This is a genomic window from Methanobrevibacter sp. (assembly GCF_030539875.1).
Taxonomy (GTDB): Archaea; Methanobacteriota; Methanobacteria; order Methanobacteriales; family Methanobacteriaceae; genus Methanocatella.
Map to the genome: position 1 here is coordinate 1 of NZ_JAUNXI010000012.1, position 57,671 is coordinate 57,671.

Sequence of the window (57,671 nt, forward strand, 5' to 3'; positions counted from 1 at the left end):
TCATCAAATCCACTAAATCGTAGTTTAGGTACTAACTTTTCTTCACTCATAAAACCAACTCACTCGAATATTGGTGCTTGAATACCTAACTCATCACAGTACTTTTTAATTTCAGCATCAACTTCTTTCATTTCTTCATTTATCTTTTTAAGTTCAGATACAACTTTATCCAAGTCTATAGGTTCTTCTTCTTCGAAAGTGTCAACATAACGTGGAATGTTTAAATTGAAATCATTTTCACGAATTTCATCAAGACTTGCTTTATGTGAATATTTATCAATCTCTTCACGATTTGCATAAGTATTTATGATTTTTTCAATGTCTTCATGTCTTAATTTATTCTGATTTTTAACTTTTTCAAAGTCTTTACTTGCATCAATGAATAATACATCATAATCATCTTCACGGCACTTTTTGAATACTAAAATGACAGTGGGTATGCTTGTTCCATAAAATACATTAGCTGGAATGCCTATTACTGCATCTAAGTAGTTTTTCTCATCAATGAGATATTTACGTATTACACTTTCTGCAGCACCTCTAAACAAAACTCCGTGAGGTAAAACAATTGCCATTGTTCCATTTTCTTCCAGGTGATAAATCATGTGTTGTACAAATGCATAATCCGCTTTTGATTTTGGTGCAAGTTTACCATATGCTGCAAATCTTTCATCATCTAAAAATGATTTATCACTGGACCATTTTGCAGAAAATGGAGGATTAGCCACTATTGCTTCGAATTTAGTGTTGATGTGCTGAGGATATTTTAGTGAATCTCCTTGTTTAATATCAAAATCACCATATTTAACACCGTGAAGTATCATATTCATTCTTGCCAGGTTATATGTTGTTTGATTTAATTCCTGACCACAAAAATCACCTACTTGAGCTTCTTTAGAAACCCTTAGGAGCAATGAACCTGATCCGCATGTCGGGTCATAAACATTTCTAATTTTATTCTTTCCAAAAGTGACAATTTTTGCAAGTATTTTTGATACTTCTTGAGGAGTATAAAATTCCCCTGCTTTTTTACCGGCACTTGATGCAAATTGACTTATTAAATATTCATATGCATCCCCTAAAATGTCTGATTCATCATCATCTAATTTAAAATCAATATCATTAAGATTTAATAAAATTCTTGAGATTAATTTATTTTTATCATCATCTGATTTTCCAAGTTTTGATGAGTTTAAGTCCACATCTTCAAAAAGATTACTAAAGTCTTCCTGGCTTTTTGCACCCATTGAAGAATTACTGATGTAATTTAAAGATTTAATCAAATCTCCTAAAATAAATTCATTAACCTTTGCTTTTTCAATGACGCTACTAAATAAATATTGGGGCTCTAAAAAATAACCTAAAGATGAAATACCCTCATCCATTAAATCATCTTTGTAGTCCTCATCAACCCATGCCTGTTCAAAAGTTAAATCATCTTCTTTTAACTCTTCATTCATGTGTAATTCTAATTTTTCAGACAGGTATCTGTAAAAAATAAATCCAAGAATATAATTCTTGAATTCGTTTGCATCCATATTACCTCTTAATTCGTCTGCTATTGCCCAAAGTTTACTTTCCAAGCTATTTTGATAATTTGACATTTATTCACCTTTTATTTGAGTTTGAACTAAATACTCTTTAATCTTTTTATTATATTCTTTTTTATTTTCCAATAACCTATTTTTTTCATCGATTAAATCAAAAAATTTGCCATATCCCTTCTGTTTTTCGAGATTTGGAATATTGATTTTCATTTTTTTTAAATCTGCAACTTTAATAACTTTTAAAGCACCGCCTTCAAGAAAAATGTGTAATTTTTTGTGAAAAGATTCGCTACTGATTAAATGATAAATAAAAGAATGATCATATCCTTCATTTAATCGGATAACCGCAAAATACATTGGAATGAGAAATCCCTCTTCTTTTAATATGCTAACCGTATTTGGTTGTGAGAGGGAAATTAAAATATCTCCCTTTTTTGAAAAATATTTTTTATTAATGCTTTTAGAAATATTTTCATTGTAATAATCTAAAATGTTTTCATTGATAAACTTATTTTTAATAATCGGAATCTTATTTCCATTTAAATCAATGAATCTAGATATTTGCACTCCTGAAAATACATCAGCTATATCTTCTAGTTTTTTTACAATCATTATACAAAACCTTCATCTATAAGTTCACAGTCAAAAGCAGTGATTCTGTGAGTTTGTCCAGAACCTCCGGCTATGCGAGACCAACTATCTGAATACAATACATAATCACCATTTTCTATTGTTAAGAAATAATAAAATCCACCATACATACCTGGAACTGGAAAACTTTCTTGTGAAAAGAAATCAGTCTTCACAGATAATTCCTGATTGATATGAGGTAACTCTATTTTAAATTTTTCAATCAAATATCCTACTCTATGCATTATTACCTTGTGAAATCTCTTTTCTATCTCATTTAATTCATCAGATTGGTCTAAAACACCATCATTTTCAATGAATTCATCAAAGTATTCCCTGTTTAATACTTTTTCAAATTGAGGATAACAATCAACCCAATCTACCAATAAGTTTATAATATCTTCGGGAAAATCCTCATCCAATACAGTTTCTTCAGAAGTTACCCATTCCTCTACGCTCTTAAATTCCTTTGCAAAAAATTCACTATTTTGTTTATTGTATTCAAAATATTCTTTAATTTTTTCATCAGATATGCATTCGAATATGCGGGAGGGAATAATATCTTCTATTTTAAGAATTTCTTCTTGATGATCCTGAACATATTTTATATTAATAACATCCTTCATTTTAAATCATTTCACAATATTTATTCATAAGCAACAAATTAATTGTAATTAATTACTAATGACAAATAATTATTTATGGAACAACAATATATAAACTTTTTGATTTTTTTAGTAATTAATTATTAATGACAAATAAAATTAATAATTAAATCTTTCAAATAAGTCCATAATTTTAAATTTGATTGTGTTGACCTTATTTTTACGTTCTTTAAACTTCAATTTATCAATGAATGATTGTTTAATTAAATCATCATCAAGTTTACCGGAAAATTCAAAAAGTTCAAAGACCTCACGAGCAACACCCTCATTTAAATGTTCTTCATCAACAATTTCGCACATAGCTTGTTTTTTTTCATATCTCATAAAGTTATCAAATTCCTCACCAACATTTGTAACTTTACTATCAATGTTGCCTAATCTTTCATTAATGAATTTTTCGATTAGATCAATCTTACTGCGCAAATTCTCATGTTCTTTCATAATACTGATAATGCGATGTTTATCATGCTCAAAACTAGGACTATTCATATCCAAATCAGCTAATAAATTCAATATATAATCTACATTAATTTGATCAGTTCTAAGAAGTTCCAATTCAAAATCAATATCATCTAAAACAGATTCGCCGTCATTATCATGAGGTTTAAACTCATCATAAATATCTAAATAAGCACTTTTGAAATCATTGAATTCCTGTTCGTTAATTTTAACATCATCCCAAGTAAATTCCGTGAAGATATCTAATTTGTTTTTATTCCTAATTAAATCCCTAAATATTAATACAAAATTTTTCTTATCATTTTCACTTTGAAGATTCAATGATTCAGCAGCAGTTTCGACAAGTTTAAATAATCTTTCAAGGCCTTCATTAAACCATTTAACAAATGTTTCATATGGAGGTAAAATAATATGGTCCAGTGCATCAGGATTAGAGAATAATGTAATGGATTTATCAACATTATCCTTTAAATTGGTAAAGCAAACAATATTGCCCTGGGATTTACGTTTGTTAAAGATACGATTTGTTCGGGAAAATGCTTGAAGTAATCCATGATACTGTAAATTCTTATCCACATAAAGCGTATTTAAAAATTTACTATCGAATCCTGTTAAAAACATATCAACAACTAATAATAAATCAATTTCTCTGTTTTTCATTCTTTTAGAAACATCGGCATGATACTGTTTAAAATCATCACTGGTGAAATTTGTTTCAAACATATTATTGTAATCTTGAATATATTTATCCAATAAATCCTGAGAGTGTTCACTTTCGCTTAAATCTTCATTAGCTTTAAAAGTAAATATAGTGGCGATTTTTAAATCATGATCCTTCTTTTTAAACAAATCATAATATTTATGTATCACTCCGCCTCTAGAAACAGTAAACATTGCATTAAATTCCCTATTTCTAGTTTTACGGTCATAACTTTTAATAATATAATCCACAATTTGATTTAAACGATTATCCGATTCTAAGAATTCCTTAGTGTTGATCTTATTAACTTCTTTATCCGTTTGTGTACTTAATTTAGCGCCACCAAAGTAATCAACAGAAAAACCTAAAACATTATTATCAGCAATTGCATCTTTAATAACATATTCATGGAGTTTTTTACCAAAAATATCGCTTGTAGTTCTTGTTCCATCAGAATTATCGGCAAAAATAGGAGTACCTGTAAAACCAAATGACAGGGAATTTGTGAAAAAATCTGTAATTGTCCTATGCATTTCACCAAACTGACTTCTATGACACTCATCAAAAATTAAAATAATATTTTTATCTTTAATTTTTTGAAGTTTGGCTTTATCTCCTGCAGTTTTAACCGCTTTTGATAATTTTTGGATAGTTGTAGTTACTAATTTTCCCTTACCCTCAGTTGTTAAATTTTTAATTAGTGCACCAGTATGTTTTGTTGTATTAACACATCCATCACAGAAACTGTTAAATTCCTTATTTGTCTGTAAATCCAAATCACGCCTATCCACAACAAATATCACTTTATAGATGGATTTATTTTCTGCAAGCAATTGGCTTACCTTATATGAGGTAATTGTTTTTCCACTGCCTGTCGTGTGCCAGACATAACCGTTCTGTTTAATTTCCAGTGCTTGATGTATTACCTCTTCAACAGCATACATCTGATAAGCTCTTAAAACCATTAGTCTTTTTGTAGACTCATTTAAAACCACATATTTAGAAATCATCTTTGCAAGATTGCACTTCTCTAAAAATGTATCTGCAAAATCATCTAACGAACGGATATTATTATTCTTTTTGTCTTTCCAGAAAAAAGTAAACTCAAATTGAAGGTCTTTTTTTAATCCGTTAGCAAAATATTTTGTATTGATTCCATTACTTACAACAAATATCTGAATATAATTAAAAAGCCCTTTATATGAATGTAACTTATATCTCGTAATTTGATCAAATGCTTCTTTTAAAGGCATACCTCTTCTTTTAAGTTCAATTTGAACTAATGGCAACCCATTAATCAATACAGTTACATCATATCTATTTTTATGTTTGCATTCCATTGTAATTTGATTAGAAACCTGAAAAATATTTTTACACCAATCCTTCTGGTTTAAAAATTTAATATAAAAAGGATCGTCTTTTCTGTCAATAAAATAATAGTCCCTTAGTTTTTTTGCTTTATCAAAAATCGAACCTTGATCCAAATATATTAAGATCTTGTCAAATTCCTCATCAGTCAATTTGCAATCATTTAACTTATTTAATTGAATTCTGAAATTTTCCAATAATTCATCTTCATTTTTAATTTTAACAAATTCATATCCGTTTTCAGATAATCGCTTAATCAGATTATTCTCCAATACTGCTTCACTTTGAGTTGACATACAAAATACCTTTAAAACAAATCACTAATCAAAAATTACAACATTAAATCAATATTGCATTAGTAATAATTTTATAACAAGTAATATATTAAGTTAAAGGAAAAAAGAATAAATGACATTGAGTTTTTAAAAAATATTCGAAATAAACAATAAGAGAAAAATACACTACCTGCTAATAAATCAAATATTAAAGTAAAAAAAAAAAGAAAAGAAACAAGTCTTTTCTTATGGTCTTAAACCGGATCCGCCTTGAAGGGTGATTGTCTCACCGGAAATATAGCTTGCAGCATCAGAAGCAAGGAATAGACAGGTTCCACCAATATCCCCTTCAGCATCACCGAATCTTTGTAGCGGAATGCCCTGAATGGTTTTTTCATAAATTTCAGGATATTCTTCTCTCCACTGTTCTAGCTGTGCAGTCATTACAAGAGGACATACAACATTGATATTGATGCCGTCCTGACCCCATTCTGTTGCTGCTACTCTGGACAATCCTCTGATTCCTTCTTTTGCAGCTGCATATGATGATTGTCCGTCTCTTCCGAACAATCCTGCACCGGATGCGAAGTTGATTACAGAACCTTTTGATTCTTTAAGATACGGATGGGCGTATTTCATGAAATTGAATACTGCATATAATCCGGAGTTGATGGCCAAATCGAAATCTTCTTTGGAATGCTCCACAAGTTTTAATCCTGACTTGGAAGCCTGTGCATTGTTAATCAGTACATCGATTCTTCCGAATTCATCAGCGATTTTCTCGATTGCATCTTTTACTTGGTCTTCATATCCTCCATCAGCAACAATCGCAAGAACTTTTATGCCATATTCATTTTCAAGTTCTTCCTTCGCTTTTTGGAGTGTTGATTCTGTTCTGCCGGTGATTACCAGATTTGATCCTGCTTTTGCAAATGCGCTAGCTATTCCGAATCCTATTCCTTTTCCACCGCCAGTTACTATTGTTACTTTTCCGCTCATATCAAAACTCACGATTTCACCTTCATATATTTATAATGATTTATAATATACTGATTCTTTTATATATAATTTTCTTATTTAATTCCCCCATAATCTGATTAGACAAGCTATTTTCATAAATAACTAATGTTATAATTTTTTTAAGGTCAATAACAAATTTTAATCCAATGGTTTAAAATTTAAAACACAAAAAATCTAAATGAATTTCAGCAATTTTCACTAAAAACTGTCCAGTAATGGAAAAAGTGAAATTATTTTTGTGGCGATAGAATAATTTATTTTAAAAACCATGCATGTTTAATTAAAATTATAAATGGTAAAAATAATTTACACGAATCTGGTGAACTTATTTACCAGCATGCCAGCCAGCAGTGATTTATTTAAGACACGGCGTTTAAAGAAATCCTCCCGGCAGTTCAACTAAAACCGGATTAAAATAAAGAAAATCTTAAAAGCGCAACAGAAAAGCAGTCCAAAAACAGCAGTTATGAATCTGAATGCGTTTAAGACACTAAAAAAATTAAATATTTTGTTTTAAAATGTATCCCAGATATACTCCAAGGTAGGATGAAACCGGAATCAGCAAAACAAATAATACCAACTTAAAAACAAAGCTCAAGTCAACTGAGGGAGAAAATCCCGGAGATGCAGGCTGATATGCCGGAGAATAGGAATTGCCTGACATGCCTGATGAGAAAATTGAACTTAAAGCTGAGAGTATTCCCATCAGGAATGTGAATATCAATCCAATTCCACATAAAACAACTGCAAACATGCTTCCAAGATACATTGAAATGTTTGGAACAATATATGTCTCATCCCTACATCCGAAGTATCCGACAAAAACTCCTCCGAAGAATACTGAAAATACAACAGTCAGTAAAAGATATGTCATAAGGTCGATTGAACCGTTAGCCATAAATGATGACCAAAGTATTGCGCCGATAAATAAAAAGATCCCGAATATTATAAATGAAAATACGATAACAGGAAAGCTTGTTTTTTCACAGATATTATCGAAAAATCCTTTTGAGCTGTTTTTCATAGGAATAAATTTATCAGATAGTTTGTGTCCGCATTCAGTACAGAATTCAATATCCTCATCACCAATCTCATTTCCGCATTTTGGACAGTTTTTAATAGTCATTAATAACACCTTGTTATTAATTTAGTGTAAAAGGAATAAATAAATTTCGTAAAAAAAAAGTTGGGAATTAAATCCCGTTTATAAAGGATTTAATCCAGTCGAAAAGTCCGTCAAGTGAAAATCCGCCGGTTGAGTTATCGCCTAAAATCTCATTCAGCTGATTTTTATATTGGTTTACATCACCTTGGACGTTTTGTACCTGTTCTATTGAATCGGCCAGGTTTTCTATATCATTATTTGTTATGTTAATGTTGTTGTTTTCAACATAATTGTTGATTATATTTACAATTGTGTTGTGGTCTGTAATATTGCCTTTGGATACTTCGTCCTTTACCTGGCTTACCAGACTGGCCAATTCGTCTCCACTTACACCGGAATTATTAATAATTTCAGCTTGTGTGTAAATTTCGTCGTTTGCTGCCTCTTTTACATTATATGGAATTACAACATCAGTTACATCTTCATATGAATTCATAATTCCTGCAAGAGCAGATTCTCCGGTTGACTGAACCGGACTGGTTACGTATACATGTCCGTTTGTTATTCCAGCTGATTTTAAAGCTGAAAGGTACATTTCACCAGTTATTGTGGTGATTTTTGATTTGTCAACACTTACCGCCAAATCACTGTTGACGCTTAAGTCCACAAGTGCCGAGGACAATATCTGGTTTGAGTTGTAATATTTGCCTGTTATGCCGCTTGACACCTGATTTACCTGATCAGCAGTGATTGTTTTTATACCAACATCATTATCAATATCAACGTTTGCTTGTTTTACAAAGAAGTTATCAACAAATGCCTTATAATTCGAATTTGAATAAGTTGTCTCACCATAAGTTATTACTATATTGGGCTCTGTTGCAAATCCGGTTGGAATTAGCATTCCGATGAGAACCAGGCCCAATAACAGCACAGTAATCTTACGCATAATTTATCACCTCTTATAAATTCTTATTAAAGATTATCATAAGTAGTATTTAAATGTTATAGTTTTTTTTTAAAAATCAATATTTAATATAAAAATCAAACATTAATAGCAAGGAGTTGTTATTATGAAGAGCAGCATATCTGAAGAACTAGAAATGAAATTTCCGCCAATCGTTCTGATTAAAAGTGACGCCAAACCGGAAGATGCAGTATCTCCAAAATCCGGTAAAGGAGGTTGTGCAATGAGTTTTATTGCTCAGACAATTGCCAAACGTAAAACAACTTGTTTCGGCCGTGAAAATGTTACTTGCGGAGGAGTATCAGCAGGTTTTGGTTGGGGAGACGGATTTATAGATGAAGATGCAATTGATTTTCAGGCATCATTCTTATCCTGCGGAGCTGAATCCGCACCTGACAGAGAGGAATATATTGAAAAGATAAGCGGCATGGCAAAACCGACACGTGAAATGTTTGAGCATGGAGAGCGGATATATACTGATTTTGAAACTGCAAAGAAAGGCATAAAAGCAAGGCCTGTTTATGACAGCGAAGATTATGTGATTTTTAAAGGACTGGAAAATCTAAAAGAGGGAGAAATACCTGATTCAGTTATATTTACAGCAAATCCTATTGAACTAACTGCATTAGTTCAAATAAACACTTCATTTAGACTCAAGGACACATATCTTTTGACTCCACAGGCATCAGGATGTCAGGCTATCGGATGCTTTACCTTTAGAGAAAATGAAAGCGACAATCCGAAACCTGTTTTAAGTCCGATTGACTTTGCAGGAAGAAGCAAGATGAAACACTTCATTCCAAATGATTATTTGATGCTTTCCATGCCCTGGAAACTATTCCTAAAGTTAGAAGAGGCAAGTGAGAAAAGTGTTCTTCAAACTGGAATGTGGAAAAGGTTTACACAGCAAGATTGAAATTTCAGGATTTTTTAAAACCGGATGATGTTTATATGTTCACCCCATCAGGACAGGCTTATTAATCCATACACTGCATATAACATTATCCTCCTGTTTTTCATGAGAAATGCATGATTGCATCATGAAGTGAGAGAATGTCAACAATAATCAGTTATGTGACCTATCGGCAGATAATCCTGCAGCCATTCCGCTATTCCCATATGAAATATCCTCACAGATTTTAAAAAATAAACTCCCAATTATAGCGCCTATGGATTTAAAAATGAAAACATCTCCTATTTTAAATTTTTCAAAAGCAGTTTATCCATAGCCATTCACTTTTAAACAAAAATCAGCACACCTCTAAAACGTTTATAAACATTGAAACTCTTAATATTATACGATGAAAAAACTAATAGCTCCAATAAAAAATAGAATCGGACAGGTCTTTGCGATATTTTTATTTTTGCTTGTTCAGGTGTACTGTGACTTGACATTGCCCCAATATACTGCAGATATTGTGGATATAGGTATTCAAAACGCTGATTTGCAGTTTATTGTAAATATCGGAGCAATCATGCTTTTGATGGTTGCGGCATCTGCTCTTGCAACAGTTGGAGTGTCTTATTTTTCAAGCAGGGTATCATCCGGCTATGCCAAGGATTTAAGAAAAACTGTTTACGGGAAAGTTTTAAAATTCTCAAATCATGAGCTTAATGAAATTTCAAGGTCTTCTTTAATTACCAGGTCAACAAACGACATAAACCAGCTCCAGAGCGTCCTTGGAATGATTTTTACAACAATATTGTTCGCACCTCTTCTGGGAATTGGAAGTATAATAAAAGCCTTTGAACTTAAAACAAACCTTTCATGGATTATTTTTGTCACATTTATTGCAGTCGTGCTTCTTTTAATTATTGTTATTGTAAGGGTGCTTCCTTACTTTAAAGTAATTCAGGAAATTATTGATAGAATCAATAAAACATCAAGAGAAATTTTAATTGGAATTCCTGTAATTAAGGCATTTGTAAGACAGGATTTTGAAGAAGAAAAATTCAGGAAAATAAATAAAGAGTTTTACGACGTCAATATCTACGTTTTCAGAAATATGCTTATCATGCTTCCATTGATGACGCTGATTATGAATTTGATGATTGTCCTAATCCTATATTTCGGAGCCTATGATGCATTAAAGGGATCTGTTCTGACAGGAGACATTATTGCGTTTATCCAATATTCAACCCAGGTTGTAACTTCATTTTTAATGATCGGCGCATTTTTCATTATCCTTCCAAGAATACTTGTTTCCGGAAGACGTGTAAATGAAGTGTTAAACACCGAATTAACAATAACAGACGGCGAACTTGCAGACATTTCAAACAATGCAACAATCGAGTTTAAAAATGTTTCATACAGCTATCCAAACAGTGAAAAAGAAACCCTTAAAGACATTAATTTTTCACTGAAACCCGGAAAAACCACTGCAATCATTGGTGGAACCGGAAGCGGAAAATCAACAATCCTCAATTTGATTCCCCGCCTTCAGGACCCGAGCTCCGGCGAAATCTTAATCGATGGTGAAAATATTAAAAACTTGAAATTAAAAAGTTTAAGGGATAAAATCAGTTTTACACCTCAAAAAGCATTGCTGTTCCAGGGAGACATTAAATCAAACATGCTGATTGGAAAAAGCGATGCTACAGATGAAGAAATCGAAAATGCTCTCAGCCAGGCCCAGGTCGATTTTGTATCTGACCTTAAAGATGAGGTGGCTCAAGGAGGATCCAACTTTTCAGGGGGTCAAAAGCAACGCCTATCAATCGCAAGAGCTCTTATTGACAAACATGATTTTTACATTTTTGACGATTGTTTCTCAGCGCTTGACATGAATACAGAACGGAAAATAAAGAATAATCTGAAAAATTTAAAGGAATCCGCTATTCTGATTGTATCCCAGAGGATTTCAACCATTATGGATGCTGATGAGATACTTGTAATTGATAATGGAGAGATTGTTGAGAGAGGAACACATCAAACCTTGGCTGAAAGCTGTGAAATCTATAAAGAAATCGTCAATACTCAAATCGACAGCATGGAGGGGATTTTATGAGTCCAAGACCAATCAGAAGAAGACCTCCCGAAAAAGCCGCCGATAATAAAAAAGCCATTGAAAATATACTCACTATCTTAAAAGACCATAAATTTAAATTGTCCCTAACAGTTATCTGCGCGGTAATTTCAACATTATTTACAATTGTAGCCCCTCTGCTTATAGGCAGAGCCACAACAACAATTTTTGATGGAATAAACAGTATCGCCCAGCACACAGGAACAATTGACTTCGCCGTCTTGTTTAATCTTTTAACAATGGTTGTCATACTATATGTCATCAGTTCCATATTTTCATACCTTCAAAGCTTCTTTTTAATTAAAGTCTCTACAAAAATAAGTTATGACTTAAGGGAAAGGATGGTTGACAAGATTCTGCACCTGCCGATGGAAAGTGTTGATGAAAATAAAAGAGGAGACATATTATCAAGAATTACAAATGATGTTGACTCGCTCCAGCACGGAATCACACAGTCATTTATACAGCTAACTACTGCTGTGATTACCCTTATCGGAGTGTTTGTCATGATGCTGAGCATAAACATCTGGATGACACTAACAACAGTCATTCTTATTCCAATTGCGTTTTTAATAATCAGATTTATTACAAAATATTCTCAAGGTTACTTCCTAAAGCAATTAGTCTTTAAAGGATCTCTAAATGCTCAAATTGAAGAAAGCTTTACAGGCCATGACATTATCCGTGCGTTCAACCAGGAGGACATGTCCATGGAGAAATTTGAAAGGGATAATGAAAACTGGTATGAACAGGAATGGAAATCACAGTTTTACTCAAGCCTGAACGGACCTTTAATGAACTTCATTTCAAACTTCACCTATGTCATAGTCGCGGTTTTAGGTGCCGTATTTGTTCTTCAAAAAGCAATAGCAGTGGGAGACATACTTGCATTTTTCCAGTACACACAAAGCTTTACAAGACCTATACAGCAGATTACAAAAGTCATGAACCAGATACAAACCGCAATGGCTGCAAGCGAACGTATTTTTGAGTTTTTAGATTATGACGATGAGGAAAACACATCAGATAAAAAGCTGGGAGAAATAAAAGAGGGAATTGCCTTTGAAAATGTGAGTTTCAGCTACAGTCCTGATGAAAAGATAATCAAGGACCTGTCCTTTGATGTTAAAAAGGGTCAGAAAATAGCTATTGTTGGCGAAACAGGAGCGGGAAAAACAACAATTGTCAAACTGCTTATGAGATTTTATGAAATCGATTCGGGAAAAATAAAAATCGACGGCGTTGATATTGAAGAATACGACAAGAATTCCCTCAGGTCCCACATAGGAATGGTCCTGCAGGATTCATGGCTATTTTCAGCCAGCATCAAAAGCAACATACGTTATGGAAACTTAGATGTTAGTGATGAAGATTTAATTGATGCTTCAAAACAGGTCTATGTGGACAATTTTGTAAAACAGCTGCCGAATGGTTATAAAACCGTTTTAAATGAAGATTCAGACAATATTTCACATGGGCAAAAACAGTTATTAACAATAGCCAGAACAATCCTTTCATCTAAAGAGGTTTTAATTCTGGATGAAGCAACCTCAAGTGTCGATACAAGAACCGAAAAGCTAATTCAGAAAGCCATGGATAAGCTGATGGAAAACAAAACCAGTTTAATCATAGCCCACAGATTATCAACAATTAGAAATGCAGATAAAATCATTGTAATCGAAGACGGTGAAATAATTGAGGAGGGAACACATGAAGAACTTCTTGAGCTAAAAGGATATTACTACAATACCTTAAACACACAAGCAAAAGAAAATATTCATTAAAAAAATGGATTTGCAGGAATCTTGTTTGACTTTTGAAAATAAAATTTCAAAAATCCCATTTCATCATGTGCGCAGATATATCATCAGTTCCAAATTTTAATATTGTTCCGGAACAGTCCATTAAATCAATATAATGTGCAATAAAAAAACAACAAAACAAAACAAACAGGAGAATAATTCAAGATATATTCAACAAAATGAAAGTGCGAAAATGGTCGCCGCATCTGGCAGGTTATGGGAAAAGTGATGAAAAAAAGAAGAGAATAGGGTTGAAAATTAAACCCTATCTTTTAACTTTAATTAAACTTTTTGAACTGATAGTGTATTTGGAGTTGCCTGAGTATAAAACAACTTTATGACTACCTACTTTCAAGTTCTTGGTTTTCAAACTGGCAGTACCGTGTTTGTTGGTTTTAATTTTGTAGACTTTGTATTTTTTACCTGTGAAAACCTTTACTTTAACTACAATATTTTTAACAACTTTTTTAGTTGCTTTGTTTTTGACAGTTACCTTGAAGTATTTGGATTTTTTATATTTAACAGTTACTTTAGGCGCTTTGACAATTGTTTTAGCTTTAGCTACTTTAATAGATGATGTGGTCTTTTTAACAACATAATTTTTATTATTAGCAGTAATTTCCACTTTATGATTTCCGATTGATAAGAGGGAAGCTTTTTTAAAGCTGGCAATGCCTTTTGAATCAGTAGTCACATAATAAGTAGCGTATTTTTTACCTGTGAAAACCTTTAATGTGAGTTTTAAGCCTTTAACCGGTTTTTTGTCATTATCTAAAACTTTAATATTGAAGTATTTGCCTGAATCGTAAGTAGTAGACAACATTGTCGGAGTCACAACGGTTTTTATTGGAGCTTTCTGAGTAGTTACAATAAATTGCTGTAAAGCCAAGATTGTAGACCCTGTGGCAACAAAACTAATATCATTTGAACTTTTTACAATATCTGTTATATCAGCAGCAAACATGTCTGTAGTTTTACTAGTTCCATTCCAAACATTTTCAAATAATTTATTATTCACAATGAGATTTCCTTCACCGGTCTGAGCACCGGAAGCAAATACATATAATTTTGCATTAACAATATCTTTAGAATTAATCATAATATTTGAATTTGCTTGAACAACTCTTCCAGCATTATTATTTGCATTTGTAAGCAAATCTGCATCATTCATAATGTAAATCTTTTTAATTACATCACTATTAGTTGTGTTGTACATATAAATTAAAGTGCTTGGATAAATAGCTGGTGTAGGGTTGATTTTATTTAAAACAAATGTATTATTACCCTTTTTAAGCAATTTTGTTACATCATAAACTACAACTCCATAACCGTATTTGCCGTAAGATCCCAAGTTGCTTTGGTCTCTGTAAAATCCAACAGGATAAACTGTTTGGTTATTGAATGTTACATTAAACATTGATTCATTTTCAATGTATGTTTTTCCATTAAACCAGTTGTATGGAACATAAATAAATCCTTTTACAATAGTAGAACCGCTGCTTAAGTCAACATTCCAGATTTCAGTTGTACCTGCAGCACCGGATTTATATGAACTTTCGTTTTTAGTATCAATTACAATGTCTCCTGTAAATGAAATATTTGCAAATGATTCAAATCCTCCGGATGGATAAGCAAAGTCCTTTCCAAGGTTACCATTGTATAAAACAGGTACAGTTTTATTTGAACTGGTAACAGCAACATCATTATATTTAACATTCACAACATAGATTACCTGAGGATTATCTGCCCCATTAACAGTTGATGCATCAACTGAACGAATAGTAGGGTCAGTTAATAATAAGGTTGTTTGATTTTCACCATCCAAATCCATTTCAGTACTATTTACAACAATTCCATCAGCAACTAACTCAATTAAATATTTTCCTTTTTTATCGGAGTTAACGTTAATTGTAATTGTATTGTTAGTACCAGCATAACAAGTATTGGAATATTCGGTTGTTAGTGAAACCGCTGCATTAATGTGATTAACCTTCAGGACAGTTAAAACATTTTTAAGGGATGAATAGGTACCTGACCCAACATTCATAGACAGCAGCTCTGTATTTTGACCATTTTTCATATTACCGGATATATCCCATGAATTATATTGGTAGTAATTACCGGATTCATGCACAGTAGGGTCTCCGATCAGTTCACCATTAACTCTAAAACTTCCATCAGCACTTGAAAGAGCAACATTAATTAAATTAGCACCATTGATGTTTGATATGTTTTCTGTATTGAATACAGTTGTAACATTGGTTTTTGTCCACTTTTGAGTAGAATCCACCCAATAATTAATTACATCACTGTCACCGTCATCATATGCTAAAATTAAAGCAATTAACTTAATTCTACCATCAAATGTTTTATTAGGCATCATGAAAGTATTTACATTAATTGTAATTGAGGAACCATTCAATCCCTTTACAGAATCAGTAATATCATAATGCATTTGATAATCTGAATAACATTTATTGACATGGTCATTTACAATATAAATAGTTCCATCAGTACTTCCTTCTTCAGTCCATAACGATTCGCTAGCTATTTGATTTTCACCGTCTTTAGTTTTTAAACTCACATTGGCATTTGCCCCATGAGTATTTTTAGCACTGCCTCCATAAACATTAACATAAATGTCTGCATGCTTGATATCCTTAGCTTCGGAAGGAATATCATATGTTAAACTGCCACTAGTCTCCCACGGATTAACCGTAGCCACATCAACATCCCCTGAAACTTCTCCAGAATAAGTTGTTTGTAAATCATCAGCAGAAACAGAACTAATTGACAAAACCATCATGAAAATCAATACAAATAAAAAAATAAAAGATTTATTTTTCATAAATATCCCCAATTAATTTTTAAGGCAATCATTTAAAGTTCGAGACAATAACTATATTGAAATGCAAACAAGAAACTTTAAATAAACAAACCTTAATTAAAGTGAAGGAGTAATACAAATATAAAGATTATCTTAATACCATTTTTGTCATAAACAGTGAAAAAGTATTACTTTTGATTAAAAGTAATAAAAAACCCCACAATATGGGAAAAAAGTAATATTTAATTGAAAAAAGTAAAAAATAAAAAGTAATACTATGTAAGAAATATATATTATCCTTCAACCATTATTAGCTTTCCGGTTGACGGGTCCCTATACACTTTTCCCAATTCCACATAACCTTGACCAGAACTTTCCCTGGATTCCGGAGTGTCATTTAGCGGGTTGCCTTCAGTTACCTCAGTAACATTCAATGGAGATTCCTGAACATTTTGGGATTGGTCCTGTGATGTGTCTGAAAACACTATACTTTGTATGTTCCAGCTTATTACAACAAAAATCAATAATCCTACAGCAATTACAAGCATTGCATCTACCAGATTCGTAGTTCCAGCCATCGGGTCTTCTTCAACATCGCTAAATCGTTTTTTGCATTTTCTCCTAACCATGATAAAAACTCCACTATCGGCTTAATTTATCAAGTAATGCATCAGCCAAAGAATCCAAATTCGATAAATCCTCTTCATACCATCTGCGCCTTACCTTAGATACAAAATAGCCTATTGCCCCTGCACCGATACCAACAACAGTCGTATCAAATGCAACAATAATAGCACTTGCCAATGTGTTTACATCACCAGCACCTAAAGCGGCAAGCCCTGGGCCCATAGGGATTAAAGTTCCCATCAAACCCAAAGTCGGACCAATTCTAGTAACAATATCTGTTCGCTCTATTGTTTTTCCAAGTTTAGTTTCTTCAAATTCGATTAATTTTCTAGCTAGAGTTTCTCTTGTTTTATTGTTTAATGAATCTGCACGCAATATTTTAACTAGAACTACCTTTTGATTCTCATATAGTTTTGCATTTTTAACAATACTCATTAATTCCTCACTGGAGTTAGCTTTAGAAATTGAATAAATCAGTTTCTCAAGCAGTTCTGGAGATATTTTTTTACGTGAAGTATACTCCGAGATAAGACTTCCCAAAGTAACTACTGCAAAAAATGCAAAAATTATTAAAAATATGATTACAGGAATCTGTAAACTTTGAGAGATTATATTTAAACCGGAAGTTAATATTTCACTTCCAGGAATTGTTGTCACCATTAATAATCACCTTAATCCAAATAGCTGTTATTCTTAAAGTAAAATCCGCCTAAAAACATTATCATAATCATCAATACCAGTACCGCGATTAAATATTCGGGAGATGCAATTTTTATTGCATCCATAGGATTCTGCATCATAGAAGTGATGTTCGGTAAAAATAATGCAGATAATAAAAAGTAAATTCCTAAAAATAGCATAAAATTTCCCAAAACAATAGGATACGGTTTATTGATAAACTTGATAAGATAATTTGATGCAAAATATGTTAAAACAATAGTTAAGACTAGTGCAGCTGCAACGTAAACACTTAAGTTTAAAAGGCCCAAACCTATACTTGGAGCCACCAACATGATACTTACAATAATTGATCCAAAGCAGCATGGGCAAGGAGCTACAATCGCCATACATGTGGCAGTGGCAGTATTCTTTTCAAAAACTTTATATTCTCTAATTGTGAAAATCCCTGCTAAAATCATTATAATGGCCATGATTAAAAAGAACTCAAAATTATAAGAATAAATTAAATCTGTAATTTGTTCTGTGAAAAATGATGATATTTCTGTCAATATTAAAACACCACCACCATAGCCTAGTGAAACTAAAGCCAAATATTTTTTTGACATGTTGGCCAGTCCTGTAGCCAGCCCCAATTTAATTCCGAATATCAATACAGCAGATAAAATTCCCAGCTGCCATAATACATTAATTACATCCATTTTTTCCCTCTTTAAAAAAAATAAAAAAAGATGAACAAATCATCTAATTTTATAATTTCTCATTGAAAAGTTCATCTAAATTATTGCCTTTTTTATCTTTCTCATCATCTCTAAAATAACCGACTCCAATTATAAGAATCAGACATATGACTCCTAAAACAGCAAGCAAGCTCATTCCAACTTCACTTGCAGATTGTTGAGTTACAGGATTGATTTCAATAGCTTTTTTAACATCTGCACCTTCATAACTAGAAGCACCTGCACTTTCACTTGAACTGTCTTTTCCCACATCAGAAACAGCGTTTCCTTGTGAATTTTGACTATTGCTTAATGAAAATTTATTGGAACTTGTGGAAGTTGCATTACTGGACATTGTTGAACTGGATGAAGAACCTTCCACAGGATTTGGAGTTGAAGGGTCTGCTTTAGGATTATCAGTATTTTCAGGTTTGACATTTGGGTTATGAGTATTATTTAAAAATACGGGATTTTCAGTTGCATCATATAATTTTGGCAATAGCTGTGCTAAAATATCAGGGTTTACATATCTAACCGCCCATTCCATCATTGCTATATTGCCGCAGCTACAGTCACAACATGCAACACCATTTTTAACTGTTGCCTGTGCCCATGTATTTGCAATATCCCTTATTGTTGCCTCATCAGCATTCCAATATCCTTCATGAATTGAATTTAACATTGTTCCACTCATAGAAATAAGAGAATATGCATTATTTCCACTCATTAACCACTCTTTAACGCCAAGATTATGTTTATCCTTAAAATAGGTATTATACACCCTATTCCATAAATCATCTGAAACTGAGCTTGGCCTTGTTACTTGCCATCCGAATAAATTGCTGATGAATTTATTTGACATGTAACGGGCACCTCCATATCCTTCTTTCATCATTGCCTTAATCCATTCCGGATTGTCATATCTTGAAGCGATTTCACGATACATGACTTCTTCAAGTGAAGAGATATATGCATTATTCTTATCGGCATACATCAAAACATTCATTTTTGGGTTTTTGCCGGAAATATGTCCAACAGCCATTGATAAGCCTCCCCAATAATCAAAGAAATCATCATTGTCCAATACGCCATACTGATTGGTATTACGGCTTGTTATGATTGTATCTGAATTTGACAGTGCTCTTAAAAATACTAAAGGATTTGTATCTCCCCAGTACTTTTTGGAATACATGTTTCCCATTCTTCCCAAATAGAATTGGGCTAATTCATCAGTGTTGTTCCAAGTCCATGACATTGACACCAGTTTTGATATTCCAGCACCATAATCCCCATTAGGCGGAGCAAATATGCGGGTAATTGCACATTCTCCTGCATAGGATGCATTATAACCATTATCCAAATAGAACAAACAATAATTAATCCAATGCTGAGCAATATAATTGGTTTCTAAGGCTTCATTTGAAGCACCATAATAATTTATGCTCTCCATGACTTCGTCCAATGCTTGTTTTAACTCCATGCCATATTTTCCATTCATCAGAGTTTTATTGTTAATCAATGTCAAATATGATCTTGCCAAGGTTACTCTAAATGCATTATCCATTAAAATTGATTGGGAAGAATACAAATCTCTGAATAATCCGCTAGTAATTACAGTAACATCTATTCTTTTTTTAGCCCATCCGTCAGGACGGATTAAGTCATTTAATTTGATAACTTCAGGCATTGCTCCGACTTTTTTTCCGGTAGGATTTCCTTCGTCATCAAAACCTGCACTTGATGAATCTGTCCAGACAGGTTTCATACCCAATAAATAAAGAACAGTTGAAACTAAAGCACCATCATCCCTTGCGGTTTCAACACACCAAATTCCCATAATGATTTTTTCGGTAGTGTCATTCAAATCAGCCAAAGTTAATAATGCAAGAGTTTTTGCATAATTCCATGCATCCTGTGTTGGAAGCTCAGATGACTGATCCTGAAACATGTTTGTACCTGTCGGAAGAACACTTGGCTTTGCAACAATTTCTCCCCCTTCACCGGTAGGAATATATCTGCCGTTTAAACCATCAAGCATTGCATTTAATTCATTGGAAATGCTTTGATTAATTAAATTTATATAACTTTTAGCTAAATTCAAGCAAGCATAGAAGTTAGAATTATCAAACTTAACATTTTCATTAATCAATACCTTATTTACAGTATCAACATCCCAATAAATCAGCGCTTTACATATATCATAAGATTTATCCAATACGAATTCCCTTTCAAATGCAGTTAAATCACCATATGATTTTGAATAGTAATAATTAGAAAGTTCCCTAAATAAATTAAGTGTTCCTTGATTATTTTCTAAAACTAAATCACGGGAAAGCATTGCAGAAACTGTACTGGCAATATCCTTTTCATTCCAATATTCGCCTAATGCATGAAGACCCAATGGATAGAGAGTGTCTTGAGTTGATTTTAGAAATGTATTGATTTTTTCTATTAACAAGCCAATAGATATGCCCTTTATCTGGCTTTTGTTAAGTCCCAAATTGGCAGAATAATCATTGGCAATTATCAAATCCTGTATTTTTTTCTCCAATCTTGTTTTTTCAGAACTGCTTCCCGCTTTTTGATAATCATTTACCAGATTGGCAAGAACAGTTAAATTGCCGTATAAATGAGTATAGGACATTGGAGAAGTCAGATGAGAAATAATAACTGCAAAACCTCTTCTTTTAGCTTGAATGGCTTCACCTAAACCGTCGCTAATATAGAAATACAATTGAGGCACATCACCAACAACAACTGATCCATAATCAGTTGCGGATAAAAGAATTTCTTTACCTGGTAACCATTCATGTGTCGCATGTCTTCCAGTGAAAATCATCGCATTTGGGTTTCTGGTTTGCATGTAATAATATGCCGCCAAATATTGATGTGTTGGAGCAACAGCAGTACAATGGTAAAGGTTTTTAATATCAGACTCCCATCCTCTTTGAGGTTCTGGAGCTACAAATATATTTCCAAAAGTCAATCCCGGAATGACAAAGTAATCAGTGCCGTTTTTGTTAACTACCATAACATTTCCCGGAGCTTCACCCCATCCATTTAAACCTTGGATGTTCAATTTCTTAAATTCATCAAAATATTTTAGATATGATTCATAATCGCCTTGCAAATGAGAATTTGCATAATCTTTTAAAGATTTAACAATATTGGATAAAACCTCTTTTGCTTCAGCTGATTTTTCATCGGGAAGTAAAGAGACTACCTGATTATACCAATCGTCAATTGTGCTTCCGATTGTTTTGGTATAATTTAACTCAACTGCCCTTTTAGTTAACTCACCAATATATGCAACGGTCCCGTTAGAAACTTGTATTTTAACAATGTCGTCCAATGAGTTAAACCATGATGTGTATTCACTTACTGAAAGTAAAGTTACACCCGGCCGGTTAGACAGTTTTTCAAGTTCTCCAGGCGCCCATGTAGCGACATTTATGCCGCAAGAAATCATTAAATTTTCAAGTTCGCTAACATTAGTTGGCAAAGTTCCAACTGAATATCCTGCAGCTTTCAAAGTATAAAGCATGTTGTAAATACTTTTTATTACATCCAAATAACTTGAACCTATATTTTGTTTTCCAGGAGGATAATTATAATAAATTATTGAAACTAATTTATCTTTGTTTAAAGTGTATCTTAAGTCTACCCATGAATTGATTCTATCAGCAAGCAGCTCGATATTTCTTTCATGGGAAATATAAGTAGTAATTTGAGCCCCAGTTAAATTAGACATATAACTTGAAGCGCCACCAATGAATGTAGCGTCAATTATTCCTTGTGTCTCGGCAATGGTAATATGCCACCATTTATCACTTTTTTCTGTTGTCAAACCAGTAGAACCTAATTCCCACTGTTCATTTGAAACATAATCTGAATGAACTGCTCTAAATACTGGAACACCTGCCTCTTCAAAAAAGGATGTTGCCTTTGTGAAGTTTTCTCCGCCGACTCCATAAGCCACCATCGATACTATTGCATCAACATAAACATCAAAATTAGAAGAATTAGATAAAAATCCGGAAATGTCATTTCCCGCACTTGTCCATGATTCAACCATAACCATTAACTGTTCAGCAGAACCTCCTGCAGCAAAAACAGGAATTACATTATAACCTCTTGACTCTAAAGATTCAATAATTGAATAGCAAGTGTGCAGCTGCTGAGATTCAATATACATGGTACTTTCTAAAATTCCAACTGTCCTGTTATTGGATGGGTTGAAAAAAGTAGCCGTATATTCCTCTAAGGAGTACCACCTATCCCTATAAATACCATAGCTTTTACTGCCTGTAAATGTTGGCTGTTCATATTCAACATTAACACCCAAATAATTTAAGACAAATAAAATCTGATTTTTTAAATTGTTTTTATCATTTAAATCCTTATAAAGGACTAACTGATTTAAAATCGGATTGAAATTTTTTCCGTCCTTATTTGTCAAATAATCATTAATGTTAGAATATGAATTGCCTCTTTTAGTATTTTTAAAATAGTTGATCAGCTCTTCATTAGAGTTGTTTATAAATATTCTATTATAGTTCAAGGTATTGTTTCTAATCAGATTCAAGGAACTAGATCCTGAATTTAAATTGCCTGAAGGAGGTTCCAGTATAAGGAATAGCTTCTTATTTGACAAATCAGGATTTTTTACCAATACACTGGTCAATACAGAATCAACATCACTACTTATCCATTCACCAATAAATGCGTCACAGTCGGATAATAAATGAATCAATTCCTGTTCATTCATTGATTTTACCTGATTTCCATTTCTGATAATTAATTTTACTCCATTTAACCTGCTTTCATTGTCAAGTTCAAAACTAGCTTTATCCAGAATATTTGTTCCGGGATTATCGCTGATTATAAATACAGTAATATTTTGAGAATTCTTTAAATTTTCATTTGGATTTTCTATTGAAATCTTATTAGAGACATTACAACCACCATCATCTGAAACTTCTAACAAATCATGAGCGACTACCTCATCGGCTGATGCATTTTCAAGCTCTGCATTGCCAATAACGTCGTTACTCTCAGCAAAAGCTAGCTGTGAAAAAAAACAAAAACAAAAGACTGCAATTAGAAGTATCACAAACATTTTTGGTTTATTTCTAAAAAATTTCATTTAAATTTCTCCTTTAAGATTAAAGGTAAAAAATTTTAAGTAGTAAATCTAATTAGAAAAATATTACTACCATGAATAGGTTTATAATAAAATCAATATATATTTTTCTAAAAAAAGTATTACTAAAAGGCTTTAAATCAAAAAAATCGTAATAACAGTCCTCTAAATTTATAAACAATAATACAAAGTTCATAAATAAGTAAAATAAAAGTAATACTAATCTAATAGTAATACCAAATCCATTAAATTAATAAAAAAAGTAATACTCTTCAGCGGGAAAATTCCTTTCTGAATTTCAGATTAAATATCCATATGCAGATAAAGCCAAGCAATGAGCCGATATTCATTCCTATTATTGCTCCAAGATATACTCCAAAGATTCCCATGCCAAAGGTGATTCCCATCAAGTAAGCAAATGCCATACTTAAAACTAACTCCCTAAGTATTGTAAGGGCAAGTGATTTGAACCCTGAGCCGACACCCTGATAGGCATAGGCCGCAGTTGCTCCAAAAGGAATTAAAAAGTTATAGAAAACCAGCAATTGCAGAATCTCTGCTGAACGATGAACCAATTCAGAGTTGTTTGATGTGAAAGTGAATATGTCGCAGATAGGATAAGCGAAAAAGAAAAATACCCCGCTAAATATTAATGTAATGGCCAAGCTAAGCAATGTTGAGTATTTGATTGTTTCATCAAAATTTGAACCGTTACGGGCGCCATAAGCAACACCTGAAACAGTTATAGTGGCAATTCCAATGGCCATACATGGCAAAAATGCCATTGACATGAATCTCCAGGCTATTGTGAAAGCCGCAACCTCACTAACTCCTGCAGTAATCATAATCAAATAATTTAAGATTATTGCAACAACAGCAAATATGATTTCTTCTGTTCCTGCAGGAAGTGAAACAACAAGGATTTCCTTATATATTTTCCATTTGGCCCTGTAGTAGTCAAACTTAAACTTGAAATATGTGTCTTTTTTAATATAAATCCAGTAAAGCATCCACAAAAGTCCGATAAATGAAGCTATTACAGTTGCAAAACCTGCTCCGAAAATTCCAAGATCAAGTGTGTAGATAAAAATCGGATCAAGAATCATGTTTAAAACAGCCGTCAGGATTAAAGGATTGGTTGCCCGTTTTACATCTCCCTCTGCCCTAAATATGCTGGCAGTCACATTAGGAAGCAAAAACACGATATTGAGCAGAAATATGATTTTCCCATAGCTTAGGCAATATGAACTTACGCTACCTGCACCGAGCAATATGACCAGGTCCTCTAAAAAGAACAATCCGATTATTAAAACAAGAACAGAAACAATAACAGTCACTATTATTGAGTGCATGACTGCATTGTTTGCATCGTCACTCCTCTGCTCTCCAATGTATCTTGAAATTAATGAATTAGCACCTGCACCGACACCGCTTCCAAGACCGATGATGACCAGGTAAAGCGGAGATATAAATCCAAGCGCCGCAAGAGCATCTGCATTGATTCCTGCAACCCAAAAGCTATCAATTAGATTATTTAAAAACATCAAAAGCATTGACAATATAGTCGGAAAAGCCAATTTATTAATGGCTTTTCTAGGACTTCCAATTATCGATTCGATGTTTTCATTGGTTTGCATAACTATTATATATTGAATTTTAACCTTAAACAATTATCGAAAAAAAGTTTCTGCACAAATATCTTTGATTAATAATGCCTGCACCATCTTCCTTAAAAGTTTTTTTAATATCCTAATTTGAATTATTTTCTAGATACGAATAATTTTTCCAGTTAATATATCATTTAAATACATTTAAAGCTTAATAAAGCCTATACTAATCATTTTCTTTAAAAATCGCATATCCGTTGAAATAATAAAAAAAATAGAGTTTGAAAGTTAAAAAACCTTCAATTTAAATTTTATCTAAAGCCTGTCCCACATCAGCCAAAATGTCTTCAATATCTTCAATACCGACAGAAAATCTTATTAAATCAGGTGTTACGCCGGTAGCTAACTGCTGCTCTTCAGACAATTGAGAATGGGTAGTTGATGCAGGATGGGTAACTAATGATTTTGCATCGCCAATATTTGCCAGAAATGAAATCAATTCCACATTTTCAATGAACTTTAAAGCTCCTTCATAACCTGCTTTAAGACCAAATGATACGATTCCGCCATAACCTTTCTCTGCATATTTTTTAGCCACCTCATGGTTCGGAGAGGATTCCAAACCTGAATAGGTTACCCATGCCACTTTAGGATGCGCTTCCAGATATTGGGCAACATCCATTGCGTTTGAAGCATGCCTTTCGATTCTAAGTCCGAGGGTTTCCAAACCCTGCAAAAGCAAAAATGAGCCGAATGGAGAAGGAACAGCACCAGTATCTCTTCCAATGACAGTTCTGATTCTTGTTGTAAAAGCAGACCCTTTAAAGGATTCTCCAAATATCAGTCCATTATAAGTTTCATCAGGTTCAGACAAGGTGGGAAATTTTCCGCTCATCCAGTCAAAGTCGCCTTTTTCAATGACGATTCCTCCAAGAGTGGTGCCGTGACCTCCAATATATTTGGTTGCAGATGATGCGATAATGTCAGCTCCATGATCAAATGGCCTTACAGACCCAATACCTACAGTATTATCTGCAATTAAAGGAATTTCATGAGAATGTGCAATTTCTGCCAGTTTATCAAAGTCAGGAATATCCAATTTTGGATTTCCGATAGATTCCACATAAATTGCCTTTGTTTTATCATCAATAGCATCTTCGAATAATTCCGGAGACTGGGAATCCACAAAAGTTACACTGCGGCCCAATTCTTCCAAAGTGTTTTCAAACAATTCATATGTGCCCCCATATAAATTATCTGCTGAGACAATATTGTCTCCTACTTGAGTTAAATTGATAATTGCATAAAAAATAGCTGACATTCCGCTGGCAGTTGCATATGCTGCAGTTCCTCCTTCAATAGCAGCCATCCTTTTTTCAAAAGCTTCAGTGGTAGGGTTTGAAAGTCTTGTGTAAATGTTTCCTTCTTCCTTAAGTGCAAATCTATTTGCAGCCTGACTGGATGAATCAAATACATAAGAAGTGGTTTGATAAATTGGAGTTACACGTGAACCGGTCTCGTCAACCTCTTCCTGACCGGCATGTACGCCAATTGTTGAAATGTTTTTCTTGTTTTTAATTTCATATGCCATAGTAATCAGTTAAATTATTTGTGGTTTCATCATATTAAATCATATCATTAAATCTCTCAAAGGCTTTAGAGACTGATGGTTGAAAAACAGGCACTGCCCTTATCCAAATTCTTGACTGATTTGAAAAATTACTCTGCAGCTAAACAAGCAGATATCAGACAGCATATCCGAATTGAAGTTAGATGCACCTATTCCTTTTGTAAATCCCAATTCGGATAATTCTTCTAAAGCCCTGCCTGTGCCGTAATAATCTGAAAACGGTTGGCTGATAAAAACTTTTTTGACGAATATGAATTCTTGAAATTCCTTTAAAACACCAATTATATGTGTAACGCCAACAATGCGGTTTAATTGAAACTAAAAATAATGAGATTTGATAAAATCTCATTTAACTACCAATGACTTTTTAACAGTGTCTTTCAGGTAAGTTACTGTTAAAGTATATTTTTTGCCTATTTTAAGATTTTTAGCAATTGAATTCTTGATTTTAAATGTTGCAACGCCTTTCTTGTTGGTCTTGGCTGTGATTTTTTTGCCTGCAATTTTTAGAGTTAGCTTTTTGTCTTTCATGTATTTCTTATTCACCTTTTTTAAAGAAACCTTGACTATTTTAGCAGACTTTTCCACCTTAATATTTTTGATGATGGACTTAACAACAACCTTGTTTTTAACAGTTACTCCACCATAATTGGCTGTTATGGCATATGTTCCAGGTTTCAAATTGATTTTCAAACCTGCATAACCGTTTTTATCGGTTACTACAGTATATGTTTTACCTGCTATTTTGAATTTAACATTTATTCCAGTACCTACAGGCTTGCCATTGTTTGTGTATGCCCTAACCTTATAATACTTGTTTTCACAATAGTTCTTAGCCAAATCATTATTTCCCATCAACCTGTTGAAGATGTAAATTCTGTTTTTGGCGATTTCTCCTGTTTTTGGATTGATTGCCTGAATGAGGTAGTTGCCCGGCTTGAAATTAATGTTCAACCTGGAAATACCATTTGGCAGTGTAGTTGCAGTGAATGTCTTGTCGCCTATCTTAAATTTGACCTTTGTATCTGCCAGCGCCCTTCCGTTGGAATCCAGGAAAATTGCAAAGTACTGGGTTGAGGTTCCATAGAGTTTAGTAACATCAATTCCGGTTACGGTGGTTTTAACTTCAATTGAGATGTTCAATTCCTTTGACAAGTATTTCTCAGAGCCGTTATACATGACTGATGCAATATAATTGCCTACTTTAAGATTTAAATCCAGATAAACCTTACCATCATCATCTGTTGTTAACTGGTAAACCTTATTATTTAATTTAATGTTTATGATTTGATTTTTCAACGGATTATTGCTTGCATCAGTTAAAACTGCTTCAAGCTTCTTGTCTGCCCCGTAATACATTGTAATGTTTCTGGAGTTCAGATTTACGCCAATCATTTCATCGACTCTAAAAGATCCGCTTACCCTTTCATGAGTGTAGTTTTCATTGCCTTCATAAATGGCTTCATAATTGTATGTTCCGATTGGAAGTCTGCCTATGACAAGACTGCCTTTGCCGTCACGCACATTAACTCTATATTCACGGGAATGTAATTTAACAATAACCTTATCAGTTAAATTCACATTTCCTGAAGTCAGTCTAACGCTGACAGTTACCCTTTCATTGACAGTGACATCCTTGATTTCAACATGCAATCTGGTTTTCTTTTGTGAAATGTTGATTACATAACTGGCATTTGATGCATGATAATTGTTATCGCCTTTATAATAGGCCTTAACAGTATATACTCCAGTATCCAGTGGTGAAATATACCACAATGCAATCGCTTCATCAATCACCTTGTCCCTTGATGTGTAATATCCTGGCATGCTGAATGAAACAACACCAGTTGCTTTTGGGGACAAGTAAGCGTAAATCAAAATATTCTCCCCAAGACCTGCATCAGCCTCAATGCGAATAGCTGACTCTGCTTTAAACACATCAAATCTGGTCGAACTGGATGAGCTGATATAGTAAGCATTTCCTTCATAGACGGCAGTCAGATTATAACTGCCTGCATTCAAATCACCTAACTCCAGAACCGCTTCACCATTGCCGATACTGACAGTTTTGGTAATGTTTCCTATTGTGAATGTTACATTACCTGTTGTGTTACTGTCAAGTTTGGCGGTGGCCTTGAATATTTCACCATAGACAATATTATTTAATGTTAATGAAACTGGACTTCTTAAATCCCTGATGTAAAAACTGGAATTCAGTGAATTCATGTTGTAGTTAGCATCACCGCCATAGGAAACGTTTATTGTGTGGTTTGCCCCAGAAATGTTTGATACAAACAGAACTGCACGATTATCTTTAATTTCAACTACATATTCCACTCCGTCCAAAACAAACATTACATCACCACTGGCGTTATTGGATAGTGTCAATGTAATGTTTGCATCTTCACCAGAGATTACATTACTAACAGCCAAATCAAATAGGGAATCTGCTTTCCTGACATTGAATTGTGAAGATTTACTAGAAGAGTTGAAGTAATCATTAGTATAATGGGCATTTAAAGTATATGTGCCGGCATTGACATATTCAGCGATTAATACAGCCTTTCCATTGACAATATCAACAATTTCACTTAAAACATTGGAAATTGTAAAATTGACTCTTCCATTTACGTCCTTATCAAAGCTTGCAGTAAATGTTACTTGATTGGCGTAAGTGGCATTGGTTGATGTAAGGTTAAAACTGATTTTTTTAACTTCGACAACATTAGTTACCGTTTGATTTTTATAATTTGCCTTAACTGTGTAGTTGCCTTTTTCCAGATTTAGCTTAAAGTATCCGTAACCGTCATCATTTGTTGTAACATTGTATAATCTATTTTCGAAGTTGACTGTTACTATTCTTGAGGGCAGCGGCACACCGCTAGGTTCAATCAATCTAACTGAATAATTAAAGTCATTGTGTTCATATGATACCACATCACCACCAATCAGTATGGCCTCATCGGCAATGCCTATTGTTGTATTCCAATCCGCTTCTGCCCAGTAGCCATCACCCTCATAGTAAACGTAAATGTAATTGGTTCCCTTATCATAAGTTACCTGGAAATTGGCCTGTCCATTTGTCAGATTCAATTTGTATATTTTATAGTTAATTATGACACGTACTTCACCGGTACAGTTCACGTTGCTGGTTTTAACAAGAATACTGCCTTTAAAAGTAGTTTCATTATAGTTTACTTTAACATCCAATGTTGTCGGATATTTCAGGACACTGAATGATGCTGTGGACATGGCTTTTGAAAACTTGGCATTTCCGTCAAAAATCAATTTTAAATTATATTTTCCATCTTTTAAATTAGAAACAGTAATGGAAGTTGTTGTATCATTCAAAAATATCAGATAATTGTTGCCGTTGATATTTAAGATTGCCTCTCCTCTCAAATCATCTGGTGTAACTGTGATTTTAATGGTCTGTGTCTCACCAAGCATTATATCCGGTGCTGTGATATTAAACACCGGCGTGTATTTCTTGATTTTTAAAATGCCGCTGATATTGCATGCTTTGAAAAATGCGTTTTCCATGTAGGCTATTGTAATATTGTACTCTCCCTCACCAAAACCTGTCAATGAAATCTTATTTACCTGATTGTCATATAGATAAATCATTTTCTTTCTGATGCCGTCAACATATAATACTGCTGTTGATTTGGATCCTTCAGGCTGGAGCTGAACATTAACATAGAAACTTTCATCAATGAAAAACTCAGGAATTTCCAGATTCATGTAGGTGTCTCTTTTATTGACAGCGACCTTTGAAGTATGGTATGATTTAAAATAATTTTCAGTACCATTAAATGATATTTTTAACTCATAATTTCCAGGATTTAAATTGCATATTGTATAATTTGCACATCCATTTTCTAGCGACATATTGTACTGATTATCGCCAATACTGAGTATAATCATTCCATCCGGATTTAAATTATCATCACCCTTAACATTGATATTAATGTTTAAATCATCCATATAACTTAGATTATTATTTACATCAACTATGATGTTTGTTTTTATTTTTCCCACATCAACTTCAACGATTTTGGTAAAATCATTTAAAATCACAGGTATCCTATATAATCCTTTCACCTGAGTATCACTATAAGTATAGAATAGCTGATCTGTTAAATTGTAAATGCCACTGTTGATGTTGATTTCTACTTTTGGAATAAAATCCATATTTAAGACACCCTGATTGTTTGATGTCCATTTGACAGTGATAGTAGCAGATTGGTCAATATTTAAAGAAGAATAATCTGGACTTATGTTTAAAACCAGCCAACTGTTGAGTTTTTCATCCAAATTAACGGCATTTGTAACATATGGATTTTCATTTGAACCCCACCAGTTATTGTCAAGAGAAATCATATCTCCGCTGCTGATATAAACATCCTTTGATACTCCTTCAAAAGGAGCGTTTCCCAAAAAGAGATTATAGGACAAGTTTAATTTGCCTGAACTGTAGATTGTAGGTGAACCCCTGGTCGGTGTTGAGTAAACTCCAGTGTTGTTTCTAAAAATATTGCCATGTGCAGTTAATGTTCCTGCATTATAAATTGCACCATAGACATACTGGAAATTAGCCTTAGAAACGACACTGTTCTCAATTATTGAATTGGTTAATTTGAATTTGCCAACATTATAAATCACCCCTCCCCTTGACTCCTGTGCAGAGCGGGAGTTAGTAATTAATGTGTTATCCATTATCAAATCATTGTTGTTGTAGATTACACCTCCGTATGAAAAATCATCACTGTCTGATTTTAGAAATTGGGACTGATTGATTACCAGTTTTCCATTGTTGTAGATGCTTCCGCCATGGGAAAATAGCCCAGAGGTGGAATGTGCGATATTTGAGATGAATTTGGAATTGACAATTGTTAAAGTGCCGTTGTTGCTTATTGCACCACCATAAATGTACTTGTTGTTGGCACTGTAATCCAGAACATTTGACTGGAAAGTACAATTATCAAGCATGACAATTGCATTTCTTATTTCCAGTGAAGAACCATAAACAGAATCAGGATAATTTATACTGTAAGATTCAGGAGATTTGTAAGCATTAATAAACTTAATATTTTTAAAAGTGACTTTAACATTGCCAGTTATTGTAAACAAGTAGTTTTTAGACTCCCCATCGATAACTGTATTGTTTCCAATGAAATTTAGTGATTTATCAATAGTGATTCTTGTGTTTTTATCACCTCTGTAAGTATCGCTGCTTAAATATATGTCCGTGTTGTTTTCTGCATTGTCTACTGCCTGACTGATTGACTTAACTGGTGTTTGAATATCACCATTATTTAAATCATTGCCTCCTTGATTATCAACATAAATTGATGAATCCTGATTAATATCCTCTAATTCCATTGCATCATTCGTTTCAGCACTTACATGTGAAATGCTTAATACCAATGTAAGTAAGAGGAATATCAGTATTGTTTTTCTTAAAATCTTTAACACCTCAGAAATTTATCGCCAATGTTTTAATTTTTGTTAAAGATATTATATAAAAATATTGAAAAAAAGTAGAACAATTAGTCAAAAATATTTTTGACTAATCGAAATTTGAATTTTTACGTCTATAACCAACAATGAATAATATCAATATAGCTATTACATAAAATATTGAAGGTATAAACTCACTCTTGGTTAAATCTTCAAGTTCATATGCTTTTTTGGAAACACTTGGAGATTCACCACCGGATTCTGATGTGGCGACTAATGATTCCAACCCTGCATCTGACGGGGTTGCATCAGTATTGTTAGATAGATAATCAGATGAAGTAGTGACCGTTATCAGGTTGGATGAATTGCTATACGAATTAGAATTGCCTCCATTAGATACTTCACCATTAACACCATTACCATTCCCATTATGGCCATTGTCTGTCGATGTGTTGATGATTCCTGGTGTGTACAACCCACTATTGTGTGAAGATGTTCCCGGAATCAGCGGATTATAGTTCGGCTTATCCTTATTGTTTATAGGATTAATGGATGAACCCTCAATAACATTGGAAATTCCATTATTGTTGACTGGAGTAGTATATGAATACTCCCCACCATTGTCAATCTTATTGTTTTGATTTGCAAAGTAATCAAAAGCCCTTATGACCTGGTTGTTTTCGAAATTGATGTTGTCATGATTTGACAAGTCACCATATCCAAAACCGTCATAGCCGTTTTTTGCCTTATCATTATATGATACCAGCAAATTATCTGCAACAGTTGAATTTACAGAATTCAACAGATACACTGATTTAAAACCGTCACTGAATACAGTATTGTTTTTAATTGAATACTTATGATCACCATCTGTAGACTGACGATAGCTTACACCAAAGATATTGTCATCAACATTAACTGGACCTACACTGTGCACTTCAATAATATTGTTTTCAATTATTGCATTTGAATCCTGGGATTCGATGCCTGCCACCAATGCCCATTCATGGGTTCCTGCAAGACCTGTAACATTAATGCGATTATATGTTATTGACAACTCCGTACTGCCATGATAGTTCTGAGAATATATTCCAATGTTTGGACCGTTTGAAAATGAATACAGGTTGTTTTTTGTTATATTCACTTTAGTAATTGGCCCTGAAATCTGTATCGGATAAGCAGTTCCCGCAGCCAGTCTTCCACCAGTAGTTACCATTGAAATGTCATTATTCATCACAGTTAGATTATTCAAATTATAAATGTCAATCCCATATAAATAATTATCAAGACCTGGATATGTGACAAAATCACTCATGTGAATGGAATTGTTTGCAATTAATGCATTGTCACACTTACTAATCAGTAAACCATCTAAAGTAGGATATAATGAATCCGGACGGTAGTTGACTTCAGATATAATCTTATTGTTAATGAACTTTAAACGATTGCAGTTTTCAAAACCTACTGAAAGAACAAAGTCAGAGTCTAGACTTGTACCATGAACACCATGATTAACATCCTTTAAAGGCAATGCAGTTGTAATAGTATTGTTCTCCATGAGAAAATCATCATAGTTGATTACTTTAACTGCATAGTTGTAAACTTTGGCATTGTTGTTGTGTCCTTCGAAGTTTATTCTTGAATTTGTCAATCGCAAATTCATTGAAGATGGTCTGTTGCCAACTCCGCAGATTGCATAAGCCTCAGTATTTAAAGGAACATTGTAGTTGATGTCAAGATTGTCCAGATTCAAATTGTTGCCGTTGAACAATATTGCAGCACCATCATTATCACTGAAATCAGAATCCAAATCAAACTTGAGATTGGCCAATGAAACGTTGTCCTTTGAGATGTCGAAGACAGTGTTTTTAAGGATTGCATTTTCACCTTTTATTGTGACATTTTTGGCATTTACGGATAACTTGCCAATATTATTGAAGCTGCCCTCAAAGACAAAAGTCTTGCCATCATAATCCTCTGTTAAAGTATTGTCCTTGAAATACTCATCAATATTGTTTGGTGTAATGTAAACCGTATCGTTTACCACCAAATCGGGTTTATCGGGAGTGTCAGGTACAACAGGTGCTTTAAGAACTTCCGTTGAATTGTCAGTCAAATTGACCTCACCTGCCTGAACAAAAGACATTGCCAAAATCATTAAAAGCAATCCGAAGATTAATTTTCTTCTGAAACCTATCACCTCCTAATAATTTAAAAAAAAATTGAATAAATATAATATATAATTTAGTAAATAATGATTTATATTTTATTATATATAAATTATTTTTTTATAAAAAAAGAAGTTAGGGATTTAGAAAATCCCCTTATTTAACAACGATTTTAACTTTTTTGCTTGCGGCCTTGTAACTCTTGTTTCCGGCGAATTTGATTGTTGCAGTGTATTGTCCTTTTTTGTTTAGCTTATTGATTTTGAAAGTGGCCTTACCTTTACTGTTAGTGGTTGCCTTGTAGGTTTTGTTTTTGATTTTAATGGTAAGTTTGACTTTCTTGATTGCGGTCTTGCCTGACTTTAGAGTTACGGTGTATTTTTTGGTTTTTGCTTTTGCTTTAAAAGTTTTCTTTTGGGCAGTTATCTTTGACGGCTTTTTAACTATTTTAACTGGCTTTTTGACAGTTACCTTAACGGTTTTGGTAAAACCTACGTATTTGCTGTCACCTGAGTAGGTTACAACTGCACTGTAGGTGCCGTCAGCTAATGAGATAGCTGCCTTTCCATTAGCCAAGGTTCTGGAGTATGTCTTGCCATTTACTTTAATAGTTAATGTTCCAGTAGCATCACCAGGTAATCGGAGTGTCACTGCAGAACCAGACACCTGTGTTGATAAAGAGGCGATTGCCTTAACTGTGAATGTGGCACTTTTACTTGTACTGTTGAAACGCAAGTCACCAGGATAAGTTACATTGACAATGTAAGTTCCAGCACTTAAATTAGGAATTGTCTTAAGAATTGTACCGTTAGATATTTCAAAAGAATAAACAATATCATTTAAAGTGAATGATACATTTCCAGTGGTCCGATTGTTGATTTTGATGGTTATTAATGCATCTTCACCTTCAACAATATCCGATACAGAAACTTCCAAATCAGGATCAGTTAAAGTAGCATCGCTTAAGGCAAACAGCCTATTGTCTTCGCTTGTAACATAAATGATTCCATCCTTATTCATGACAGGAGTTCCGGTGATTTTAGATCCTAAATCGGATTTCCACAACACAATGCCTTCCGGACTGATACCATAGAACATCTCGTTCGAAGCGAAGTATAAATTGTGATTGCCATCAATCAGGATGCCTGAAGTAATGTTCAAATCACTGATTAAGGTTTCCTCACCTGTGAAAATATCATATCTGAATAGATTGCCTTTGCTGTTGGTGGCATATACTCCTATTTCATCATCGATTAGCAATTTATTCCCTGCACCACCAGTGATTATTGTATCCCATACGTGAGCACCGTCCTTTGTGTAAGCAATTATCGAATCATCCAAAATAGCATAGATGATATTGCCTTCGCCGATTACAGGGCGGACATTCTTAAAATCACCACTTTTAATAAAAATAGGCCTCTTATTGTGTGCATCTATAACCATAATACTGTTCACGCCAATGACCACATACATGTCATCATTGACACTAGGAGAAGCAGCTGGTTTGAAATTGCCTAAGCTGACTAAAACCGGATCACCTCCATTTTTCCATAAGCTGTAAGGAGTGATGACAAGATTATAGCTTGAGCTTTCATACTGGTATTCGCTTACTGAGTAGATATTGGCATTTGAATCTATTATCGGTGCAAATAGGCTTGATGCCTGATAGATATTTGAATAACCATATTTTTCACCATTGCTTTGGTTGACAAAGTATACTGTGTCTCCGGCTCTTGGTGAGATAATTACATCACGTCCAATTGCAAGACCTGTGAAATTACCCATACTGCCATGGGATGCATAAATCCATCTCAGATTACCTTCATTATCATATGAATATATCCCATCTGCTGTTGCAACATAAATGTTGCCTTTGCTGTCAATTACAATATTAGAAACAACAGTGCTGTTGAGTTTAGCTACCCATGAAACACCACCATCGCAGATACTAATATCTTCAGATTTTTGAGTGTTTTGACTATTTGCTCCATCACTAACCCACTGAGGCAAATCAAATTCTTTTACCTCAAATGAAGTGCTATTGCATACAGTATTATAATTATCACCATTGAAAATAGCCGAGATTGTATAATTGCCAATATTTAGATTTTTAAGAGTGTAGGTTACCTCACCAGACATTGGAATAACTAAAACATTCCCATCAATAGTGAAATTACCTTTAGTTCTAGCGGGAACATTAATAGTAATAACTGCATCATGCCCAATATAAATGTCTTGAGAGTTCATAGTAAATGATAAATCACCACGAGAAACATTCATATTAGCTGTTGTGGTTTTATTATAATAATTGTCATCTCCAGTATAGAATACTGATACCTTATGATTATCTCCAACATCAACCCCATAAATTGAAATCATAGCATGACCATTCTCAACTTTAGAGGAATTGGTAATGTCTCCAACAGTTGCAGTTACAAAACCGCTAGCATCACTGTTTAATGTAACATTAACAATACTTGCTTCCCCATAACTACTATTATCAATTGAAACACTAATATTTGGTTCTAAGTTATCTACTTCAAGTAAAATCGAATCTTGACTAACAGCATACTGTTCATTACCATTATAAACTGCTTTTATGTAATAATCTCCGCGAGTAATATTATTGATAGTGTAGGTAGCCTGAGCATTATCTAAAATTAAAGTTTCTGTTATGTTATTAACAGTTAATGTGATATTGCCTGCTGTATTTTGAGAAGTTGTAATAGTAATTTTTAAATCATCTCCAACAACAATAGGGTCAGTTGTAATTTTAGTTGTTGTAGCATATTTGTTTACACTAACTTTAGATGTTAGTGTTTTATTTGCATATTTTTTATTTCCTGAAAATACAACCGTAATTTCATAATCCCCCGCACTTAACCCATCAAATTTAAATGAGTTATATTGGGTTAATTTAGTTAATGATTTTCCACCAACACTAACTTTATAAGTACCACTACTTTCGGCAATGTCACTAGGAGCAAGAATTAAAACTTCTAAACTTTGACCACACATAATATCTGAAGCTTTAATAACTAAGTCTGGACTGACTTTGGCGAAATCAAAATACAAATCAAAGGATATGTCATTATATCTTGCAGTTAAAACACCTCTGCCACTATCGGTTTGAGTATAAATAACATTAGAATTATAATTCACCAAATTCTTATTAACCGTACCATTCAAAGCACTAATTTCTAAATTAAACTTAACCAAATAATCATATTTGCTGATGGAGTTATCTTCAACAAGATAACAATTAAATTGGATATTGCTAGATTTCCCTAATTCCAATACATTAACATCACTACTTGCATTTAAGTACAACCAATTATTAATATTTAAATTGGTTGGTTTAGAAATGTTGTTTAAAGTATTACCCCACCAATTATAATTCAAATCAATATTATCTACATTATTATCAATAACTTTACTATTATTTAATAAAATAGAATTTTCAATACTGGCAAATCCATTATTGTAAACAACAACATTATTATTAGTGAAAATTGATTTTACAATATTTACATTGTCCGCATCAATAATAGCAGAAACATTACAATTATTGAAAATACAATTGCTAATGCTTAAATTGCCTTTAGATTGTTTAACAAAATACTCCCCAGTCAGATTACAAATATTAATATTTTTTAAAGCAAAATTGTTAGCATTGACAAGGAATGAAGTATTATTAATTAATATTACATCACTACTTCCAAAAATTGTTAAATCATGAGTGATTTGGAAATTTTCTTCATCATAAACACCATCCAGTATTACAATATTAGAATTATTATTTAAAAGTTCAAAAGCTCTTTTAAGAGTATTTACAGGAAACTCTCTTAAACTACCGTTGTTGTCATCATTACCTATGCTTTTAGAAACATAGATGTAACTACCTGTAGAAGCAACAGTTTCCACATTAGATTTTTGATTAGAAATAGTCGGAATAACATAAACATCACACATGGTAAAACCATCAAAATCAACATCAAAAATATTACTATCAACAGTTTTAACATATTCCCCATTTACATAAACCTCAAATAACGTTTTATTTAAAATATCCAAATCATAATATTGGGGATTAGTTAAACTAACAGTGACTTGTAAGGTGGCCTGATTTTTACCTTCTTTAATTTTTCTAAGATTTAAACTAGAAAATTCAATAGAATTACCATAAAAATAATTATCCTCAATAATAGCTGAAGACCCTTCTAGATTAACATATAAAACATCACCCACTCGAGTGTGATTAATGAAAATATTATTTTTAATAATTACATCTGGAGAACCATATTCCCCAGCAGCATTAGCTGATATTGCAGTACCATGAGCTGCAGAATTAGCAATAAATGTAGAATTTAATACAACAATAGAACCTTCATCCATAAATGCAATTGCACCTCCTGCACCAGTACCTTCAGTAGACAATTCATCCAATGCCCAGCATAAATTCTCATTTTTTTCAAATAAACAGTTTTCAATATAAATATGCGGTTTGGATAAGTACGCACATGCACCTATTGCGCCTCCACCACTATTTGTAGTACAATTATTACCCCTGAAAACAGAATTATAAATTTGTAAGTAACTATAGGTGTATAATGCTCCACCATTCCATCCTGCTACATTATCTGTGAAATTTGAATCATAAATTGTAGTATTGCCATTACTATGAGTATGTATTGCTCCAGCCCACCAGAAAGACCTGTTTTTAACAAAAGTAGTGTTATAAACAGTTAATTTACCACAATTATTAATACAACCAGGTTCCGTTTTAGCATAATTGCCTTCAAAATAACAATTTCGAATAACCATGTCTGTAGTTTTAACACTATTTGGGTCATAAATACTTACAGCACCAAAATCAGTGGTACAATTAATAAAAGAACAATTATCTAATGAAGCAGTTCCCTTTTTAAGATATAAAATAGATGAATGACCTTTAGAAGTTTTCACATAACTAAATTGACAATTTTTAAAAGTATTGGTTCTTTTACCTCCCATGCGAAGAAATACCCCATCTGGACCATAATCAACAGATATCCATTTAAACTCTACATTTTCCATACTGATACCAGATTTATAATTATCCGGTACGACTATCGCAGCATACTTAATTGACGGAGCATTAGAAGAATTATAACCTATATAAGAACCTTCACTTCCAATAATTTTTACTTTATTATAAACTTTTATTTGATAATTTGAATCATCAGGATCAGTTGGATAGAAACTGGTATTCTCTTTCAATTTTAAAGTATAATCATCATCCTTAAGTGAACAATAATACTGCAATTCATCCCAATTATTTACAACAATTACATCAGAGCCCCCATCTTTCAAATATTCCTGAGAATTACTTGATTTAAGAACAGGACTTTGATTATCCACATCTTCTTGAAAATCATCTAAATTAACCGAAGCTAATTCATTTTGAGTATTAACAGATACTTCCTGTGATACTGCAGTATTTGCATCATCAACTTCACTAGCCGATACACAATTAATTCCAACAAGTAACAACAATAATATCAAAATGAAAAATTTAGAATTCATGATTGGAAAACCCCCTACTTTTTAACTTTTATCTCCATATTTAAACTATCTTTTAAGTAATTAACTTGATAGTTATACTTTTTACCTACTTTAAGCTTTTTAATAGTATTCTTATTAATTTTAAATATAGCAATACCATTTTTATTAGTTTTAACCGTGTATTTTTTACCCTTGAATTTTAAAGTTATTTTTTTACCTTTAAGATATTTTTTGTTTATTTTTTTCAAAGAAACTTTAATTTTGAGTGTTTTCGCTGATTTTTTAACATTCAAATTTTTAGCTTGAAGTATACTATTTACCTTGACTTTACTAGTTATTTTGACTCCTTGATATTGGGCCACAACAGAATATTTTGTAGATTTTGGAGGTAAATTTATTTTAACACTAGCATAACCTTTATTATCTGTTATTGCAGTTGTTTTTTTACCGTTGATAATTAAAGTAATTTTTTTACCAATAACAGGAGTGCCACCAGCAGTAACATGAACTTTATATTTTAAACCGCTTGTATAAAGCATGTTAATGTTATTTGCCTTTAAAACAGGTTTAGGGACAGAAAACTTAGCGTTGATGCTAAATTGATTGTATTTTCCATTACCTTGATAAGCAACAATAGCATTATATTCTCCAGGCATCAAATCATAGATTTTAAAACTCGCACTACCATTAACTAATGATTCAATATATTCTTTACCATTAATTATAAGGGTTACATTGCCATAAACATCATTAGGTAAATGAATTTCAAAATTAGGATTTGTATGATTAACTACCAGAATGTTTATTTCATTAGATGAAATATCCCATTTTTCAACTGTGACATTAATTAGTTGTGAATGGGAATGATACTTATCATTTCCATTATAAGTTACATTTACATAATTAATTCCAGCAACTGAAGATGAAATATTAATGATTGTGCATTCCCCAGCAATATTTATTAAGTAATTTTCATTAATAGATAAATTACCTGATGCATCTTCAGGCAAACTTATTTCTATAGTTATATTTTCTCCAATTTTAACAACACTTTGATTTGAATTAACGGCCATTATTGGCATTTGTTTATCAACATATATTGTTTCCTTTTTTATTTGACTATCCCAAAAATCATCCCCCGAATATCTTAGAGATATTGAGTTAAAACCAGTATTTAACAAAACAGAAACAGCTATAATATTTTCACCAGAAACATTATTAATTGATAAATTTTTATCCCCAGCGGCAACTATTATCCTTCCTGAAGCATTTAAAGGAAGTGAAACAGTGATATTGATTTCATCTCCAATAGTAGGTTTTAATGGTTTTGTGATGTTTATATTTGGATAAATTTTGTTTACAAATATTTTAATGTATTTAGTTTGACTTAAATACTTTTTATTACCTGAATAGATTACAGTAATATCATTTTCACCAGAATTTATCAATGAGAGAACATCTATTTCAATATTTTGACCATAACATTCTTTTGTAATATTTTTGTTTCCAGAAAGAACTGTGATATTTCCTGAAGCATCTTTTTCCAGCAAAACTGTTATATTTAAAGATGTATCTGTAATGTAACTCTTAGCAGGAGTAACAACCATCATGTCTTTGTTAATTTTTGATATTGTCCAATTAGTTGAATCAAAACCATATACATGATTTTCTGTGTCAATAATGCTTACATCAACTTGATAATTCCCTGCAAGTAATTCATCAGGAATTGTGAAATTAAATACGGATAAATCATTTGACTGGGCTTCATAAGTTTTATTATTAACTGTAATATTGACAATTCCATTGATAGATTGTGGCAATATTACAGTAATTGTCTGTTCATCACCAACATATATTTGATTTGCAACTACATTTACTCCATTTTTAAATTCCAATATAATTTCCTGTGAATCTAATTCAATTTCAATAGAATTATCTTTAGAATTACTTTTATAAACTAAATTAAATGCGCCATTTTTTAGAATTGTGGTTTTTTGTATTTCTCCTGTTCTTGATGAAATTTTTACATCCATCGGATTTAACAATTCAATTCCATCAGATGTGCTGTCATTCCAGGTTAATTTACCTATGATTTCATAAGTATCATTTCCCAAATAATGTTCATGTGCAGAAAAAACTGCATATTTAATTAAGTTTGCTTTAGCTTGAATAGACAAACCACTTAAATCAAGTGCATTATAATATAAATATTCATCAATTCTATTAGAACCTAACCACACTTTATTATAAGTGAGATTAAGACTACCCTTTGATGGAATTCCAATAAATAAACTATTTGGAATAATACAATATTCAAAATCAATCATTAATCCATCATACCAACGATTAAGTGAAATATAATATGTGTCTATAAAATTACAACGTATAAATTTCTTATCAAACTGATTAGAAAACATCATTGTATCATTGAAACCTCTGAATGTGCAATTATAAAGTGTTCCTAAATTTGCCATTCCTTTAAAAACATTAAAAGTAGGTTTACTTCCAGAAACTGAAGAAATTGAAGTGCAATTTGATCCGTCAAAGATAAGATTTGAAAAAGTGAAATTTCCATTAGAAGAAATTAATCCAAAAGAAGCATGGCACCCATCTTTATTTTCTAAGTTTTTGATTAAAACTTTTCCCATTCCGTTTATTAATAGATTGCTTGTGTTAAATTTTAAATCTGAATTTAAGTAATATGTCCCGTTATAAACATTTATTTCGACGTTTTCTTCCCCTTTTAAATTATTACATGCAATTTGAAATGATCCAAATGGATTATCATGTGTTCCATTTCCCCCATCATTCGTTTTATTTTGACCTACATAGATTATGTGAGAATCCCTATCTTGTGAAACTATTTGATTATTTTGTGTGATTTCTAAATTATCACATCCCTGTTCATTTACTCCGCAAAATTGTGTTATAATCTCTGTCGTTGTATCATTCAAATCTGATGCAGAAACCATGTTCATTGAAATTAGTATTGAAACTAATATAATTAAACAGAAAATTCTTTTAAAATACATAATTCTCAATTCCTCCATTTGATTTTAAGCATACCACAATACTTATAAACATGAATTTTTTTAATTATAAAAAAAAAATAAAATAAAAATAGAGAAGCTTAATCCTCTATTTTTTAACTGTTAATTTTATTCCTTTTTTGGTTACTGCTTTGTATAGATTGTTTCCTGCAAATTTGATTGTTGAAGTATGTTTACCTTTTTTAGATAATTTGGTTATTTTAAAGGTTGCTTTACCTTTGGAATTTGTGGTTGCCTTGTAGGTTTTTCCTTTAACTTTTAAAGTAACTTTTGCTTTTTTAATTACTTTTCCTTTATTATCTTTCAAGGTTATTGTGTATTTTTTGGTTTTTGTTTTTGCTTTAAATGTAGTTTCTTTAGCAATTATTTTTGGTGTTGCTTTACTTACACTGACTTTTGCGGTGTTTGATGAGTCTGCGTAAATTGTGTCTTTTGCAAATGTGAATTTTGCTGTGTAAGTTTTTGGAGTTAACTTTGATATGTCAACTGCAACTTGACCTTTAGTATTTGTAGTTAAAGTTTTTGAAATTGATCCGACTTTAACGGATACTTTTTTATTTGCTAAAATATTACCATTAACATCTTTTAAAGTAATTACTAATTTTTTAGCTACATTGTATATAGTGCTTACTTTTGGTGAAGTTAATGAAGATGCAATCTTATTTATAATTACCTTTGCAGTTGCATTGGATTTGACATAGGCATCATCACCAGCAAAAGCAATATTAGCAACATAAGTATTAGGAGCTAAAGTAGAAACATCAATACTAACTTGACCACTAGCATTAGTGGTTAAATTTTCATTGATAGTGCCTACAACAACATTAATTGTTTTATTAGCTAAAACTTCACCATTAGCAGTTAAAGTAACAACTAAATATTTAGCAACATTATATATGGTGGTTACATTAGTAGTTGTAATTGTTGTTTTTGCAGATGCAACAACATTTTTTACAATGCTTTTTGAATCATATTTTTCATTGCCGTTATAGGTAATGTTGACCACATTGGCTCCAGCTACAAAATTATTTATGTTAATCACATCATTAACATTGAATGTTATGGCTTCATTTTCCCCTATTTTTATGGATACAGTGCCATTAGCATCATTAGGTAAGTTTAGAGTTACAGTTGCATTATCTCCAAGATAAATAGAGTCTGTGACTGTTGCATCAAATTCATAATTTGAAACTTTTGAAACTGTGATTGTGGTTGTATTAAAACCATAAATGGTGCAATTTTCATTGTCAATCTTATCAACAAATGTTACATTTACATCATAAGTTCCAGCAGGCAAAACATCAGAAATATCGATTGTGACTACACTTGTAAACTCAATATCTTTCTTATAAGTTTTGTTATTAACTGTAACATAAATAACACCATTGTATTCGCTTGGCAAGGTTACAGTAATATTTTGTTTATCTCCATAAGTAATGCTAGGAGAGTCTAAAGATATATTTATACTTTGGAATTCAATTGATTCAACAGCATTATCTAATGTTGCAGTAATTTTATGACTTGCTGAATTACTAGTATACAATACTTTAAAAGTACCATTTTCTAAAATAGCTGTTGTTTGATTTAAGTCACCAGTATCTGACATTAATAATACGGCCATGTTCCCTAAGTTTCCAATTCCATCAGATGAAGTATCATTCCACAATAATTTTCCAATAATTTCATAAGTTTTATCACCTATTTTTTCTTCAGAAATTGAAAATATTGCATATTTATTTATATTCATTCCAATGTATTCACCAATATTACCTGCTTCATGATAAAAAAGATAACTTGGTAATAAATTCTGACTAAACCAACAATTATTCATAGTATAATTTTTAGAAGAGGAACCCAAATCCAAACCAAGAATATTAGTTAGATTAAATATACAATACTCAAAACTAACATTATTTTTGCATACTCCAAAATACCCAGTTTTTTCTATATTCCCTTCAAATTTACAACGATTAAATGAAAATTTATTATTATGTACAACATTATTATTTAGTGTATTTTGAGGCAACATAGAATAATATTGCAAAAAAGTACAATTATTAAATATAACATCATTACTGCTTAAACCATTGTAAAAAATGAAGAAATAAGTTGTTCTTTTAGGATTTGGTGTAATTAAATTAGATTGGGTCCAACCTGATCCATCAACAATAATATTTGACATTGAAAAAGTTCCATTAAGAGATGTTAAACCAAACGATTGTTTTGACCCATCGACTGTACTAGTTCCTTTAATATTATATTGATTTTTAATTATTACATTACTGTTGATTCCTTGAATATGAATATTACTACAGTTAAATTTCAAAATTGAACCTAAATAATATGTTCCTTCATAAACATTTATAGTGACATTTGCTTTTTCATCATTGACTCCATCACATGCTAAAGAAAAATTTTTATAAGGATTTTCTGGAGATCCATCTCCATTTTCTTCATTTTGACCAACATAAATCACATGAGTTCCATTATTAAATTCAGAACCTTGTGATAGAATTTCATCATCATTTGAATCTAAATTCAAAGAAGACAAATTAATTTCTGAAATATCATTAATAATATTTTGATTGTTGCTTTCTAAAGTACTGTTGAAATTCATATCTTCAGTTGCAGAAATAGAACTAATAGAAAACAGCACAATTAAAAGCAACCCTATAATAAATATGTTTTTAAAATTCATAAAAATCAAAAAAAGAGAATATTTTTGGAAATATTCTCATCTAAATTGAACTAAGGGTTACTACCCACATAATTATTAGTTCCTTGAATATAAACTGTCTCATTACCCTCAAACACATAACCTGAATATGTAGAAAATAGTGTATTGCCATAAACAGAGCTGTTAATAGCATTCATTATATAAATTGTATACTTACCATTTTCAACTTCAATATTATTATTAATAATAATATAAGTATGGTCTCTAGGACTATATTGGCAGTAACTTATACCATACACATTATAATTATTACCATAACTACCCACATTATTAACACTAATCGTATTACCTGATACATATGCATAGTCATCTTGTAATTCCATACCAGTAAGTAAATCCCAATTAGATGAAGTACCTTTACCAGTAACAGAAATAGTATTGCCAGTTACAGTTATGTTTGTTTCACCATCATAGTTTTGGGAATAGATTGCAGTATTCGGACCATAATTTCGAGTGGTTAAAACATTATTAGATACTGTTACTCCGGTGTATGGGCCAGTGAATTGCACACAGTATGCTGCACCAGTTCCATTACCTCCAACATATCCGCCAGATTGATTTGCATTCATATTTATAGTATTATTATGAACGTTGACATTGTTTGATCTATAAACATCGACTCCGTAAATGTAACTGTATTGATTTGAAGCAGTTATAATATCTTTTTCGGTTATGATATTTTGACCGACATATGAGTTATGTGATTGCCAAATGATTAATGCGTCTAATGTTGGATAACTTCCAGAACGAAGGTTGCCAGTTACATCTAATTTATTTTTTGTAAAATTGAAATAATTTGAATCTCCTACTGCAACACCAGCCACATAATCTCTTTCAAGACCAGTATTTGAGTACTCTACAGTTTTTAAAGGCAAAGTTGCAGTTATATTATTGCTATCAACTTTTACATTAGAACTGTTTTTTACTTTGATTGCGTAATTATATTTATTTTCATTTGCATATCCGCATTGATATGTAATTGCACAATTTGATATTCGAGTATTATTTGCATTTAATACATCTATTGCATAACAGTTTTTGTTGGATGGTGCACTAACATTAATGTTTACATTATTAATTGTAATGCCATTAGCACCTGCATAAACAGCCGCTTCATTTGGAGCACCTGTAGTCATTGTGAAAGTTGCACCATCAATACTTAATCCAGGATATAATAATTTAAATCCTACATTGTTAAAGTTTGCATTTCCAAAACTTAATACTACATTCCTGTTAATTATAAAGTTCGCAAAACCAACATTGTTGAAGTTACCTGAAAATTGTAAACCTGTAGGAGCAGAGCTTTTAATATATCCATTACTATCAAAATATGTTGAAATAGTAGTTGGAGTTACTTGATTCTGACTTCCCCTTGTTTCATTTATTTTTTCATCTGCAACAACATCATCACTATTATCGCCGATTTCTGAATCAATCAGTTCATCAATGATATTATCACTAGTGCCATCTTCTTCTAAAACATCAACTGAATCTGCTATATCATTCGTTACAATAATATCTGCATCATCAGGTACCACAATGTTGTCAACATCTGTTGCACTAGCTGCACTAATGCAACATATTAACATGACAAACATTAACAGACAAAGTTTCTTATTAAACTTCATTGATTAACCTCTTTTTTTGAATTTTTAAAATGCAAATTTTTTTCTAGAAAATTTGCAAAAACTATATAATTTCAAAAAAGGAGTGAACCATTTTCCCCTGAATTATATCAATCTCACAGATTTTTGAGTTCGAATAGAACCCCCCTTGAAATTATTAAAATTAAGCCTTAATTAATGTTAGTTTCTTAAAGTAAACCTAATAATTTTTAAAGCTTAATTTAGTAAAGTTTAATTGATTAAACATACATATTTTATGGTATATCATACTAGTATATATAAACCTTTCTAATTATCAATTATGATTGAATTTATTAAAAGCTTACAAAATTACAAAATACCCTATATAATTTTTGTAAAAAGCAAAGATAACACTGTTAAGATATTTTTTAAAAACAAACCGTATAAAATAAGTGTTATCAGGAATTTAGATAACAATTCATTCATATTATAAAATCTATCTTAAAAAACATATTTTACGGATATAATTCTGTTGATGAAAAAAACAGTAAAATATAAACTGTTTTAAACAGATGAATATATATTAATCAAGAGTATAAGGACGAGTAAAAGATGTAAAAGACAAGACATCAGAGCAGCATTTTGTGCAGATTAAAAAGTCTATAAAAAATCAATGAATCCATCATTTAATAATCCGATGATGAGAATTGAACTTCAATTGACTATATATCCCCCAACAATACGCACCAAGTAATTGGTTTTATAGAAAATATCATAATCATTACATTTCTATGGGAAATAATGTCATTAATCTCTTCAATTGTCAAGGGATATGAGTTTTCCCAGACTATGAATTCAATGGAACTTGAGAATATTTCATAACTTCCATGTACTAATGCATTGATAATTGCCTCACGATAGCTTTAATTGAAAATTCCCAACCATTTATTCTTTTGGTTCATTAAATGTAATTCAGAACTAGTGTTATTTTAAAAATGTTTTCAAACTAAATCAAAAATATTGAAAGTGAACAGCTTGAGTCCAGTTGCCAATTGCATCAGGCACACCTGTTGTCTCAGCAAATATATTTTAGATGTGCCAAATCCTAAAATCAGCATTTAAACTCCATTGTCTAAATTTAAATATTGCATATCTCACCTACAAGTCAAATAAATCCTGTGCATCAAGCATTATATCTACAATATGAACATTAAACGGACATCGCTCTTCGCAGTCCCCGCATGCAATACAGTCAGTTGCATTATATTCCAAATTGTTATAATGTTCCTTAACACTTTCAGGAACATTATCATGATTTTTTGCAAGGTCAAAGAATTTGATTACCATCGAAATATCGATTTCGGAATTACAGGGACTGCAATGGCCGCAATATGTACATTGTCCTTTAAATGAATGCTTTGGAGCATTTTTTAAAACATCAGCATAATCCTTTTCTTCTTCAGCCGCATCACAGTATTTTAATGATTCGTTAAGTTCAGAAACATCATTTACACCAACAAAAATGCTTGAAACTCCTTTTTGTTCTAATGCATAGTGAATACATTGGACAGGAGTTAATGCAACACCGAACGGGGAAGTTTTATCATCCAGCAAATTTCCACCTGCAAATCCTTTCATTACAGTTAATGCAGTTCCTGTTTTTTCACACAATTCATATAACTGAGCTCTTTTAGGATTGATGGAAGCCAATTCATCATCATCAAAAGCATCCTCTTTTCTGTATTCCTCAATGTCATCCATAGAACCGAACATGTCAAATGCCGGGTTGATTGAAAACATTAATGATTCAATTTCAGGATTTTGAGCGGCCAAAAACCCGATATCAGGGTTGTGGGTACTTAATCCTATGTGATCTATTGTTCCGTCCTCTTTTAATCTGCGGACATAATCCATAAAAGGACCGTTCATTATCCCGTTATAATCATCGGCCAAATCAACATAATGAATCATTCCAAAATCAAGCGTGTCGATTTGAAATCTTTTCATAAAGTCTTCAAAAGCAGGAACCACCTTATCCATCTCACGTGTTCTGACATATTGGTTATTTTGCCAGGTTGCTCCGATATGGCCCTGAATTACCCAATTTTCACGATTAGGTTTAATGGCCCTTCCTAAATGGGAACGCACATCCGGTTCGCTCATCCAACAGTCAACAAAATTAATTCCATTTTCTTCACATGCTTTAATTAAGCTATGGGTATCTTCATAAGGTCTTTCAACTAAATATTCAGCACCAAATGCTATCTGAGATACTTCAATACCAGTATTACCTAACTTTCTATATTTCATTTAATTTTTCCCTCAAAATAGTATTATATTTATTTCCCATTAAGTATTTTATCTAATTTCAGGATTAAAGAATGATAAGGCGAAAACATGATGCTTTTTTTAAATCCCAACTTTCATCAAATGCAAAATATCCCCTATTATTTAACATTATAATATTACCAGGATATCAAACAGGATAAGAATGTTTACTAAAACCAGCAAGTATCTTCCATTCAAGCAGCAAAATTAATATAAAAACATTAATTAACGTTTAACCTACATAATTCTAATTAATATTTAAAATGTGAAAGCCATGTATACAGAAGAATTTATTTTAAATGAAATCAGCGCCATAAGAGATGACATTGGTCATGATAAAGTCAATATCTTTATTGAAGAGATTTATTTTAATGAAAATACCAATGAATTATGGATTATTACAGAGGACAGACCAGATAAATCCGCCATTATTGGAAAAGGAGGATGGGTTGTTGGAAAGCTTAGGGAAAAATTAGGTCTTGAAAGCATTCATGTTGAATCATATGGTGATTTTTTAAATAAAGAATATAAGCTAAAGCTATCAAAAAAAACCGTCAACAGCCTCAATTCAGATTTAATCGGATTGGAAAACTTGAAAAAAGCTATTGATGATAAATTATCCAACATTTACAGTTTTAACTTTGAAAATTATATAAATGAAAATGAATTTGTAGAGTCAGATAATCATGAAGCGGCAGTTGCCCTGTCAGGCGGTGTTGACAGCAGCTTTTCACTAATTTTGGCTAAAAAGCTTGGTTTTAATCCGATTGCAGTTACTGTTGATCCGGGAACAATTATCCTGCCTAATCAGTTTAAAAGAAATATTAAAGTTCTATGTGATAAATTAGACATTGACCATGAATATATTGAAAGTGACTATTCAGAAATCATAAAAGAATCATTTACAGGCAATGTCCATCCATGCGGAAGATGTTCTAAAAACACATCAGAAATTGTAAAGGAATATGCAAAGTCAAAGGAAATTCCGATTATTATCTTTGGAGATATGCTTGCAACCGGCAGTCAGTGCATCAATTTACAGGAAGACTCATTATATCGCCTGAATCTTCCAGCAAGTTTATGCGTCAGCAAGCAGGAGATAAAATCCCTAATAGTAAACTATAATTTGTCCGCTTTTAAAGGATTTGGCTGTCCGCTTCTCTATGAAGTCCACAGAAAGTTTCCATATATGAAAAAATTCTCAATACAGAGAATTCTTAGAGAAACACGTTCAAGTGCACTTGAACCGGGTGAAGCATTAGATTTAATATGGAGTTTCTACAACATTTAATTATATGATGCACAAAATTTGTCCTAGATGCGGATCTAGAAAAGTAAAATGGATTATACCGCAAAATTGGTCTCAATGGATCTGCTATGACTGTGATTATACAGGACCCATCATTGAGGGCAATGAGGATTTGGCCGAACAGATTCAGGAAAATTACAAAAAGTCCAAAAAAGAAGAAAAAGAATAAAATAAAGCATTATGATTAAGAAATGACTTCTTAATATAAATTACTTTATTCATCAATAAACAGAAATATGATTAAATTCCATGTTTTTCAAATTCCGCATTTAAAAAATCTTTAATATTACGGCGTGCAGTTTCAACCATTTCCGGCGCAGGTCCGCCAGGAACAGATCTAATTCTTACATTTTCAGCAGGATTTAAAGCTCTCTGAATTAAATCATCAGCTAAATTTAATTTATCGAATCCCAATTCAACTGCAACATCGTCAATAAATTTAGAAGTTATGTCCTCTTCAGCCATATTATTTTCTGTTGCTTCATTAACAATCCTTCCAACAATTTTATGAGCAGTTCTAAACGGAATTTGTTTTTCACGAACCATAATGTCTGCCAAATCGGTTGCAGTAGCAAAATTCTTACCTGCAAGCTCAGCACACCTGTCTGTTTTGAATTCAACAGACAACAACATTTTAGTTACAATAGATAATGTATCCTGAGTTACCTTAATAGAATTCCATAAGTGAGGAGTGATTTCTTGTAAATCCCTATTGTATGTGTATGGAATAGCTTTAAGAATAGTTAAAATAGTGACTAATTCGCCATTGACAATTGCACATTTGCCTCTTGCAAGTTCGGCCACATCAGGATTTTTCTTTTGAGGCATAATAGAAGAAGTGGATGAGTATTCATCAGCCATTTCAATAACGCCGAATTCATAAGTGCTCCATAAAACCAATTCCTCACAAATTTTGGACAAGGTAGTGCACAAGGACACCAAATCAAAAACACTCTCAGCAATAAAATCCCTTGCTGAAACACCATCCATTGAATTTTCCAAGTAAGCGTCGAAACCTAATAAATCGGTTGTCAATTGCCTGTTGATTGGAAAACTGGTAGTTGCCATTGCAGCAGAGCCTAATGGGTTTAAATTGACACGTTTATAAGTATCCCCTAAACGTTCATAATCCCTTTTAAGTGCCTGCACATGCGCCATTAAATGATGGGCAACTGTAATCGGTTGAGCATGCTGCAGGTGAGTAAAACCGATAAAGACATCTTCCAAATGCTCACCGGCCATTTCAACAAGACCTTCCATAAATTCCAAAATACCTATCTGAATTTCAGAAATTTTTTCTCTTAAAACCAATCTGACATCACAAGCCACCTGATCGTTACGTGATTTAGCAGTATGCATAAAACCTGCTTCAGGACCAATTTTGGAAGTAACATAATTTTCAATAGCCATATGAACATCTTCAACAGAATGGTCAAATACTAACGCAACGTAACCCTCTTCTTTAAGAGAATCAAGAGCGCATAAAATTTTATCTGCAATTTCCTCATCAACAATACCTTCATGTTTAAGCATTGAAGTATGTGCAAAATTAGTTTTGATATCCGCTTCAAAAAGAAGCTTATCTGCTTCAAGAGAGGAAGTATAAATAGTAGCTTCATCAGTCATTCCAGTTTTAAAACGACCATTTCTAATATTATCCACAAAAATCCCTTCCTAAAAATGATTAAAAAATAAAAATAAATAAAAAAAGAAAATAAAAGTTAAAAATCTTATTTTTTCATTTCAGTGTATCCGCATTTACCACAAGCGAACCTGTCACCGTGGTCAGCCATGAATACACCTTCACCACAACGAGGACAAATAGGATTTTTTCTCTCAACTTTATTCCCATCTACAGTGTAAAGACTAGATTTTCTTACCATAAAATCACCTATTCTTCTGATTCTGCTTCTTCATCAGCAGCGTCTTCAGGTTCTTCATTTTTAGCTAATACATGTTTAGCTTCAATGTATTCCAAATCATCTACAGTGTCATAAACTTTAGCATAACCTAAAGCTTTAGGTTCACCGTAGTGAGGTTGTACATTATCAACAACGAGTAATTCTTTTTTGGTGTTTAATAAAGCAACTAATTTAGATTTAACATCTAAGATTTTAGGAGTTGCTTCACCGTCATAATCAACATAAAATTTAACTTCTTTTCTATTAAATAATTTATTTTCCTTTTCTTCAATAAATTCAATTTCCATAATAATACCTCATTTAATTTATTCTTCAATAAATCCATCAATAAGCTTTTGAGCTTTATTTTTTAAATCAGAAACTTTTAAAAGCACCAAACCTTCATTAGGTTGACCATATAAAATGGTAGTTTCCGGATTTGCCATTATGATACAAGGAAGAACTGCAAGATCTTCTTCCCCCGCCACATCAATTACATAACACTCGCCAGGGTTAGATAATTCAAGAGCTTTGCCTATGGTTTCCCATAGATCATCAGTAATAGTTCCTGCCGGATTATCGGCCTTTAAAATGTGATCTGCACGTATAACATCATGAGTATGATTTTTTCTTTGAATTAAATTATCAATTATACCAATATTCGGATATAATTCATATTTAGTAAGATTATTGAATGTTGCATCACCAACAGAAATTAAAAACTTAGAAGATCTGATTTCTTCAATAGCATCTTCAAAGTTAGGATATAATTTGCCTAAAGGTCTTTTAAGTTCAAACATTATATCTTCGTTTTCTGTATCTAAGCGTAACACAATAAAACCTCTATCTAACTCTTAAACAGTATTCGCCCGGAACAGTAATATTTAATTCGCGAGCAACTTTTGATTCTTCAGGATCAGTTATAATTAAAAGACCGCTCCAATTATCAGAAGTCGGATTTCCACAGTTAGGACAATGATCATTATTTGAAATCATTTTACAAGCAGTACAAGCCTTCATGTTTTACCCTTCTTACTTTTTTGTTTAGCTTCTTCAATCCATTCGAATCTGCCTAAATTATTTTGTCTCATTGTAAGACCGATTTTAGAATTCCTGCTATTTTCATTATTATTGCTAGATTCATCTTTAATAGAAAGACTGACGACTCTAGCTCTAACTAAATCTCCTTCTTCTAAAACCTTATTAGATTCTCTTGCGATTAAAGCGCCTCTTTTAGCATCATAAGTAATGTAATCATCAGTTACCTGGGAAACGTGTATTAAACCATCCATAGGTCCAATTCTCACAAATGCTCCAAAATCAACAATTTCAATTACTTCACCATCAACTACTTCAAATTGTTCTGGTTTAAAGAAAATTGCTTCGAAAACAACATCATGGTAGGTGGCACCATCACCAATAATGAGTTTACCTTCGCCGATTTCAACAATATGATTAACACAAATGAGCAATCCTAATTTCTTATCTAAACGACCACCATAAGTTTCGTTTAAAGTTTGAATAGCAACTTGTTCAAGAGGATATTCAAATCTGTAAGGTGGTATTCTTACAGTATCCCTAATCTTTGTTCTATAATACAAAATAATCCCTCATTTCATTAATAAGTTTAATTAATATTATATTTTACCTTCAACAGCAATATATTTTTTTTGTCTTAAATATGCAACGGTTATACCTTTCTTTTTTGCACGATTTTTTAATTCAATATCATTCGTAGCTAAAACTTCTGAAACTCTAAGCAATCCATCATCCACAGTTTCATTTTCAAGTAATGAAATATCCTTTATTTCAACTTTTGAAGAATTAGCTAATTTCAAGGCCATATTAGCATTTAACCTTATATTTCTATTTTTATTTCTTTTCAAACCCTTCAATTCATTGATAACAAAGCTTGGAGTTGTTAATTTATAAGAAGGTAATAAATTTTCAAGTTCACTGATAACATCAACATTGAACTGAAAAGGAACCATAAAAAAATTGGCATCTATTACAACTTCTTTAGAATCCATTACTTTCCCTCTACTTAATAATACCGTAACCAATCAATCTCCAACGAGCTCCAACCCTACGGCTTAAAGCCACTCTATCACCAGAGCTTGCACATACCGGTAACTTAAGAACAACTTCAACGTCTTTTTTCTTGGTAGATGTGACAACACCGATTGTAGTTGTAGTTCCGCAATTAATCATCAAAGGCTCTTTAATTTTAATTGGAGCAACTTCACGTTCCTCTTTAGTACCAACAACACGATCAAGTAAATTAACATCCATTTTGAAACTGTCCAATATTTCAGGCAAAGTACCTTCCTCACCGGCGACAGTACCTGACAATGAATCTGATTTAGTTAATGACGGATCCAATTTAGTCGCAATAGCTATAAGGCCACCAGGACCAATTTCTTCAACTTGCTGACCATTAGCTTCAAGGCCGATAATTTCTGAGGTTAGAGTAATTCTTTTACCATCATTAGTAGGGCCAGGTCTAATTTCAATAGTGTCTCCAAGTTTAAATTTACCTTGAATCAAAGTACCTCCGATGACTCCTCCTTTGATTTTTTTAGCACCTGAACCTGGCTTATTAATATCAAAAGACCTTGCCACATGCATTAATGCAGTGTCATCAACATTCCTTTCCGGAGGTTGGATTTGTTTAAGCATTGTTTCAATTAGTATATCAACATTAGCTCCTTGTTGAGCAGAAACAGGTATTATCAAAGCATCTTCAGCACAAGTGCCTTTAACAAAATCCTTAATTTCGTTATAACTTTCAATAGCTCTTTCTTTTGAAACAATATCGATTTTATTTTGAACTACGATAACATCTTTAACACCAATAACGTCAAGTGCCATTAGATGCTCTTTAGTTTGTGGCTGTGGGCAAGTTTCATTTGCAGCAATAACCAAAACTGCACCATCCATAATTGCGGCACCAGATAACATAGTTGCCATAAGAGTCTCGTGACCTGGAGCATCAACAAATGATACTTTTCTAATTAATTCAGTTTCACTTCCACAGATTTCACATTTATCAGAAGTAGTGTAACATTCAGGTTCGCCACAGTTAGGACATTTCCTAAATTCGATATCAGCATAACCTAAACGAATGGAAATACCTCTTTTTGTTTCTTCACTGTGAGTATCAGTCCATATTCCTGATAATGCTTTAGTAAGAGTGGTCTTACCATGATCTACGTGACCAACTAAACCAATGTTAACATCTGACTGTATGTTCACAGATAACCACCTTTTTAATAATTTTAATTCGACTTAAAAGTAAAATAAGAAAAATAGTAAAACTATTCTTCCTCTTCTTCACCAGCACCAAGAATATCAGCTATTGATTTACTTCCAGCTTGAGTAACTACAGTGTTGATTTGTACAATATCTTCAGCAATAGTGTTTCCTCTAACAGTTTTTCTTCTTTTAACACCATCAGCTTTAGGATGATAACCGATACCACCAGTTAATAAACTTTTGATTCTTCTAGTACCTGAAACATCTTTTTTCATAGCAAAACCGTTTTTATCACTACCACCAGTAATTTTTAAGGTATAGCCATCCAAACCAACGATTCCACCATCAAATTCATCGCCAATGACTAAACCATTGAAAACTTTTGTTTCATCAACTTCAATTTGATGAGTTTCAGCATTTTGAGATACAACAACTTTGAATGCCATGGTATTCCTCCTTAATTATTTTTATATAATGTAAATTTATTATTCGAAAAGACCAAATTTTCCCCAATCAGGATCTTTTTTACGTTTGATTTCTACCAATTCATAAAGAGTTTCAAATTCATCTTCAGTTAATTTGTCTTTGAATTCTCTTTCAATGAATTTATAATGTTTTTCAGAAACATCAACGAACAGTTCGTCCCCTTCTTCGAAATGTTTTCCAACAAAAGCGTCTTTAATAGCCATAGCCACCCTTTGACCTCTTGAGATAGATGGTAATGTTTCACCTTTGTCTTCCATACTGGTAATCACACCAACATATTCGCCATTTTTATTAATTAATGTTTGACCTTGTTTAATTGTGCCGCTAATTGACTCGATTCCAATAATAGCAGGTTTACTTTGACGAAAAACTAACTTAGGCAATGCAACGAACTTCGCAGGTTTGACAATAGCATCATAAAATGCTTTCTTCTTAGCTCTTTCAAGTTCATCAGTCCACTCCTGATAATCTTCGATGATTTGATATATAACGTCACCTTTGAAAAGTTTAATATCGGAATTATTTAAATCATCAACGGAATTCGGATGAACATCTACATTAAAAGCGATTATAGCTCCATGTGCATCATTTTCATTTATTGCAATATTGGAGTTAATAATGTCCCTACGGCTTACATCACCAATATCCGCTTCGCGAATAGGAATATTCAATTCTTTTAGAAGTTTAACTACAGCTTCAAGAGAACCTAATGTGTCTGCTTTAACTAAAATACCTTCATCATCGGTATTGATAGTAATATCTTCAATTTCCTTTAAGAGTTCCTCTTCAACATTTTCATCATCGCTTAATACTCTAAGCGGTGAGCCGGAAACAACATCTTCCAAATTAGGAGCAGCTATCTTAATACCTGCAGCTGCAACAACTTCATCAAATTTTCTGAATTTCTTTTTAGAGTCTCTCATTTCTTCAAGTGGAAGGGGTCTTAAAATAGACCTGACTTTACTTGTTGAAACTTCATTTGAAGAATTGATAAAAGCGATTTCGTCATTAGTTCGTAAAACACCGTCATAAATAATACTATCAATAGT

At 32.4% G+C, this 57,671-nt stretch carries 37 protein-coding genes (1 of these 37 running past the window's edge); 6 read left to right on the top strand and 31 right to left on the bottom strand.

The genetic code is table 11. From position 1 onward, the window contains the following. Positions 1-59: 59 nt before the first annotated feature. The 7 genes from Q4Q16_RS05805 to Q4Q16_RS05835 form a co-directional block, all read right to left on the bottom strand. On the bottom strand, positions 60-1,604 hold the full coding sequence (locus tag Q4Q16_RS05805) for a type I restriction-modification system subunit M (protein ID WP_303346783.1): 1,545 nt from the start codon (positions 1,602-1,604) through the stop codon (positions 60-62). Continuing rightward, positions 1,605-2,159, bottom strand: a complete 555-nt coding sequence (locus Q4Q16_RS05810) for a restriction endonuclease subunit S (protein ID WP_303346784.1) — start codon at positions 2,157-2,159, stop codon at positions 1,605-1,607. Then, a complete protein-coding gene (locus Q4Q16_RS05815; RefSeq protein ID WP_303346785.1) occupies positions 2,159-2,803 on the bottom strand; it encodes a hypothetical protein in 645 nt (214 codons plus the stop codon). The genes Q4Q16_RS05810 and Q4Q16_RS05815 overlap by 1 nt, the downstream gene beginning before the upstream one ends. 138 nt (positions 2,804-2,941) lie before the next feature. Further along, positions 2,942-5,665: a type I restriction endonuclease subunit R gene (locus tag Q4Q16_RS05820; protein ID WP_303346786.1), complete on the bottom strand. Its 2,724-nt coding sequence runs from the start codon at positions 5,663-5,665 to the stop codon at positions 2,942-2,944. 225 nt (positions 5,666-5,890) lie between these two features. Then, positions 5,891-6,655, bottom strand: coding sequence for an SDR family NAD(P)-dependent oxidoreductase (locus Q4Q16_RS05825; RefSeq protein ID WP_303346787.1), 765 nt, complete (start codon positions 6,653-6,655; stop codon positions 5,891-5,893). A gap of 508 nt (positions 6,656-7,163) precedes the next feature. Beyond that, complete coding sequence (locus Q4Q16_RS05830) at positions 7,164-7,790, bottom strand: zinc ribbon domain-containing protein (RefSeq protein ID WP_303346788.1); 627 nt, start codon at positions 7,788-7,790, stop codon at positions 7,164-7,166. Positions 7,791-7,857: 67 nt separating this feature from the next. Further along, positions 7,858-8,718, bottom strand: a complete 861-nt coding sequence (locus tag Q4Q16_RS05835; protein ID WP_303346789.1) for a DUF1002 domain-containing protein — start codon at positions 8,716-8,718, stop codon at positions 7,858-7,860. Between the two features lie 124 nt (positions 8,719-8,842). Between Q4Q16_RS05835 and Q4Q16_RS05840 the strand changes: the two genes are divergently transcribed. The 3 genes from Q4Q16_RS05840 (at position 8,843) to Q4Q16_RS05850 (ending at position 13,546) form a co-directional block, all read left to right on the top strand. After that, positions 8,843-9,652, top strand: coding sequence for a DUF169 domain-containing protein (locus tag Q4Q16_RS05840; protein WP_303346790.1), 810 nt, complete (start codon positions 8,843-8,845; stop codon positions 9,650-9,652). 385 nt (positions 9,653-10,037) lie between these two features. Continuing rightward, complete coding sequence (locus Q4Q16_RS05845; protein ID WP_303346791.1) at positions 10,038-11,744, top strand: ABC transporter ATP-binding protein; 1,707 nt, start codon at positions 10,038-10,040, stop codon at positions 11,742-11,744. Beyond that, positions 11,741-13,546 carry an ABC transporter ATP-binding protein gene (locus tag Q4Q16_RS05850; RefSeq protein ID WP_303346792.1) on the top strand — a complete coding sequence of 602 codons (1,806 nt, stop codon included), beginning with the start codon at positions 11,741-11,743 and terminating at the stop codon, positions 13,544-13,546. The genes Q4Q16_RS05845 and Q4Q16_RS05850 overlap by 4 nt, the downstream gene beginning before the upstream one ends. Before the next feature lie 283 nt (positions 13,547-13,829). On the opposite strand, the gene Q4Q16_RS05855 is transcribed toward Q4Q16_RS05850, so the two are convergent. The 7 genes from Q4Q16_RS05855 to Q4Q16_RS05885 form a co-directional block, all read right to left on the bottom strand. Continuing rightward, complete coding sequence (locus tag Q4Q16_RS05855) at positions 13,830-16,412, bottom strand: DUF3344 domain-containing protein (RefSeq protein ID WP_303346793.1); 2,583 nt, start codon at positions 16,410-16,412, stop codon at positions 13,830-13,832. 272 nt (positions 16,413-16,684) lie between these two features. After that, positions 16,685-17,020, bottom strand: a complete 336-nt coding sequence (locus Q4Q16_RS05860; protein ID WP_303346794.1) for a DUF2149 domain-containing protein — start codon at positions 17,018-17,020, stop codon at positions 16,685-16,687. Positions 17,021-17,033: 13 nt separating this feature from the next. Further along, a complete protein-coding gene (locus tag Q4Q16_RS05865; protein WP_303346828.1) occupies positions 17,034-17,675 on the bottom strand; it encodes a MotA/TolQ/ExbB proton channel family protein in 642 nt (213 codons plus the stop codon). A 14-nt stretch (positions 17,676-17,689) separates the two neighbouring features. After that, positions 17,690-18,397 carry a DUF2162 domain-containing protein gene (locus Q4Q16_RS05870; protein ID WP_303346795.1) on the bottom strand — a complete coding sequence of 236 codons (708 nt, stop codon included), beginning with the start codon at positions 18,395-18,397 and terminating at the stop codon, positions 17,690-17,692. A gap of 49 nt (positions 18,398-18,446) precedes the next feature. Then, positions 18,447-23,561, bottom strand: coding sequence for a cobaltochelatase subunit CobN (locus tag Q4Q16_RS05875; RefSeq protein ID WP_303346796.1), 5,115 nt, complete (start codon positions 23,559-23,561; stop codon positions 18,447-18,449). A gap of 269 nt (positions 23,562-23,830) precedes the next feature. Continuing rightward, complete coding sequence (locus Q4Q16_RS05880) at positions 23,831-25,195, bottom strand: MATE family efflux transporter (RefSeq protein ID WP_303346797.1); 1,365 nt, start codon at positions 25,193-25,195, stop codon at positions 23,831-23,833. A gap of 274 nt (positions 25,196-25,469) precedes the next feature. Next, the gene (locus Q4Q16_RS05885; protein WP_303346798.1) at positions 25,470-26,756 is read right to left on the bottom strand and encodes an O-acetylhomoserine aminocarboxypropyltransferase/cysteine synthase family protein; all 1,287 of its coding nucleotides are present in this window, start codon (positions 26,754-26,756) and stop codon (positions 25,470-25,472) included. Between the two features lie 75 nt (positions 26,757-26,831). On the opposite strand from Q4Q16_RS05885, the gene Q4Q16_RS05890 reads away from it, so the two are divergent. Then, positions 26,832-26,975: a hypothetical protein gene (locus tag Q4Q16_RS05890; RefSeq protein WP_303346799.1), complete on the top strand. Its 144-nt coding sequence runs from the start codon at positions 26,832-26,834 to the stop codon at positions 26,973-26,975. A gap of 165 nt (positions 26,976-27,140) precedes the next feature. Here Q4Q16_RS05890 and Q4Q16_RS05895 read toward each other — a convergent pair whose 3' ends face one another. From Q4Q16_RS05895 to Q4Q16_RS05925, 7 genes are all read right to left on the bottom strand, one after another. Continuing rightward, positions 27,141-32,273: an Ig-like domain-containing protein gene (locus tag Q4Q16_RS05895; protein ID WP_303346800.1), complete on the bottom strand. Its 5,133-nt coding sequence runs from the start codon at positions 32,271-32,273 to the stop codon at positions 27,141-27,143. A 94-nt stretch (positions 32,274-32,367) separates the two neighbouring features. Next, positions 32,368-34,458, bottom strand: coding sequence for a right-handed parallel beta-helix repeat-containing protein (locus Q4Q16_RS05900; protein WP_303346801.1), 2,091 nt, complete (start codon positions 34,456-34,458; stop codon positions 32,368-32,370). Between the two features lie 124 nt (positions 34,459-34,582). Next, a complete protein-coding gene (locus tag Q4Q16_RS05905) occupies positions 34,583-39,991 on the bottom strand; it encodes a PQQ-binding-like beta-propeller repeat protein (RefSeq protein WP_303346802.1) in 5,409 nt (1,802 codons plus the stop codon). 14 nt (positions 39,992-40,005) lie between these two features. Next, complete coding sequence (locus Q4Q16_RS05910) at positions 40,006-43,002, bottom strand: hypothetical protein (RefSeq protein ID WP_303346803.1); 2,997 nt, start codon at positions 43,000-43,002, stop codon at positions 40,006-40,008. Positions 43,003-43,108: 106 nt separating this feature from the next. Beyond that, positions 43,109-45,718 carry a hypothetical protein gene (locus Q4Q16_RS05915; RefSeq protein ID WP_303346804.1) on the bottom strand — a complete coding sequence of 870 codons (2,610 nt, stop codon included), beginning with the start codon at positions 45,716-45,718 and terminating at the stop codon, positions 43,109-43,111. 50 nt (positions 45,719-45,768) lie between these two features. Further along, positions 45,769-47,385 carry a hypothetical protein gene (locus Q4Q16_RS05920; RefSeq protein WP_303346805.1) on the bottom strand — a complete coding sequence of 539 codons (1,617 nt, stop codon included), beginning with the start codon at positions 47,383-47,385 and terminating at the stop codon, positions 45,769-45,771. A gap of 1,116 nt (positions 47,386-48,501) precedes the next feature. Continuing rightward, entirely contained in the window at positions 48,502-49,653 is a 1,152-nt protein-coding gene (locus Q4Q16_RS05925; protein ID WP_303346806.1) for an aldo/keto reductase, read from the bottom strand. 283 nt (positions 49,654-49,936) lie between these two features. On the opposite strand from Q4Q16_RS05925, the gene Q4Q16_RS05930 reads away from it, so the two are divergent. After that, entirely contained in the window at positions 49,937-50,962 is a 1,026-nt protein-coding gene (locus Q4Q16_RS05930) for an ATPase (protein WP_368660214.1), read from the top strand. A 4-nt stretch (positions 50,963-50,966) separates the two neighbouring features. Next, the gene (locus Q4Q16_RS05935) at positions 50,967-51,149 is read left to right on the top strand and encodes a hypothetical protein (RefSeq protein ID WP_303346808.1); all 183 of its coding nucleotides are present in this window, start codon (positions 50,967-50,969) and stop codon (positions 51,147-51,149) included. A gap of 71 nt (positions 51,150-51,220) precedes the next feature. Here the strand turns inward: Q4Q16_RS05935 and argH are convergent, their stop codons facing one another. The 10 genes from argH to infB all read right to left on the bottom strand — a co-directional run. Next, the gene (argH, locus tag Q4Q16_RS05940) at positions 51,221-52,642 is read right to left on the bottom strand and encodes an argininosuccinate lyase (RefSeq protein WP_303346809.1); all 1,422 of its coding nucleotides are present in this window, start codon (positions 52,640-52,642) and stop codon (positions 51,221-51,223) included. Between the two features lie 68 nt (positions 52,643-52,710). Further along, on the bottom strand, positions 52,711-52,863 hold the full coding sequence (locus Q4Q16_RS05945; protein WP_303346810.1) for a 30S ribosomal protein S27ae: 153 nt from the start codon (positions 52,861-52,863) through the stop codon (positions 52,711-52,713). A gap of 8 nt (positions 52,864-52,871) precedes the next feature. Next, positions 52,872-53,189 carry a 30S ribosomal protein S24e gene (locus Q4Q16_RS05950; protein WP_303346811.1) on the bottom strand — a complete coding sequence of 106 codons (318 nt, stop codon included), beginning with the start codon at positions 53,187-53,189 and terminating at the stop codon, positions 52,872-52,874. 18 nt (positions 53,190-53,207) lie between these two features. Continuing rightward, complete coding sequence (locus Q4Q16_RS05955) at positions 53,208-53,714, bottom strand: GTP-dependent dephospho-CoA kinase family protein (RefSeq protein WP_303346812.1); 507 nt, start codon at positions 53,712-53,714, stop codon at positions 53,208-53,210. A 10-nt stretch (positions 53,715-53,724) separates the two neighbouring features. Then, positions 53,725-53,901, bottom strand: a complete 177-nt coding sequence (gene spt4, locus Q4Q16_RS05960; RefSeq protein WP_303346813.1) for a transcription elongation factor subunit Spt4 — start codon at positions 53,899-53,901, stop codon at positions 53,725-53,727. Continuing rightward, complete coding sequence (locus Q4Q16_RS05965; protein WP_303346814.1) at positions 53,898-54,482, bottom strand: DNA-directed RNA polymerase; 585 nt, start codon at positions 54,480-54,482, stop codon at positions 53,898-53,900. The genes spt4 and Q4Q16_RS05965 overlap by 4 nt, the downstream gene beginning before the upstream one ends. Before the next feature lie 36 nt (positions 54,483-54,518). Next, the gene (locus Q4Q16_RS05970) at positions 54,519-54,911 is read right to left on the bottom strand and encodes a PIN domain-containing protein (RefSeq protein WP_303346815.1); all 393 of its coding nucleotides are present in this window, start codon (positions 54,909-54,911) and stop codon (positions 54,519-54,521) included. A gap of 10 nt (positions 54,912-54,921) precedes the next feature. Then, on the bottom strand, positions 54,922-56,136 hold the full coding sequence (locus Q4Q16_RS05975; RefSeq protein ID WP_303346816.1) for a translation initiation factor IF-2 subunit gamma: 1,215 nt from the start codon (positions 56,134-56,136) through the stop codon (positions 54,922-54,924). A 62-nt stretch (positions 56,137-56,198) separates the two neighbouring features. Beyond that, positions 56,199-56,582: a 30S ribosomal protein S6e gene (locus Q4Q16_RS05980; protein WP_303346817.1), complete on the bottom strand. Its 384-nt coding sequence runs from the start codon at positions 56,580-56,582 to the stop codon at positions 56,199-56,201. A 39-nt stretch (positions 56,583-56,621) separates the two neighbouring features. After that, on the bottom strand, positions 56,622-57,671 hold the 3' portion of the coding sequence (gene infB, locus Q4Q16_RS05985; protein WP_303346818.1) for a translation initiation factor IF-2. It continues 741 nt past the right edge of the window; the window shows 1,050 of its 1,791 coding nt (coding positions 742-1,791); its start codon lies off the right edge, out of view; its stop codon occupies positions 56,622-56,624.

Coding starts and splice junctions, on each gene's coding strand:
- spt4 (WP_303346813.1), bottom strand. CDS start 53,901: ATGAAGGCTTGTACTGCTTGTAAAATGATTTCAAATAATGATCATTGT.
- Q4Q16_RS05875 (WP_303346796.1), bottom strand. CDS start 23,561: ATGAAATTTTTTAGAAATAAACCAAAAATGTTTGTGATACTTCTAATT.
- Q4Q16_RS05950 (WP_303346811.1), bottom strand. CDS start 53,189: ATGGAAATTGAATTTATTGAAGAAAAGGAAAATAAATTATTTAATAGA.
- Q4Q16_RS05910 (WP_303346803.1), bottom strand. CDS start 43,002: ATGTATTTTAAAAGAATTTTCTGTTTAATTATATTAGTTTCAATACTA.
- Q4Q16_RS05905 (WP_303346802.1), bottom strand. CDS start 39,991: ATGAATTCTAAATTTTTCATTTTGATATTATTGTTGTTACTTGTTGGA.
- Q4Q16_RS05880 (WP_303346797.1), bottom strand. CDS start 25,195: ATGCAAACCAATGAAAACATCGAATCGATAATTGGAAGTCCTAGAAAA.
- Q4Q16_RS05840 (WP_303346790.1), top strand. CDS start 8,843: ATGAAGAGCAGCATATCTGAAGAACTAGAAATGAAATTTCCGCCAATC.
- Q4Q16_RS05805 (WP_303346783.1), bottom strand. CDS start 1,604: ATGTCAAATTATCAAAATAGCTTGGAAAGTAAACTTTGGGCAATAGCA.
- Q4Q16_RS05980 (WP_303346817.1), bottom strand. CDS start 56,582: ATGGCATTCAAAGTTGTTGTATCTCAAAATGCTGAAACTCATCAAATT.
- Q4Q16_RS05935 (WP_303346808.1), top strand. CDS start 50,967: ATGATGCACAAAATTTGTCCTAGATGCGGATCTAGAAAAGTAAAATGG.
- Q4Q16_RS05815 (WP_303346785.1), bottom strand. CDS start 2,803: ATGAAGGATGTTATTAATATAAAATATGTTCAGGATCATCAAGAAGAA.
- Q4Q16_RS05870 (WP_303346795.1), bottom strand. CDS start 18,397: ATGGATGTAATTAATGTATTATGGCAGCTGGGAATTTTATCTGCTGTA.
- Q4Q16_RS05820 (WP_303346786.1), bottom strand. CDS start 5,665: ATGTCAACTCAAAGTGAAGCAGTATTGGAGAATAATCTGATTAAGCGA.
- Q4Q16_RS05855 (WP_303346793.1), bottom strand. CDS start 16,412: ATGAAAAATAAATCTTTTATTTTTTTATTTGTATTGATTTTCATGATG.
- Q4Q16_RS05925 (WP_303346806.1), bottom strand. CDS start 49,653: ATGAAATATAGAAAGTTAGGTAATACTGGTATTGAAGTATCTCAGATA.
- Q4Q16_RS05845 (WP_303346791.1), top strand. CDS start 10,038: ATGAAAAAACTAATAGCTCCAATAAAAAATAGAATCGGACAGGTCTTT.
- Q4Q16_RS05810 (WP_303346784.1), bottom strand. CDS start 2,159: ATGATTGTAAAAAAACTAGAAGATATAGCTGATGTATTTTCAGGAGTG.
- Q4Q16_RS05850 (WP_303346792.1), top strand. CDS start 11,741: ATGAGTCCAAGACCAATCAGAAGAAGACCTCCCGAAAAAGCCGCCGAT.
- Q4Q16_RS05830 (WP_303346788.1), bottom strand. CDS start 7,790: ATGACTATTAAAAACTGTCCAAAATGCGGAAATGAGATTGGTGATGAG.
- Q4Q16_RS05970 (WP_303346815.1), bottom strand. CDS start 54,911: ATGGATTCTAAAGAAGTTGTAATAGATGCCAATTTTTTTATGGTTCCT.
- Q4Q16_RS05885 (WP_303346798.1), bottom strand. CDS start 26,756: ATGGCATATGAAATTAAAAACAAGAAAAACATTTCAACAATTGGCGTA.
- Q4Q16_RS05915 (WP_303346804.1), bottom strand. CDS start 45,718: ATGAATTTTAAAAACATATTTATTATAGGGTTGCTTTTAATTGTGCTG.
- Q4Q16_RS05945 (WP_303346810.1), bottom strand. CDS start 52,863: ATGGTAAGAAAATCTAGTCTTTACACTGTAGATGGGAATAAAGTTGAG.
- Q4Q16_RS05860 (WP_303346794.1), bottom strand. CDS start 17,020: ATGGTTAGGAGAAAATGCAAAAAACGATTTAGCGATGTTGAAGAAGAC.
- Q4Q16_RS05890 (WP_303346799.1), top strand. CDS start 26,832: ATGGTTGAAAAACAGGCACTGCCCTTATCCAAATTCTTGACTGATTTG.
- Q4Q16_RS05920 (WP_303346805.1), bottom strand. CDS start 47,385: ATGAAGTTTAATAAGAAACTTTGTCTGTTAATGTTTGTCATGTTAATA.
- Q4Q16_RS05835 (WP_303346789.1), bottom strand. CDS start 8,718: ATGCGTAAGATTACTGTGCTGTTATTGGGCCTGGTTCTCATCGGAATG.